General features: G+C 63.6%; 59 protein-coding genes and 3 pseudogenes (1 of these 62 running past the window's edge). 32 read left to right on the forward strand and 30 right to left on the reverse strand.

Annotated elements, in window-relative coordinates; genetic code table 11:
• Nucleotides 1-222: 222 nt before the first annotated feature.
• A complete protein-coding gene (locus OWC48_RS35925) occupies nt 223-555 on the reverse strand; it encodes a hypothetical protein (protein WP_282524232.1) in 333 nt (110 codons plus the stop codon).
• A gap of 498 nt (nt 556-1,053) precedes the next feature.
• Between OWC48_RS35925 and OWC48_RS35930 the strand changes: the two genes are divergently transcribed.
• Nucleotides 1,054-1,239 carry a hypothetical protein gene (locus OWC48_RS35930; protein WP_014493715.1) on the forward strand — a complete coding sequence of 62 codons (186 nt, stop codon included), beginning with the start codon at nt 1,054-1,056 and terminating at the stop codon, nt 1,237-1,239.
• A gap of 34 nt (nt 1,240-1,273) precedes the next feature.
• Here OWC48_RS35930 and OWC48_RS35935 read toward each other — a convergent pair whose 3' ends face one another.
• A complete protein-coding gene (locus OWC48_RS35935) occupies nt 1,274-1,447 on the reverse strand; it encodes a DUF3606 domain-containing protein (protein ID WP_282524233.1) in 174 nt (57 codons plus the stop codon).
• A 799-nt stretch (nt 1,448-2,246) separates the two neighbouring features.
• Here OWC48_RS35935 and OWC48_RS35940 point away from each other — a divergent pair.
• The gene (locus OWC48_RS35940; RefSeq protein ID WP_282524339.1) at nt 2,247-3,491 is read left to right on the forward strand and encodes an NRAMP family divalent metal transporter; all 1,245 of its coding nucleotides are present in this window, start codon (nt 2,247-2,249) and stop codon (nt 3,489-3,491) included.
• A gap of 131 nt (nt 3,492-3,622) precedes the next feature.
• Here OWC48_RS35940 and OWC48_RS35945 read toward each other — a convergent pair whose 3' ends face one another.
• The 4 genes from OWC48_RS35945 to rocF all read right to left on the reverse strand — a co-directional run bounded on the left by OWC48_RS35945 (nt 3,623) and on the right by rocF (nt 6,959).
• Nucleotides 3,623-3,907, reverse strand: coding sequence for a hypothetical protein (locus tag OWC48_RS35945; RefSeq protein WP_282524234.1), 285 nt, complete (start codon nt 3,905-3,907; stop codon nt 3,623-3,625).
• A 113-nt stretch (nt 3,908-4,020) separates the two neighbouring features.
• Nucleotides 4,021-4,563 (reverse strand): c-type cytochrome, encoded by a 543-nt coding sequence (locus tag OWC48_RS35950; RefSeq protein WP_282524235.1) that lies wholly within the window; start codon nt 4,561-4,563, stop codon nt 4,021-4,023.
• Complete coding sequence (gene soxC, locus OWC48_RS35955) at nt 4,550-5,821, reverse strand: sulfite dehydrogenase (protein ID WP_282524236.1); 1,272 nt, start codon at nt 5,819-5,821, stop codon at nt 4,550-4,552. The genes OWC48_RS35950 and soxC overlap by 14 nt, the downstream gene beginning before the upstream one ends.
• A 160-nt stretch (nt 5,822-5,981) precedes the next feature.
• On the reverse strand, nt 5,982-6,959 hold the full coding sequence (gene rocF, locus OWC48_RS35960; RefSeq protein ID WP_282524237.1) for an arginase: 978 nt from the start codon (nt 6,957-6,959) through the stop codon (nt 5,982-5,984).
• 277 nt (nt 6,960-7,236) lie between these two features.
• On the opposite strand from rocF, the gene OWC48_RS35965 reads away from it, so the two are divergent.
• Entirely contained in the window at nt 7,237-7,497 is a 261-nt protein-coding gene (locus tag OWC48_RS35965) for a hypothetical protein (RefSeq protein WP_282524238.1), read from the forward strand.
• A gap of 27 nt (nt 7,498-7,524) precedes the next feature.
• Here the strand turns inward: OWC48_RS35965 and OWC48_RS35970 are convergent.
• Nucleotides 7,525-7,720: pseudogene (locus OWC48_RS35970) on the reverse strand (EAL domain-containing protein); the annotation flags it as partial.
• Here OWC48_RS35970 and OWC48_RS35975 point away from each other — a divergent pair.
• From OWC48_RS35975 to OWC48_RS35985, 3 genes and pseudogenes are all read left to right on the forward strand, one after another.
• Nucleotides 7,716-8,080 (forward strand): annotated as a pseudogene (locus tag OWC48_RS35975) (BamA/TamA family outer membrane protein); the annotation flags it as partial. The pseudogenes OWC48_RS35970 and OWC48_RS35975 overlap by 5 nt on opposite strands.
• A gap of 148 nt (nt 8,081-8,228) precedes the next feature.
• Entirely contained in the window at nt 8,229-9,059 is an 831-nt protein-coding gene (locus OWC48_RS35980; protein ID WP_282524239.1) for an alpha/beta fold hydrolase, read from the forward strand.
• A gap of 78 nt (nt 9,060-9,137) precedes the next feature.
• Nucleotides 9,138-9,314 (forward strand): hypothetical protein, encoded by a 177-nt coding sequence (locus tag OWC48_RS35985; RefSeq protein WP_282524240.1) that lies wholly within the window; start codon nt 9,138-9,140, stop codon nt 9,312-9,314.
• Between the two features lie 50 nt (nt 9,315-9,364).
• Here the strand turns inward: OWC48_RS35985 and OWC48_RS35990 are convergent, their stop codons facing one another.
• Together OWC48_RS35990 and OWC48_RS35995 are read right to left on the reverse strand one after the other, a co-directional pair.
• Nucleotides 9,365-9,706 (reverse strand): phasin, encoded by a 342-nt coding sequence (locus tag OWC48_RS35990; RefSeq protein ID WP_014493705.1) that lies wholly within the window; start codon nt 9,704-9,706, stop codon nt 9,365-9,367.
• A gap of 146 nt (nt 9,707-9,852) precedes the next feature.
• The gene (locus OWC48_RS35995) at nt 9,853-10,038 is read right to left on the reverse strand and encodes a hypothetical protein (protein ID WP_282524241.1); all 186 of its coding nucleotides are present in this window, start codon (nt 10,036-10,038) and stop codon (nt 9,853-9,855) included.
• 688 nt (nt 10,039-10,726) lie between these two features.
• On the opposite strand from OWC48_RS35995, the gene OWC48_RS36000 reads away from it, so the two are divergent.
• Nucleotides 10,727-11,083, forward strand: coding sequence for a hypothetical protein (locus OWC48_RS36000; protein WP_282524242.1), 357 nt, complete (start codon nt 10,727-10,729; stop codon nt 11,081-11,083).
• Between the two features lie 49 nt (nt 11,084-11,132).
• Here the strand turns inward: OWC48_RS36000 and OWC48_RS36005 are convergent, their stop codons facing one another.
• On the reverse strand, nt 11,133-11,705 hold the full coding sequence (locus OWC48_RS36005; protein WP_282524243.1) for a hypothetical protein: 573 nt from the start codon (nt 11,703-11,705) through the stop codon (nt 11,133-11,135).
• Nucleotides 11,706-11,743: 38 nt separating this feature from the next.
• Nucleotides 11,744-12,274, reverse strand: coding sequence for a GcrA family cell cycle regulator (locus OWC48_RS36010; RefSeq protein WP_282524244.1), 531 nt, complete (start codon nt 12,272-12,274; stop codon nt 11,744-11,746).
• 166 nt (nt 12,275-12,440) lie between these two features.
• Here OWC48_RS36010 and OWC48_RS36015 point away from each other — a divergent pair, with 166 nt between their 5' ends.
• Together OWC48_RS36015 and OWC48_RS36020 are read left to right on the forward strand one after the other, a co-directional pair.
• Nucleotides 12,441-13,049, forward strand: a complete 609-nt coding sequence (locus OWC48_RS36015) for a S24 family peptidase (RefSeq protein WP_028156659.1) — start codon at nt 12,441-12,443, stop codon at nt 13,047-13,049.
• A 99-nt stretch (nt 13,050-13,148) separates the two neighbouring features.
• On the forward strand, nt 13,149-13,424 hold the full coding sequence (locus OWC48_RS36020; RefSeq protein WP_282524245.1) for a hypothetical protein: 276 nt from the start codon (nt 13,149-13,151) through the stop codon (nt 13,422-13,424).
• Nucleotides 13,425-13,463: 39 nt separating this feature from the next.
• Here OWC48_RS36020 and OWC48_RS36025 read toward each other — a convergent pair whose 3' ends face one another.
• Nucleotides 13,464-14,438: a quinone oxidoreductase gene (locus OWC48_RS36025; RefSeq protein ID WP_282524246.1), complete on the reverse strand. Its 975-nt coding sequence runs from the start codon at nt 14,436-14,438 to the stop codon at nt 13,464-13,466.
• A gap of 226 nt (nt 14,439-14,664) precedes the next feature.
• On the opposite strand from OWC48_RS36025, the gene OWC48_RS36030 reads away from it, so the two are divergent.
• The 3 genes from OWC48_RS36030 to OWC48_RS36040 all read left to right on the forward strand — a co-directional run bounded on the left by OWC48_RS36030 (nt 14,665) and on the right by OWC48_RS36040 (nt 17,340).
• The gene (locus tag OWC48_RS36030) at nt 14,665-14,862 is read left to right on the forward strand and encodes a hypothetical protein (protein WP_282524247.1); all 198 of its coding nucleotides are present in this window, start codon (nt 14,665-14,667) and stop codon (nt 14,860-14,862) included.
• Between the two features lie 145 nt (nt 14,863-15,007).
• Nucleotides 15,008-15,955 carry a MoxR family ATPase gene (locus tag OWC48_RS36035; protein ID WP_282524248.1) on the forward strand — a complete coding sequence of 316 codons (948 nt, stop codon included), beginning with the start codon at nt 15,008-15,010 and terminating at the stop codon, nt 15,953-15,955.
• Nucleotides 15,956-15,960: 5 nt separating this feature from the next.
• Nucleotides 15,961-17,340 (forward strand): VWA domain-containing protein, encoded by a 1,380-nt coding sequence (locus tag OWC48_RS36040; RefSeq protein ID WP_282524249.1) that lies wholly within the window; start codon nt 15,961-15,963, stop codon nt 17,338-17,340.
• A 25-nt stretch (nt 17,341-17,365) separates the two neighbouring features.
• Here the strand turns inward: OWC48_RS36040 and OWC48_RS36045 are convergent, their stop codons facing one another.
• On the reverse strand, nt 17,366-17,548 hold the full coding sequence (locus OWC48_RS36045; protein WP_282524250.1) for a hypothetical protein: 183 nt from the start codon (nt 17,546-17,548) through the stop codon (nt 17,366-17,368).
• Between the two features lie 364 nt (nt 17,549-17,912).
• Here OWC48_RS36045 and OWC48_RS36050 point away from each other — a divergent pair, with 364 nt between their 5' ends.
• The gene (locus OWC48_RS36050) at nt 17,913-18,134 is read left to right on the forward strand and encodes a hypothetical protein (RefSeq protein ID WP_282524251.1); all 222 of its coding nucleotides are present in this window, start codon (nt 17,913-17,915) and stop codon (nt 18,132-18,134) included.
• An 87-nt stretch (nt 18,135-18,221) separates the two neighbouring features.
• Here OWC48_RS36050 and map read toward each other — a convergent pair.
• A pseudogene (gene map / locus OWC48_RS36055) lies at nt 18,222-18,974 on the reverse strand (type I methionyl aminopeptidase).
• 182 nt (nt 18,975-19,156) lie between these two features.
• On the opposite strand from map, the gene OWC48_RS36060 reads away from it, so the two are divergent.
• Nucleotides 19,157-20,476, forward strand: coding sequence for a dicarboxylate/amino acid:cation symporter (locus tag OWC48_RS36060; RefSeq protein ID WP_282524252.1), 1,320 nt, complete (start codon nt 19,157-19,159; stop codon nt 20,474-20,476).
• Between the two features lie 10 nt (nt 20,477-20,486).
• Here the strand turns inward: OWC48_RS36060 and OWC48_RS36065 are convergent, their stop codons facing one another.
• Entirely contained in the window at nt 20,487-21,860 is a 1,374-nt protein-coding gene (locus OWC48_RS36065) for a hypothetical protein (protein WP_282524340.1), read from the reverse strand.
• 101 nt (nt 21,861-21,961) lie between these two features.
• Nucleotides 21,962-23,236 (reverse strand): allantoate amidohydrolase, encoded by a 1,275-nt coding sequence (locus OWC48_RS36070; protein WP_282524253.1) that lies wholly within the window; start codon nt 23,234-23,236, stop codon nt 21,962-21,964.
• 399 nt (nt 23,237-23,635) lie between these two features.
• On the opposite strand from OWC48_RS36070, the gene OWC48_RS36075 reads away from it, so the two are divergent.
• The 6 genes from OWC48_RS36075 to OWC48_RS36100 are packed head-to-tail and all read left to right on the forward strand — an operon-like array spanning nt 23,636 to nt 29,508.
• Nucleotides 23,636-24,748, forward strand: a complete 1,113-nt coding sequence (locus OWC48_RS36075) for a BMP family ABC transporter substrate-binding protein (RefSeq protein ID WP_282524254.1) — start codon at nt 23,636-23,638, stop codon at nt 24,746-24,748.
• Nucleotides 24,745-25,857 carry an ABC transporter permease gene (locus tag OWC48_RS36080; protein WP_282524255.1) on the forward strand — a complete coding sequence of 371 codons (1,113 nt, stop codon included), beginning with the start codon at nt 24,745-24,747 and terminating at the stop codon, nt 25,855-25,857. Before OWC48_RS36075 ends, OWC48_RS36080 begins: the two co-directional genes overlap by 4 nt.
• Before the next feature lies 1 nt (nt 25,858).
• Nucleotides 25,859-26,785: an ABC transporter permease gene (locus tag OWC48_RS36085; RefSeq protein ID WP_282524256.1), complete on the forward strand. Its 927-nt coding sequence runs from the start codon at nt 25,859-25,861 to the stop codon at nt 26,783-26,785.
• A gap of 11 nt (nt 26,786-26,796) precedes the next feature.
• Nucleotides 26,797-27,480 (forward strand): cysteine hydrolase family protein, encoded by a 684-nt coding sequence (locus OWC48_RS36090; RefSeq protein WP_282524257.1) that lies wholly within the window; start codon nt 26,797-26,799, stop codon nt 27,478-27,480.
• The gene (locus tag OWC48_RS36095) at nt 27,477-29,009 is read left to right on the forward strand and encodes an ABC transporter ATP-binding protein (protein ID WP_282524258.1); all 1,533 of its coding nucleotides are present in this window, start codon (nt 27,477-27,479) and stop codon (nt 29,007-29,009) included. Before OWC48_RS36090 ends, OWC48_RS36095 begins: the two co-directional genes overlap by 4 nt.
• 13 nt (nt 29,010-29,022) lie before the next feature.
• The gene (locus tag OWC48_RS36100) at nt 29,023-29,508 is read left to right on the forward strand and encodes a nucleoside deaminase (RefSeq protein WP_282524259.1); all 486 of its coding nucleotides are present in this window, start codon (nt 29,023-29,025) and stop codon (nt 29,506-29,508) included.
• A gap of 196 nt (nt 29,509-29,704) precedes the next feature.
• Here OWC48_RS36100 and OWC48_RS36105 read toward each other — a convergent pair whose 3' ends face one another.
• Complete coding sequence (locus OWC48_RS36105; protein WP_282524260.1) at nt 29,705-30,814, reverse strand: hypothetical protein; 1,110 nt, start codon at nt 30,812-30,814, stop codon at nt 29,705-29,707.
• A gap of 574 nt (nt 30,815-31,388) precedes the next feature.
• Here OWC48_RS36105 and OWC48_RS36110 point away from each other — a divergent pair.
• The 4 genes from OWC48_RS36110 (at nt 31,389) to OWC48_RS36125 (ending at nt 36,093) form a co-directional block, all read left to right on the forward strand.
• The gene (locus OWC48_RS36110) at nt 31,389-32,960 is read left to right on the forward strand and encodes an ABC transporter ATP-binding protein (protein WP_282524261.1); all 1,572 of its coding nucleotides are present in this window, start codon (nt 31,389-31,391) and stop codon (nt 32,958-32,960) included.
• Nucleotides 32,944-34,035, forward strand: a complete 1,092-nt coding sequence (locus OWC48_RS36115) for an ABC transporter permease (RefSeq protein WP_282524262.1) — start codon at nt 32,944-32,946, stop codon at nt 34,033-34,035. Before OWC48_RS36110 ends, OWC48_RS36115 begins: the two co-directional genes overlap by 17 nt.
• Nucleotides 34,022-34,939: an ABC transporter permease gene (locus OWC48_RS36120; protein WP_282524263.1), complete on the forward strand. Its 918-nt coding sequence runs from the start codon at nt 34,022-34,024 to the stop codon at nt 34,937-34,939. Before OWC48_RS36115 ends, OWC48_RS36120 begins: the two co-directional genes overlap by 14 nt.
• A 77-nt stretch (nt 34,940-35,016) precedes the next feature.
• Nucleotides 35,017-36,093, forward strand: coding sequence for a BMP family ABC transporter substrate-binding protein (locus OWC48_RS36125; protein ID WP_282524264.1), 1,077 nt, complete (start codon nt 35,017-35,019; stop codon nt 36,091-36,093).
• 110 nt (nt 36,094-36,203) lie between these two features.
• Here OWC48_RS36125 and OWC48_RS36130 read toward each other — a convergent pair whose 3' ends face one another.
• On the reverse strand, nt 36,204-37,553 hold the full coding sequence (locus tag OWC48_RS36130; RefSeq protein WP_282524265.1) for an 8-oxoguanine deaminase: 1,350 nt from the start codon (nt 37,551-37,553) through the stop codon (nt 36,204-36,206).
• Nucleotides 37,554-37,703: 150 nt separating this feature from the next.
• On the opposite strand from OWC48_RS36130, the gene OWC48_RS36135 reads away from it, so the two are divergent.
• Nucleotides 37,704-38,531 (forward strand): FAD binding domain-containing protein, encoded by an 828-nt coding sequence (locus OWC48_RS36135; protein ID WP_282524266.1) that lies wholly within the window; start codon nt 37,704-37,706, stop codon nt 38,529-38,531.
• Entirely contained in the window at nt 38,528-41,254 is a 2,727-nt protein-coding gene (locus tag OWC48_RS36140) for a molybdopterin-dependent oxidoreductase (RefSeq protein WP_282524267.1), read from the forward strand. The genes OWC48_RS36135 and OWC48_RS36140 overlap by 4 nt, the downstream gene beginning before the upstream one ends.
• Here the strand turns inward: OWC48_RS36140 and uraD are convergent.
• The 5 genes from uraD to OWC48_RS36165 all read right to left on the reverse strand — a co-directional run bounded on the left by uraD (nt 41,251) and on the right by OWC48_RS36165 (nt 44,143).
• Nucleotides 41,251-42,138, reverse strand: coding sequence for a 2-oxo-4-hydroxy-4-carboxy-5-ureidoimidazoline decarboxylase (gene uraD / locus OWC48_RS36145; RefSeq protein WP_282524268.1), 888 nt, complete (start codon nt 42,136-42,138; stop codon nt 41,251-41,253). The two genes, OWC48_RS36140 and uraD, sit on opposite strands and share 4 nt — an antisense overlap.
• A 5-nt stretch (nt 42,139-42,143) precedes the next feature.
• Nucleotides 42,144-43,079 (reverse strand): allantoinase PuuE, encoded by a 936-nt coding sequence (gene puuE / locus OWC48_RS36150; RefSeq protein WP_282524269.1) that lies wholly within the window; start codon nt 43,077-43,079, stop codon nt 42,144-42,146.
• Nucleotides 43,080-43,493 carry a DUF3830 family protein gene (locus tag OWC48_RS36155; protein ID WP_282524270.1) on the reverse strand — a complete coding sequence of 138 codons (414 nt, stop codon included), beginning with the start codon at nt 43,491-43,493 and terminating at the stop codon, nt 43,080-43,082.
• Between the two features lie 89 nt (nt 43,494-43,582).
• Entirely contained in the window at nt 43,583-43,870 is a 288-nt protein-coding gene (locus tag OWC48_RS36160; protein ID WP_038934641.1) for a hypothetical protein, read from the reverse strand.
• Nucleotides 43,871-43,897: 27 nt separating this feature from the next.
• The gene (locus tag OWC48_RS36165) at nt 43,898-44,143 is read right to left on the reverse strand and encodes a hypothetical protein (RefSeq protein ID WP_282524271.1); all 246 of its coding nucleotides are present in this window, start codon (nt 44,141-44,143) and stop codon (nt 43,898-43,900) included.
• Here OWC48_RS36165 and OWC48_RS36170 point away from each other — a divergent pair.
• Nucleotides 44,124-44,339 carry a hypothetical protein gene (locus OWC48_RS36170; protein ID WP_282524272.1) on the forward strand — a complete coding sequence of 72 codons (216 nt, stop codon included), beginning with the start codon at nt 44,124-44,126 and terminating at the stop codon, nt 44,337-44,339. The genes OWC48_RS36165 and OWC48_RS36170 overlap by 20 nt on opposite strands.
• A gap of 353 nt (nt 44,340-44,692) precedes the next feature.
• On the opposite strand, the gene OWC48_RS36175 is transcribed toward OWC48_RS36170, so the two are convergent.
• The 3 genes from OWC48_RS36175 to OWC48_RS36185 all read right to left on the reverse strand — a co-directional run bounded on the left by OWC48_RS36175 (nt 44,693) and on the right by OWC48_RS36185 (nt 48,251).
• Nucleotides 44,693-45,064: a hypothetical protein gene (locus OWC48_RS36175; protein WP_282524273.1), complete on the reverse strand. Its 372-nt coding sequence runs from the start codon at nt 45,062-45,064 to the stop codon at nt 44,693-44,695.
• Between the two features lie 441 nt (nt 45,065-45,505).
• Nucleotides 45,506-47,431: an AI-2E family transporter gene (locus tag OWC48_RS36180; protein ID WP_282524274.1), complete on the reverse strand. Its 1,926-nt coding sequence runs from the start codon at nt 47,429-47,431 to the stop codon at nt 45,506-45,508.
• A gap of 424 nt (nt 47,432-47,855) precedes the next feature.
• Complete coding sequence (locus OWC48_RS36185; protein ID WP_282524275.1) at nt 47,856-48,251, reverse strand: hypothetical protein; 396 nt, start codon at nt 48,249-48,251, stop codon at nt 47,856-47,858.
• Between the two features lie 289 nt (nt 48,252-48,540).
• On the opposite strand from OWC48_RS36185, the gene OWC48_RS36190 reads away from it, so the two are divergent.
• Together OWC48_RS36190 and OWC48_RS36195 are read left to right on the forward strand one after the other, a co-directional pair.
• Nucleotides 48,541-48,798, forward strand: coding sequence for a DUF2798 domain-containing protein (locus OWC48_RS36190; RefSeq protein WP_282524276.1), 258 nt, complete (start codon nt 48,541-48,543; stop codon nt 48,796-48,798).
• Nucleotides 48,799-48,801: 3 nt separating this feature from the next.
• Nucleotides 48,802-48,954: a hypothetical protein gene (locus OWC48_RS36195; protein WP_282524277.1), complete on the forward strand. Its 153-nt coding sequence runs from the start codon at nt 48,802-48,804 to the stop codon at nt 48,952-48,954.
• A gap of 35 nt (nt 48,955-48,989) precedes the next feature.
• Here the strand turns inward: OWC48_RS36195 and OWC48_RS36200 are convergent, their stop codons facing one another.
• From OWC48_RS36200 to OWC48_RS36215, 4 genes are all read right to left on the reverse strand, one after another.
• Complete coding sequence (locus tag OWC48_RS36200; protein ID WP_282524278.1) at nt 48,990-49,850, reverse strand: hypothetical protein; 861 nt, start codon at nt 49,848-49,850, stop codon at nt 48,990-48,992.
• A gap of 180 nt (nt 49,851-50,030) precedes the next feature.
• Nucleotides 50,031-51,818 (reverse strand): chloride channel protein, encoded by a 1,788-nt coding sequence (locus tag OWC48_RS36205; RefSeq protein ID WP_282524279.1) that lies wholly within the window; start codon nt 51,816-51,818, stop codon nt 50,031-50,033.
• 13 nt (nt 51,819-51,831) lie between these two features.
• A complete protein-coding gene (locus OWC48_RS36210; protein ID WP_282524280.1) occupies nt 51,832-52,479 on the reverse strand; it encodes an L-fuculose-phosphate aldolase in 648 nt (215 codons plus the stop codon).
• 176 nt (nt 52,480-52,655) lie between these two features.
• Entirely contained in the window at nt 52,656-53,282 is a 627-nt protein-coding gene (locus OWC48_RS36215) for a MarC family protein (RefSeq protein WP_282524281.1), read from the reverse strand.
• 150 nt (nt 53,283-53,432) lie between these two features.
• Between OWC48_RS36215 and OWC48_RS36220 the strand changes: the two genes are divergently transcribed.
• The 3 genes from OWC48_RS36220 to lon form a co-directional block, all read left to right on the forward strand.
• Nucleotides 53,433-54,002 carry a ferritin-like domain-containing protein gene (locus OWC48_RS36220; RefSeq protein WP_282524282.1) on the forward strand — a complete coding sequence of 190 codons (570 nt, stop codon included), beginning with the start codon at nt 53,433-53,435 and terminating at the stop codon, nt 54,000-54,002.
• 186 nt (nt 54,003-54,188) lie between these two features.
• Nucleotides 54,189-54,572 (forward strand): Hsp20/alpha crystallin family protein, encoded by a 384-nt coding sequence (locus OWC48_RS36225; RefSeq protein ID WP_014493661.1) that lies wholly within the window; start codon nt 54,189-54,191, stop codon nt 54,570-54,572.
• An 8-nt stretch (nt 54,573-54,580) separates the two neighbouring features.
• Nucleotides 54,581-54,836: the 5' portion of an endopeptidase La gene (gene lon, locus OWC48_RS36230; protein ID WP_282524283.1), read on the forward strand. It continues 2,138 nt past the right edge of the window; 256 of the gene's 2,394 nt are visible here — the first part of the coding sequence; the start codon lies at nt 54,581-54,583; its stop codon lies off the right edge, out of view.

Genomic DNA, 54,836 nt, shown 5'->3' on the forward strand with positions numbered 1-54,836 from the left:
AACATGCTTGGCGATATCCAGACCGATTATGATAACCTCTGACACGGACGCCTCCCTTAAGTGGTGCTCAACAACTCCACTTTGGCACATCGATGCCGTCGGGCGGGGCGTCCACCCCATCATAAAGGAGCAGACGTCGGCTTTTGGAGCCTAAGCAGAAGTTCGTTGCTCAATCAGAGTATTGCCGGTTTTGACCATGAGCGGCCCATCTTTAAAACGGCATCAAGTCATGCTGCCAGGCATGAAGCACCGGATGCGTGGATGGCCGTCGATGTAATGCTTCCAGACCATTGTACGGCCGAAACGGTTTGGTTGCTTGACAACGGCGCCATCGGGCACGTTGACCCATTCGTTGTCGATGTAGACGCGGTAACGCCCGCTATTGGACTCCCAATCCGCATCAGAAACGATGTACCCGTCAAGATCGGTGCAGCACTGTCCAAATTCGCTCTGCAAGCTTTCAAACCATAACTTCAGCGGGCCATCGTGCGCGAGTGCTGGCGTCGCTAGCGCCGTCAAGCCAAGCAACAGTGCCGCAGGTATTGCTGGAAACATCTCTTTGCCTCCGCGATCTTCGCCGCCCGATCCGCGGGGCTTGATGCGGACAAGGCTGGCAACCCGGAAAACAAGATGGCGCTTACAGCTGCGTCTCGGTGATGGGCGCAACAGCCACAATCGTTCGAGACCTCGTCATGGGAGACTTTCGTCCCCCGGCGCTTATGGACGTGAGTCCTTCAACTCGGGCAAAGGTTCAGCAACGACTGCTTGACTAAAGGTCAGCGCAGCTGCGTGTTTGGTCTGAGGAATCCGCTTGGCCCTTCCCGGACCTCATGGAGCGTCCGCTTCTGCGCCGTTCTTGGGGGCTAAGCGGGCATTGTGGATTTATCAGTACACGCTCTAACCGCGTTCATTTTCTGCGTCACGACATCATTTGCCCATTGGGTCAAACTTTATCCAAATGCGGCGAAGCGGATTCGGCGGAATGAAATCTCTCCGCGCCATGCTGGGACATGTCCCTTGCGAGGGCGCATGGGCAGGCTGGAGATTTCGTCGATGTATTACGTCGCCGCCGCATTGCTGGTGCTGTCCGGACTGTTCTACTCCGCGAGCCATCACGAGCTCGGCCAGTTCGGCGCGAACGTGTGCAGCTATGGCAGCACGTTCTGCGACAACCCGGTGGTCGTCTTCACCGGCGGCGCGCTGGCCGCCGCCTGGGGCATGTTCGTCAGCATCAAGTAGCAGCGCGCGTTTCGCCGCGAATGCGTTGAACGCGCTATTTCCCCAATTCCTTGCGGACGGCCGCGGCCGAATTGCCGACCTTGTCGACGGCCTTTTGCAGCTCCTCCTTCGATACGCCGAGCGCGTGCGTCCAGTACTTGACCTCGAAGGCCTCGTGCATGTTGATCTTGCTGCGGTCCGGTTGCGCGCGCTTCGTCAGAGTGTCCATTGCGTTTCCTCCCTCACGGAAGAAAAAAACGCCAACATGGACCGGCCGTTCCAAACGGCAGAGCGAGACTCACAGGGCGGGGCTCACACGTCGAGGCTCAAACGTTCAGCCACAGCATGGAAGCCAGCACCGCTGAAAATACAAACAGCCCGACAATTGCAATTCTAAAAACCAGGTCGGCGGCCACGCGAGCCCCCTTTTCGTTGCAAATTCTTTGCCCGCACCGCACGCGGTCACCGCCTTGGGCAAGGCAGGACCGTATCGTGACTTTGCTGCCGGGGCGGGTTGGGAACAGCCGGTCGACCGGCAGCGCAACGTGCTAACCCACCTTTGGTTCCTAATTTTCGCACAGCGCGAATCAGCCGATGTTAACCCTGCCGGTCGGCGGGTGCCATCGTCATGAGAACCAGACCGTGCTGCGCGACGGCGGACAGCCGAGCGCGTGCTGCCTGATCGCCGACAGATGCTGTGTCCAGGCATCGGCCGACCATCGGCAACATGTTCTGGCGTGCGATACGATGGTGACCGTTTCGCAAGCAAATGAAAAGCCCGCAACCGGGACGGTTCGGGCTCGATCTCTGCGATGGTACGACTCTACAGGTGTTTTGCCCGACGTGTCAAAGCAATCACGGAGCATTGCGTCAACAGGCGGCGGCGCTGGCCGACGCAGGAACTTTGCGGCCATGATCGCGCTTAAAGCACACTTCGCAATTCCGGAAGGTCAGCCCTGTCAAACCGATCGAAACAGCACGCCGCCAAGCACGACAGCGCCGAAGGTTCGGCGAAGTCCGGGCCGGGGCTGCTGAAACGGCTGGGGCCCGGCCTCATCACCGGCGCAGCCGACGACGATCCGTCGGGCATCGCCACCTATTCGCAGGCGGGTGCGCAATTCGGCTACGGGCTGCTCTGGACGGTGTTTCTGACCCTGCCGTTCATGATCGCGATTCAGCTCGTCAGCGCGCGGATCGGCCGGGTCACCGGCAAGGGGCTGGCCGCCAACGTCCTGCAGCTCGCGCCGCGCTGGATCGTGCTGGGGCTCGTCTCGCTGCTCGTCATCGCCAACACCTTCAACATCGCCGCCGACATCGCCGCGATGGCGGAGGCCCTCTCGCTGGTCATCGGCGGGCTCAATCACGAGCACGCCCTGATCTTCGCGGCGGGCTCGACCCTGCTCCAGGTGTTCGTGCCCTATCGCCGCTATTCGCCGGTGCTCAAATTCCTGACGCTGACGCTGTTCGCCTATGTCGCCACCGCCTTCACCGTGAAGATCCCGTGGAGCACCGCATTGCTCGCCGCGGTATGGCCGAAGGTGACTATCAGCGCCGAGTATTTCCTGATGGTTGTCGCCGTGCTCGGCACCACCATCAGCCCCTATCTCTTCTTCTGGCAGGCCTCCCAAGAGGTCGAGGAGATGAACCAGGGCAAGCGCGACAAGCCGCTGCGCGACCTTCCGAGCGGGGGCGATCCCGAGATCGCGCGCATCAGGGCCGACACCGTTGTCGGCATGCTGCTCTCCAACAGCATCGCCTTCTTCATCATCCTGACCACGGCGTCCGTGCTGAACGGCAATGGCGTCACCAAGATCAACTCGGCGACGGAAGCGGCCGAAGCGCTGCGTCCGCTCGCCGGCGATTTCACCTTCGCGCTGTTCGCGCTCGGCATCATCGGCACCGGCCTCCTGGCGATCCCGGTGCTGGCGGGCTCGGCGGCTTACGCCGTTGCGGAGACTTTCGGCTGGCGCGCCACGCTGGAGGCGAAGCCGGAAAAGGCGGTCGGCTTCTACACCATCATCGCGGCCGCAACCATCATCGGCTTCGGCCTCGGCTTCACCGGCATCGACTCGATACACATGCTGGTATGGAGCGCGGTGCTCAACGGCATCGTTGCCGTGCCGGTCATGGCCATGATGATGCTGATCGTCTCGAGCCGCGCGATCATGGGCCGCTTCAAAGCCCGCTCATGGCTGGTCGCGCTGGGCTGGCTCGGCACCGCGATCATGGCGCTCGCCGTCCTCGCTCTGCTCGGCTCGTCCGCGATCGGCTGACCCGACCGGCGACAGCTGCGCCGAGATCTGCGACGCCGAGATCTGCGACGCCAAGATCTACGACGCCAAGATCTGCGACACGATGACGATGATGAAGGCCGCGCGCACGGCCGGCACGCTGATGAACCGTATTACGGCGTCACGGGATTGACGGTCGGAGATGTCTTCGGCCCCGGCCGCTCCGGCTCGACCGGCGACTTCGGTGCGGTGGGAAGCACCTTGGCGCCGGCGGCATGTGCGGCCTCGCCCGTCGTTGCATACATCGCGACATGAGCCGGCTGCGTCTTGGCGCGGTTCCACGGCCCGTGATCGACGATCAGCATCGCAGCAATCGTCAAGCCGGCCACCATCAGCGCAATCACGCCGGGATGGCGAAGCGCCGAGGACATGGAGTTTGCGAAACGATCTGTTGTCATCGAAAGACCCGTGCTGTTTCCTCTCGCGGGTTAACTCAAACGTATCCCGCGAGTTCCGGCCTTCGCTTAAGCAAGTTCCGAGCCACTACGCGGAACAGATCGTCCCGATACGATCACTTTTTCACGTCCGGGCGCGCGTCGCCGACGAAGCTGTCGCGGTTCGGCATTTTGACAGCCGAAAGCGATTTGGCATCGAGTGTCGCATCCGCTCCCACCAGCCCGTTCAGGTTCAGGATGTAGGCGGACACCGCATAGACTTCCTCGTCGCTCAGCGACTGCGGCGCGTTCTGCGGCATGGCGCGGCGGATATAATCGAACAGCGTCGGCGCATAAGGCCAATAGCTGCCGACGGTGCGGATCGGCTTGGCCGTTGCGATCGTGCCCTGCCCACCGGCGAGCCGGTCACCCAGGCCCCCCTCGCCTTTATCGCCATGGCAGGACGCACATTGCTGGGCGAACACCTCGCGGCCATGGCTGACCGAACCGCCCCCCTTCGGCAGATTCTGGCCGTCACGTCCGACATCGATATTCCAGCCCGCGATCTCTGCAGCCGTCGCAGGGCGACCGATGCCATAAGGGCTTTGCGCCTGCGCTTCGCTCGCGAAGGCACCCAGCGCGATTGCGACGGCAACGCCGCAGGTCTCACGCCAGCGCATTGGTCACCTCGCCGTCGGCTGCGATGCGCCAGGGCCAGATCGCGTTGTTGTGGTAGAAATAGTTCTCGCCGCGCACCGCGAGCAGCTCGGCCAGCGTCGGCTGCACATAGCCGGTCTCGTCGACGGCACGGCTCTGGATCACGGCTGGCTTGCCGTCCCATTGCCAAGGCAAGCGGAAGCGCGTGAGGGCGCGCGTCAACACCGGCTCCTGTAATCGCGCGTCCTGCCAGCTCTTGCCGTCATCGACCGAAACCTCGACGCGCTTGATCTTGCCATGTCCGCTCCAGGCGATGCCGGTGATCTCGTGGAAGCCGGGCGCGCTCAGGCGATGACCGCCCGAGGGGCGCGTAATGATCGACTTCGCTTCCATGTAGAAGGAAAACTCGCGCGCCGTGCCGTCGGGCAAGAGATCGGTGTATTTCGAGGTCTCTTCGCGCGAATAAGTGGGCTCCGCGGTCACGTGCAGGCGGCGCAGCCACTTCACGCTCATATTGCCTTCGAAGCCCGGCAAGAACAGCCGCAAGGGATAGCCCTGCTGCGGACGCAACCGCTCGCCGTTCTGGCTGTAGACCAGAAGGGCGTCCTCGAGGCATTTCTCGATCGGAATGCTGCGCGTCAGCGCGGCGGCGTCAGCGCCTTCGGCGACGACCCATTTGGCGTCCGGTTTCAATCCGGCCTCCTGGAGCACCAGCTTCAGGCTCACGCCGGTCCATTCCGCGCAACTCACCAGACCCACGAGGTCCGATGCCGTCTTGCCATAGGGCTTGGTGTAACCGGGATTGCCGGAGCATTCGAGGAAGTAGATGCGCGACTCCGACGGGAAGCGCCTGAGATCGTCCATCGTGAAGATCAGGGACCGTTCGACGAGGCCGTGCAGCATCAACCGATGCTGCGCCGGATCGATGGTCGGAACACCGCCATGATGCCGCTCGTAGAACAGTCCATTCGGCGTGATGATGCCGTCGAGCTCCTGCAATGGCGTGCGGCTGGAGGCGGATATGTACTGCTTGAGAGTCTTCGAGATGTTCTTGACGACGCCCTTCTCGAACGGTGACGGCGCGCCATAGGGCTGGGCTCCCATCGGCTCGCCCGGCGCCTTCATCCATTCGGGAATGTTGGGCGGAAGGTTGTCCGTCTCCGCCGCGGCCGGCGCACCGGCGCCCAGAACGGCGCCGCCCGCCACCGCGGTGCCGCCTTGCAGGAAGCGACGGCGTGTTGTTCTCGCGGATTTTCCGGCGACGTCGATCGTGCTGCTCATTGCGGATCCTCGGCTGAAGTGCGACCCGCATCAAACCCTCCGCGAAGGGCGTTTGCAATCCGCACCTATTTCAAAAGCAGGCGATTTCGACCAGGACTGATCTAGATCAGCCAGCCGCAACAGCCATTCCGTTCTTCGCAATGCAAAACAGCTCTCGGCGTCACTCGCCCGGTGCGATCGCGTTACTCGGCGTCGGCCGGTCGGTGATCTGTTGTCCGAACAGGCTGCCGATCAGCTCGACCGCAGTCCGCGCGGTGCGACCGCGCTCGTCCAGGAACGGATTGAGCTCGACGATGTCGACTGATCCGACCACGCCTGAGTCATGAAGCAGCTCCATGATCAGATGCGCTTCGCGATAGGTCGCTCCGCCCGGCACCGTGGTGCCGACTCCCGGCGCCACACACGGATCGAGGAAATCGACATCGAAGCTGACATGGAGCACGCCATCGCTCGCCTTGACGCGCTCGATGACGCGCCGGATCAGCACGGCGACGCCGAACTCGTCGATCTGGCGCATGTCGACAACCCTGATCCGGCGTGTGCGCATCAATTCCCTTTCGAGCTTGTCGATCGAACGCGCGCCGAACAGGTCCAGCCTGTCGGGATCAATCGAGGCGCGCGGATCATCGCCGAGCAATCCATCGAGGCCGGGCTCGCCGCACAAGAACGCCGCCGACATGCCGTGCATGTTGGCGGTGATAGTCGTCTCGGGCGTATTGTAATCGGCATGGGCGTCGAGCCAGAGCACGAACAGCTCACGTCCGCGCTCCTGCCAGTGGCGCGCCATGGCATTCACCGAGCCCATCGACAATGTGTGATCGCCGCCGAGGAAGATCGGCAACGCCCCGGTCTGCGCGATCTCATGGCCTCTGCGGCTCAGCATCCGCGTCCAGCGCTGGATTTCGCGATAGTGATTGGCTTTTTCGGGCGGCCTGTCAGCGAGGTCGCTGACCTCCGCCACGGAGAGATCGCCGTAATCGACAACTTCGAAATCAAGGCCTTCGAGCAATGCCGCAAGCCCGGCGGTGCGCAGCGCCGCAGGGCCCATCAAGGTGCCACGCTGCGAAGCTCCCATGTCGATGGGCGCGCCGAGCAAGGCGATGCGCCGGGCTCGATCCGGCATGGTCCGATCGGTCACGGCAGTCTCCCGACATCCACAAGGTCGTGGCAGCCTAACAGAGATTCGCACCCGTCGTTTCACGGGTATTTCTCGGTGAAAAGACGCCGCGAGAGAAGCCGTCCCGGAACAAAATCCCGCGCACCGCATTTCCCTTGCAAGGCCGGCACCCGCCGTACATTACGGCGCCTGTCGCGGATAGCCAAAGGTCTTCGGACCCGCTGTTCAAAACGAGCGCTCGCGCGGATAGCCAAAGGTGCCGGCCTCATTCACTTCGTCAGAAGCGGAGTTTACGAATTTGAGCACCGAAATTCCGCAGCCCCCGTCCCAGCCCGGCATGGCCGAGCGCGCCATCGACGCGGCGGCCGACGTCTCCCATTCGATCGGTGAGGTCGCGGGAGGCTTGCGCGCCGCTGTCGACCGCTTGACGCATGTCATCGACGAAGCTCGAAAGCCGGGTAAACCGCTCTCGACGGTCGCCGCAATCACACGTGAAGCGCCGCTCGCGAGCCTGTTCGTCGCCTTCCTGTTCGGGGTTGCCATCGCCCGCCGGCGTTAGCCATGAAGCCCGCGTGACGTAACTCAGCTAGGCCGCCGTGGCGGATCGGGGCTGCGGCAGGAATCGCCTCTCGAACGCCTCGGCAGGCATCGGCCGGCCGAAAAAATATCCCTGCCCTTCCTCGCATCCCATGCTGACCAGGAAGTCGGCCGTGGCACCGTTCTCGATGCCTTCCGCCACGACAGTGAGCCCTGAGACCGATGGTCGAGCCGACGATCGCGGCTTTCGGCCGGGGCTATAGCGTAGCCGAGATCAGCGGCGACAACGGTCTTGCCGGCTCGCTCGAGCTGCGCTTCGACCAGAAGCTCAATTTCCGCTACTGGACCGGCTATCAGCTCTACGCCTTTGGCGACGCCGGCGCAGTCTGGAACGATGGCTACCGGCTGAGCGACGGCCTGTCGCTGACATCGGCCGGAGCCGGCGTGCGTTCTTTCTGCCGGACGATCTTCAAGCCGATCTCGGCGTAGCCGTCCCCTTGAGCTACCGGGCTCCAGACAACGAGCGCCGCAGCCCACGCTTCCTGTTCACCCTCTCGAGCGCATTCCGGCTCTGCCCCGAGCGCGGCAGGGGCGGCTGCCTCTAGCTGCCGCGCTCTGAGCAAACCCGGCATGCGGCCCTTTTGCGGCCTTGCTCACAGACTTGCCTAAATTTAATCCCGTAACCTGCTCACGATCGCTCGATCCGGGGGCTTCCGGTGACCATTTTCAGTCGAAAGTGATTGGGACGGAACTATGAAGAGGGTGTTTGCAATCCTGGCTTTTCTCTGCGTGCTCGGCGTCGGCCAGTATTTCGTGGTCAGCCGGTTCGCGATCCGACATGAGGTTCTGACCCTGTTCGATGCCGCGCGCCAACGGCCGATCTCGGTCGAAATCGCGGTGCGGCGCGACTATGAGACCAAGGCCAATCTCGGGCTCTGGAAGCTCCCGCTCGCCATCATCAGCAACGGCAACACCGTCAAGGCGACCGAGTATTCCTTCCTCGCCAACGTGCTTGCGGCGCGCGGTTATCTCGTTGCCAGCATCCAGCAGGACCTGCCGAGCGATCCGCCGTTGATGACCCATGTCGGTCAGCAATATGTCGGGCGGCGCGAGGTCTATATCCGCTGCGAGGCGAATATCCTTTTCACCCTGGCCGAACTGAAGCGACGGCAGGAAAACACCGACTACGACCACATCACCCTCGTCGGCCATTCCAACGGTGGCGACGTCTCGATGTATGTCGCCCATCAGCACCCGGAGATCGTGTCGAAGGTGATCACGCTCGACAATCTGCGGGTGCCCTTCGTGCTCAGCGACAACCTGAAGATCTTGTCGTTCCGCTCCAAGGATCCGCATTTCCAGACCGACCCGGGCGTGCTGCCGACGCCTGACGAGGCCAAAGCGCGCGGCATCGACATCGTCCATACCGGTGCTCAGCACACCGAGATGAGCGATCGCGGTCCCGATGCGGTCAAGGAGAAGATCCAGGCGACACTCGACCGCTTCCTGCGTGACAGTGCCAGCAGCTCGCTCGCACCGGCCGACACCAGAAGCCCTATGATCATGAATCCCGGCGACTACTAGCCGGGCCCGCTTTGCGGCAGATCAAGGCAGCTCCAGGCTGGCAACGATAGCAAGGGCCTCACCATCCCGGAGAGGCACGTGTCGCACTCCCCCGAAAGCCTTCTTACGAAACGTCTCGACACGGCAAGCCTTGGCCTGCCGGCTGCGAGGACATCGGCATTCGCGCGTCATCTCTATCGTGCAACCCGCAAGCTGCTCCGGTCGATCATCGCCCGCATCGATCTCTCGCAATTTCCGGGATCGTGCTGCGGCTGAGCGCGGCGTCACGCAGGATCAATTTGCGGGCACGCGGCGCACACCGGAACTCAGGACTTTCCTTTGCCGGGCTGCATGAAACTGCCGGTCATCTGGCGCATGTGGTCGCCGGCGCTGGTGAACTGGCTGCGCAGGAAGTCGGACTGGATTCGCATCGCTTCCTGAAGGTCGGTGGCATGCACGAGCTTGCGCGCGTGCTCGAACGCCGACTTCATGTTCTGCTCGGTGAACGCGAGCGCCTGCTTGGACACTTCGGTACCCGCTCCGGGAACCGACGTCATCGATTTGGTGGCAGCTTCGAAAAACATGCCGAATGCCTGTTCCGCCTGGTCGATCGTCTTTTCGGCTAGGTCGCGCAGTTCGGCTGGGACTTCGAGCTTCGGTTCGATCATGGTCATACTCCTCCCCTTTTTCCCAACTGAATACCACACTTGCCGCACCGCATTCCAGCGGCAGCCTGGGGGACAAACGTCGCCCGGGCGGTCCGGCTCCGGCAGGAAAACGAGGGACGAGGCGTAAGGCCGGCGCGCGGCCGGGGTCAGGACAGGGGGTGCTCGGGACGGGTTTCTTCGGTGCCGAGGTCTTCGACCAGCTTGATCACCTCGAAACGCTGTCGAGGCGCGAGCTTCAGGAACGCGCGAAGCAGACGCAGACTTTCAACGGTGCTGCTTGCAGGCGCGCCGAGCTTAAGGTGCAGTTCAGCCGCGAAATTGAGGTTTTTCATCTCGCACCTATGACAAGCATCGGCCCTCGTAATCAGACGTCGAGGTCTCGCTCGAGAACCGAACACCATGACCGGACGCCATGGTGCCCCTGAGATCTCGGCAGGGGCACCCGGTGGGTTAACACGCCGAACCACATGTCCACACGGACTGGCTCAACCAAACAGGTTGCAATTATGTCAAGAAACAACCCTTCCGGCAAGCCCAACCGTCGCCGTAGCGATGCTTCGTCCGCATCGCAGCACGGCAATTCCGGATAACAGGATTATGGACCGTCGTCACCCACCTGCGTCAAGAAGCGGCATCACTCACGCACACGGCCTCGATCGCTGTCAATCGGTGCGGCGTTTCGCCGTGTTTCTGGTGTGAACGAGGTCAGATTGAAGTTTCTTCAGCGCATACACGTAATTGGCGAGTCCGACCGCGGCGGTTGTATCGTCAACGGAATGAACGTCGAGCCTCGCAGCCGGCCTGCAGCGTCTTGATCCGTCCGCCAGTGAAGCCCCCTTGGGCTGCTCGGCTTGGACGCGGTTCCCCCACCAGAGTTTATCGGTCCGAAAATATCTCCGCCAATGAACCGTCGTTCAAGGCTGAACGACCAAGCGGTTGCGAAGCGGCCACGCAGACCACGGGCGCCATGGCTGACGGACTTCTTGATTCGGGCGCGCCTCAGCACCAAAGGACGACAGCATGCTTTCCCGCTGCGATCTCATCAAGGGCGGCGCGGTCGCGCTTCTCACCCTCTCGATACAAGGCGCATGGGCGCAGGAGACCAGGATGAATCTGTTCAAGATCGTCACCATCAAGGACGAAATCGTCGTCGGATTGTCGGCGCAGGAGCTCCAGGCGCTTGGCGGCAATGATGCAAGCGCGGTTGCGCACGCGCTGGCGCAGAAGGGCGATCTCACGGTCTGGCAGTACAACGTGCATCGCGGCCCGAACGGCGAATTGCAACAGGCGCCGACCGTTAAGATCGGGCTCTTGGCCAACGCGTCTCTCCGTGTCGAGCCCTACACGACGCCCTACCAGATCGTGCCGCATCCGTAACAAGCGGCCCGGGCGCGCCTGCGGCGAGATCGCAGGCGCGCCACTACTCTCAACGCTGCTTGGCGCGCTGAGCCCCGCCTTCAGTCGCAAAGCCGTAGATCAGCGCCAGCCGGTCCAGGCATTCGCGAAAGCGCCGTGCGAAATAGTCGTTCCAGCGCTGGGTACGGACAGCCCGCCGCTCCCCGATCTGATCCATGGTCAGCCCCAGCACCAGGACGTCGTGCACCAGCGCGGCGCCATCGGTACCGAGTTCGCGCTCGACCCGGTTCAGGCGCAGCACAGCCTGGCGCTGGTCCTCGGTGACGGGCTCGCGCGAGCGCGTGCCATCGACATATTCGCGCGTCGGGTCTACCGCCTGGGGCCCGCGCTCCGCCCTCTCCCAGTCGTTCTGGAAGGCGCGCCCGCCGCGATACTGCGCCTCATCGATCTGGTGATGCGCGTGCAACCGGCCGAGCGGATCGCCGCGGACCGAGCGGACGGCGACGATCTTCTCGCCGGCATCAAGCGCCAGCGGATTGTCGACCTCGACCTCCGCCACCTCGGCATTGAACGGCACCTCGCGCGATCGCCGATCGTAGATTCCAGTCAATCTGTAGGACTTGTTGCGTCGTAGACGTTCCACTCGGATACTCCTCGCAAATTGAAAGAACAGCGGTCCCGTCAGGCGGCAGAGATCAGCCTCAGGACGACAGGACCGGCGGCGCGAGCGGACGCAGCCTCAGACCTTCGCGTCAGGCGGGCATGCGGCGAGCAATAGCTGGAGCCCGGCTGGCGCGGATGGCCGCAGAAGGCGATCCCCTCCCCGTCCTTGTCGCCACCATAGGGATAGCGGCAGTCGTCGCGCCCGAGTTCGCCCAGCGCGACCAGTCGGGGCTGGACGCCGACACAGCGCAACTTGACCCGCGCGGGTTTCATTGCGGATTTCGGCGGAAAGTTCAGGTTCGGCACCGCCGGACGGGGCGGCCCGATGAGACAGGCTCCTGACGGCAAGGACGGCACGATCGATGGACTCGTCATCCGCGCCGGTGCCGCGAGTCCCAGCCGCTTGGCGCGGCCGGCCACCGCGTTGCGTGTGTAAGCCGTTCCAAACCTTCCGTTTATCTGTCTTCCGATCTCCGCATAAGACATCCCCCTGAGAAAATAGTCGCGAAGCGCGTCGGAGTGCTCCGACGGCCAATGACCCGGTTCCATGCTGCTGTCCTGTGATGCGCCTCCTCCGATCGCTCGATCGCGAGGCGGAGCCTACATTCCGGTATTCCGAAGCAACTGTCAAGCGACAATTCTGATATTCATAATTGCATCAATTCCGAATTTCGGATTACAAGAGGCGGGACGATGGGCAATCGAGGGAATCACCATGTTGGACGTTGCAATGATCGAGCGGGGCCTGGAGAAGACGGGCAAGAGCAAGGGCGGCCTGGCGGCGGCCATGGGCGTGCGGCCCGGCGCGGTGTCGGAGATCCTGGGCGGCGAGCGCCTGGTGAAGGCGTCTGAAATCATTCCGATCATGGAATATCTTGAGCTCAATCTCGCGCCGATCATGGGCCGCGTCGGGGCCGGCGCTGTGATCGAGCCCGATTATGAACAGGTTCCCCCTGAAGGCCTCGGCGATATCGCGCTGCCGTTCCCGATCATGGAAGAGACCGTCGCTTTCGAGATCGTCGGCGATTCGATGCTGCCTAAATACGAGAGCGGCGACGTGATCGTCGTCTACAAGGACCAGCGCCATCCACTGTCGAGCTTCTACGGCGAAGAGGCCGTGGTCCGGCTCAAGACCGGCGAGCGTTATTTGAAGACCATCGAACGGGGCAAGTCGCCCTCCGTCGTCAACCTCACCAGCTTCAACGCCAAGCCGATCGTCGGCGTCAAGCTCGAGTGGGTCGGCGAGATCTGCCTGTCCATGCCCAAGGGCCAGCTCGAGCGGCTGCGCGCCAAGTCAGCACGCCCTCGCAAGAAGAGCAAATAGGGGCCTATTTCCGTTTTTCGGAAATAACCCTTGACTTAGTTCTGTTTTTCGGAAATACTCTGCCGCGCTCCCGACTACGGAGCGCGGCAGGATCGTTTCATGCAGTATTTCGTCGTGATGATCGACTATGGGCGGCGCGGACGCGAGGCGGTCGTCGATCCCGAAATCACAAGGCGCGAGGTCATCTCCCGCGTCGCTTCGGGTGAGTATCGAAACATCTCGTTCATCCACGAAATCGCGGAGAATGCGGTGGAGGACGTGACCGCGGCCATCCTGACCGAGGCCGCCCTCCCCCAGATTCCGCCTGAAGAAGTCGACCTCCAGGCGATCCGCCTCGATCACGCCCGCGACCTGCGCAAGCACGAGAAGACGTGACGCAGGCCCAAACGGCCTGCGCCACTGCCCGGTCAGAGATCACACCGTGAGAACGGTCGACCCCGTGGTCTTGCGCGCGGCGAGGTCGGCATGCGCCTTGGCGGCATCCTTCAGCGGGTACGTCTGGTGCACCTCGATCTTGACCGCGGCGGACTTCACAACGTCGAACAGCTCGTTGGCCATCGCGACCAGGGCCTCGCGCTTGGCAGCGTAGGTGAACAGCGTCGGACGGGTGACGTAGAGCGAGCCCTTCTGCGCGAGCAGGCCGAGATTGAGCGGCTCGACAGCGCCGGAGGACGCACCAAACAGCGCGGCAACACCGAGCGGCGCAAGACAATCCAGCGACTTCAGGAACGTATCCTTGCCGACGGAATCATAGACCACCGGCACCTTCTTGCCGCCCGTGATCTCGTCCACGCGCTTCACGAAATCCTCGCGCGTATAGATGATCACATGATCGCAGCCATGTGCCTTGGCGAGCTTTGCCTTCTCGTCGCTGCTGACGGTGCCGATCACTGTCGCGCCGAGATGTTTTGCCCACTGGCTCAGGATCAGGCCAACGCCGCCGGCCGCGGCATGAAGCAGGATGGTGTCGCCGGCCTTCACGCGATAGGTCTGCCGGATCAGGTATTGGGTGGTGAGCCCCTTCAGCATCATGGCCGCCGCGGTCTTGTCGTCGACACCATCAGGCAGCTTCAACAACCGGTCGGCCGGGATCAGCCGCGCCTCGGAATAGGCACCGAGCGGCGATGCGCCATAGGCGACGCGATCGCCCGGCTTCAGATTGGTGACACCCGAGCCGACTTCCTCGACGATTCCGGCCGCCTCGCTGCCAAGACCGCTCGGCAATTGTGCCGGATACACGCCCGAGCGATTGTAGATGTCGACGAAGTTGAGACCGACGGCTGTGTGGCGGATGCGCGCCTCGCCAGGTCCGGGCTTCCCGACGCTGACCTCCTCCCAGACCAGGACTTCAGGACCGCCGGTCTTGTGAAAGCGAATGGCATGCGTCATGGGCGTTGCTCCCTTATTGTTGCCGTGAAGGTCCGTGGAAAACGGATCGGCCCCTGAAATAGGAATTTGGTCGGCCCGTTACAGTACAGAGACGTAACAAGAATGTCACAGCGAACGACAAAGGCCCGCTGTTCCGCCTCTGTTCGAAAGAGTTGATGACGGCTCCGGGGCAACGGGCAGTAGCGTTTGCACGGGGTTTGGTGGTCGCCTGCGAAGGAGAGCCGAGATGCCAGCTTATGTACAGCATCATCAGGACATCGAAATCGCGCCTGTAATTTGCCCTGCCTGCATGGGGTTCCTGCCGATGTATGTTCGCGAGGTCGAACCGCATTGGGGGCTTGCCAAGATCGACTTCGTCTATGAATGCGCGGACTGCGGGGCCGAAGTCCGGCAGACCATCCGCAAGCCGGACCTGCGGCACTGACCGCCGTCGGCGTCCCCCTCAAGTATTTGCGTTAGGCGGAAAAAACGCCGTCCGCGCGGGTCTGTTGCCTCCCAAACGAGGCTTGTTCTTTGCCGGGAACGCAGGCAGAACAAGCCTCAAGCAAGACCTTTGGGAGCGCCCATTCGTGGCTGAACAGAAGGCCTCGACCTCGATCGAGGCAGTGGAGAGCGGCCTCGCCGCGCAAGGCTATATCGCGAGCCGGCAGATCGCGACCGCCGTCTATTTGTCGCAGCAGATCGAGAAGCCGATCCTGGTCGAAGGCCCCGCGGGCGTCGGCAAGACCGAGCTTGCCAAGGCCATTGCTGCCTGGCGCGGCATGAAGATGATCCGCCTGCAGTGTTACGAAGGCCTCGACGAGGCCAAGGCGCTCTACGAGTGGAAATACGCAAAACAGCTTCTCTACACCCAGATCCTCAAGGACAAGCTCGGCGAAGTCCTCGGCGGTGCGCAGACGCTGCACGCGGCGCTCGAGCAGCTCCATGATTTCGGTGACGTCTTCTTCTCCAAGGAGTTCGTCGAGCCGCGGCCGCTGCTCCAGGCGCTGGAGCAGCCCGGCGGTTGCGTGCTGCTGATCGACGAGATCGACAAGTCGGATGCCGAGTTCGAATCGCTGCTGTTGGAAATCCTCTCCGATTTCCAGGTCACGATCCCCGAGCTCGGCACGGTCTCGGCGATCACGCCGCCGACGGTGATCCTCACCTCCAACAGCGAGCGTGACCTCGGCGACGCCCTGAAGCGGCGCTGCCTGCATCTGCATATCGGCTTCCCCGAGCAGCGGCTCGAAGAACGCATCGTCGAGAGCCGCGTCTCCGGCATCTCGCAGGCGCTGCGCCGGCAGATGGTCGGCTTCATCCACGAGATCCGCTCGCTCGACCTGAAGAAGCTGCCCTCGGTCAGCGAGACCATCGACTGGGCGCGCGTCCTGGTTCTACTTCAGGCTACGGAGCTCGATACGGAGATCGTCAAGGACACGCTCAACGTGCTCCTGAAATACGAGGCCGACATCGAGGCAGCAACGCCGCAAGTTACGACCTTCATTGCCAAGGCAGCACGATCCAACGTCTTCGGTTGACGCCGATGCGCGAGAACCTCCATCGTTTCTTTCGGGCGGCGCGCGGCGCCGGCGTGCATGTCTCGCCCGCCGAAAGCATCGATGCGATGCGCGCGGTCAAGCAGGTCGGCTTTTCCCACCGGGCCATCCTGCGCGATGCGCTGCTCCTGACCCTCGCCAAGTCGCAGGACGAGAAGCTCGCCCTCGGCGACTGCTTTGATCTCTTCTTCAGCCAACCAGAGCCGCGGCAGCATCAACCCGAAGCCGACGACAACGACGACGCCTCGCAGGACGCGGATCAGACCCCCTCACTCAGCTCGGCCAGCGAAGCAGGCGAAGGCCAGCCTTCCGAAGGATTAGGCCCGCTTGCGCAGATGCTGCTGTCGCAGGATCGCAACGCGATCGCAGCCGCGATCGCCAGCGCTTCCGGTGCGGCTTCGCTGTCCGACATCCGCTATTCGACTCAGCGCGGCATCTTTTCCAGCCGCATCCTCGACGCCATGGGCCTTCAGCGCCTGCGTGACGATCTCGACGCGCTCACCGCGACCAATCCGTCGCTGGCCGAGCGTCTGCGCGGCGCGCTGGACGCGTTGCGCGAAGCGGTGCGCGACACGGTCTCGCAAGGCCTTGCGCTCTATGCCCGCGAGGAGGCCGAAAACCTCCGCAACGAAATCCTGCGCAACGCGCCGCTTGCCCGCATCGAGCGGCGCCAGGTCGCGGAGATGCGCGCCCTCATCCGCCAGATCGCGCGCCGCCTGCGCGAGCGTTATTCGAAGCCGCGCAAGCGCCAGCGCCGCGGCCATCTCGACGTGCGCCGCACGCTGCGCCGTAACGCTGCCTGGGGCGGCGTGCCCTTCCTCACCGCGTGGAAGCGCAAGCACCGCGACCGGCCCAAGATCGTCGCAATCTGCGACGTCTCAGGCTCGGTCGCGCAGGTCTCCGATTTCTTCCTGCTCCTGATCCACTCGCTGCACGAGGTGGTCGACGACGTCCACTCCTTCGCCTTCTCCTCGCATCTGATCGAGGTCAGCGAGATCCTGGAAAAGAAGTCGCCGGAAGAGGCGATGGCCGAGATCATGTCCAAGGTCGGCTTCGGCTCATCCGACTACGGCTCTTCGCTCGTCGATTTCGAGAAGGAGTTCATGAGCACGCTGACGCCGCAGACCACGGTGATCGTGCTCGGTGACGCCCGCAGCAACAATCTCGACCCGCGCGCCGACATCCTGCGCCGTATCTCCGAACGCTCGAAGCGCGTGGTCTGGCTCAATCCCGAAGGACGGCTCGCCTGGGGCTTCGGTGATTCCGAGATGCCGCGCTACGCGACCTTTTGCACTGTCGTACGCCAATGCGCCACCGCACAGCAGCTCGAGCGCGCCGTGTCCGACATCGTGGCGACTTATCAGTAGACGGCAATCACGTTCGCCGCTGGCGTCAGGCGGCAGTCAGCTCGGCCTGGACGAGGTTGCACTCCCGAAAGTGATACGCGATTTCGTCGAGCGCGCGCTGCTCCCATTCCTGGGCCTGCGCGAGCCAGAACGCCCGTCGCTCCGAATCCAGCGCGGCGCGCTCTCGGCAGAGGAACTCCTGACTGCGAATTTCCACCAGCCTGTTCATGCACTCACACTCCTGTCGTGTGAAGCCAATCCCCTGCGAATCAACGTAGCAGAGTCCAGTCAGAGTCCAATCGCTCTCGCTTCACGATTTCTGTGCATATCGCGACGCGTAATGGGACAGCGATGCTTCCCGTGCACTGCGGTAACGCTCGCCGCACGATCAAGCGCACATCATCAATTAGTGATCGGAGCGCGGGACGATTTTCGTGCGCAAACGATCTTAACTGTTGTGGCGCAATGAAGTGCGGCAATTCGTGAAGAGAGGTTCTAAACAGCTTACCGAATTCCCGACTCATTGTCGTCGCATGGTGTTCATGCGACGCCGCTAACAGGGGCCCGCGAACTTGACTATCGCTTGAGGCAACATGATCAACGACATCGACTTCGATCTTTCGCCGGACCAATGGGAAGCGCTGAAAGCGCTTCGCAACCCTGTGCCAAATGGTCGCCTCTCGAAGGCCTATCTCGTCGAAGGTCTCGTCAAGCTCGGTCTCGTTGTGATCAATGACGGCGTACCTTCGATGACGCCGACCGGACGCAAGGTGCTGGTGCGCGGATCGTGCCGGCTACTGGATCTCGTGGCGTGACGAGGCTGTCTGCGCGCAACGGCTCTGCATGATCGCCTGAAAAATAATCTCTAGCGTTCCCGCTGACAGCGCGTAGCGGGGACGGCCTCAACCCGCCAACGTAACGATCAACGGTCCATTGCGGGTTGCGACAACCGTGTGCTCGTACTGAACGGTAGGCGCCTCGGGGCTGCTGTAGAGCGTCCATGGATCGTCATCACCGTTCTCGGCCCACTCCGCGCCAAGCGACAGGAACGGCTCGACGGTGAACACCAGGCCATCGCTCATGATGCGGCGCTCGGAGCGATCGGGCCATGTCGCGATCTCCGTCGGCTCCTCGTGGAGCGACAAGCCGACACCGTGACTGGCTAGGTTCTTGACGAGCATCTAGCCGTTTTTCCGCGCAAACGTCCCGATGGCCTGACCGATGCCGGCAATCGGCTTGCCGGCTCCAACCTGTCGCAGGCCCGTCCACATCGCCCGCCGACCATCCCTGCAAAGACGCTCGATCGAACGGGGCACGGGCGGAACGGCGAACGAGGCTCCCGTATCGGCAAAGAAGCCGCTCTTCTCGGCCGAGACGTCGATGTTGACGAGGTCGCCCCGCTCGATCCGCCGGGCGCCCGGGATGCCATGAGCGATCTCTTCGTTCACGCTGATGCAGGTTGCGCCAGGAAAGGCATAGGCCAGTTCCGGCGCCGAACGCGCTCCGGCGGTCTCAAGGAACTTTCGTCCGATCCGGTCGAGTTCCGAGGTGGTCATGCCGGGCTCGAGGGCTTTCCCCATCTCCTCAAGCGCATTGGCGACGATACGCCCGACCTCTTTCAGGCAGATCAGATCGTTCTCATTCGAGATTGTCATATCAAGCTCTTGCGAAAGCCGGGACATAGCTGTTGCGATGCCGACTTGCAAACGGAAGAGCGCGCGCAAGAATCCCGGATTATGCGGCGCCCTGGATGACTTCCAGGACCAAGCCGCGACAATCTGGCACGGTTGTTGCTCCTTTTTGACGTCCAAGACGCGTCGAAAAGGGGAAGTCCACCATGACGACCATCACCGCGGTACCTACCGCCGAGCCGAAGCCGCTCTACACCTCGCTGTTCGTCCAGGTCCTCGCCGCGCTGGTGTTTGGCGTCATCCTGGGGATGGCCGTTCCGGACTTCGCCATCGGGCTCAAGATCCTCAGCGATGCCTTCCTGAAGCTGATCTCGATGATCGTGGCCCCGATCGTTTTCTGCGTCGTCGTGCACGGCATTGCCGGTGCCGGCGACCTCAAGAAGGTCGGCCGGGTCGGCGTCAAGGCGCTGGTCTATTTCGAGGTGATGACGACGGTCGCCCTCGTGGTCGGCCTGCTGCTCGCCTATCTCTTCGGCCCCGGCCACGGCATGAACATCGATCCCTCGACGCTCGACGCCAAGGCGCTCAACACCTATGCCGACAACGCCCACAAGCTGTCCGGCGGCGGCATCGGCGCCTTCCTGATGAACGTGATCCCCAGCACCTCGTTCGATGCGCTGTCGCGCAACGACGTGCTCCAGGTGCTGTTCTTCGCGGTCCTGTTCGGTGTCGGCCTTGCACTCGTCGGCGGCGAGAAAGGCGCGCTGGTCACATCGATCATCGACGCGGCCTCCAGCGTGCTGTTTCGGGTGATGGGGCTGATCGTGCGGGTCGCGCCGCTCGGCGTGCTCGGCGCGGTCGCCTATACCGTCGGCAAATACGGCGTCGGCTCGCTGAAGCAGCTCGTCTCGCTGGTGATGTTGTTCTACGTCTCGGTCGGCATCTTCGTGCTGGGCGTGCTCGGCGGCGTCATGGCGCTCGCCGGAATCAACATCCTCAAATTCCTCGCTTACTTGCGCGAAGAGCTGACCATCGTGCTCGCGACCGCGTCCTCCGATGCCGTGCTGCCGCAGATCATGAAGAAACTGGAGCGGATGGGCGTGAAGGATTCCGTGGTCGGCCTCGTCATCCCGACCGGCTATTCCTTCAACCTCGACGCTTTCTCGATCTACCTGACGCTTGCGGTCGTCTTCATCGCGCAGGCGACCAACACGCCGCTGTCCTTCGGCGACCTCCTGCTGGTGCTCGGCGTCTCGCTGATCACGTCGAAGGGTGCGCACGGCGTGCCGGGCTCGGCGATCGTGATCCTGGCCGCGACGCTCAACGCGGTGCCGAGCATTCCTGCCATCGGCCTCGTGCTGGTGTTGTCGGTCGATTGGTTCATCGGCATGGCCCGCGCGCTCGGCAACCTCGTCGGCAATTGCGTGGCGACTGTCGTGGTCGCCGCCTGGGAAGGCGATCTCGACCGCGCCAAGGCGGCCCAGGTGCTGGAGGGCGGCGAGCTGGTCGACGTGACCGCGGGGTAGCGCCCGCGGATCAGTCATCCCACCGGAGGAGTGGCGTTCCATACGCCCTCCTCCAGACGGACAGGAAGCGCGGAAACCATGAGTGCGCCACGGCGCCCTTATACGCCCAGGTGCGATACTTCAGGCCCTGCTCCGAGATCAGCTCCTGATAGCCGCCATGGACTTCGGTCGCGGTCCGAATGTCCTTCAATATCCCCTGCGCGCAAGCCCGATAGGTATCGCTCCCTAAGGCTTCATCAAAATCCAGCATCCGATCCGCGAATTCAACATTGAATGTCGGCCACGACGAACGCCCCTGATAGGCCGGCGCCGCGATCTTGTGGATCATCTTGTTCCGTGGATTATCCGCGGACACCAGAAAGTGGAACGTGCTGGGGATGCGAAAGCGCGGCTCGGCGATGATCAGATCCGTCGTAGCCGCAAACAGCGCCCGCTCGCCGGCATCGTTCATGTCCCAGAAGCCGCGATGCACGCTGACGAAATCCAGGGCCACCAAGGACACCGGTGCGCCCGCCGGGCCGTCAAGCGAATGCCTGATATAGCCGTCCTTGCCGAACAAGCGGAGCAGATCTCTCTTGTACTGCGCAAGGTCGCGACCGAGCAGCCGCTTCAGTTCGTTCTCGTCGACGATCCCGAGCTGCACGCCCCACACGAACGTCGTGTAGACGCAGGCGTTGGTGACGAAGCGCCTGCGCTCGGCCCGCGTATCCGTTGCCGCAGAGCGAGGCCCGCCGGCATCGCACAGCAGATATCTGGTGCCGTCGTGATCAAATGGCTCCAGTTCGCTCGCAAGCCGGAGGATCGCGCGCTTCAGGTCGACGCCATATTCGGCCAGCAGCAGGCGGCCGGCATGTGCGCATTGCGACATCGCCAGATAGGACGACGCTCTCTCGTCGGCACCTATCATCTGCTGGAGACCGGCGAGAATGCCGAGCAGCGTGTCAGAGGGCCGCGAGAAATAATTCACGCCGAGGTACCGCCCGCGTCCCGCAGGAACGATCGTCGTCGTGACCACGTCGGCGCGAACCGCCTCCAGCAGGAGGCGAACGCTCTTTTCGAGCAGGCGCGCCCGACGGACCGCGTCCTGCGCATCCATGATGGTTTCAGGGTCGAGGACGTCGGGGTAAAACCAGGCGAAGTCGCGCGGATAATAGGCGGAAGCGTGCGGCGCTCCCGTGACGAGGAAGGCCTCGGTCACCGAAAAGGCGCTGTCCATCGAGTGCCGGTACAAGTCCTCGATGTCCGACAACGCATGATGCGATTGTCTCAGGAAGCGATCACCGAGAAAATTGACCGCCTGAAGCGCGTTGGCGACAAAGGTCGCAGCCATCCCCTGGTAGAACCGGTTCTCACGATGTGATGGAAATGAGATGTCGCTGTTCATATGCGTCAATCGGCTGATGTCTCGTGACCCCGTGATGGCGGCCACCATTTTAAACATGACTGATTCGTATCTCTACCCGGTGACTTGCGGGCTTCAGGCAATCAGTTCGCGCCGGCACGGCCCTCCCGCGGCCTGAAATTCTCGATCACCCGCAGCAGCACGCGCGCGCCGGCGTCGGCATCGGCGAGCTCGACGTGCTCGTCCGGGTGGTGGCTGATGCCGCCGCGACAGCGGACGAAGATCATGCCGACATCGGCGATATCGATCATCGCCATGCCGTCGTGCCCTGCCCCGCTCGGCAGCTCGAACACCGAGGCGCCTTCGGCAGCGATCGCCTGCGCGATCTGATCCTTCAGCCAGGGCGCGCAAGGCGCGGTGCGGTTCTCGTGAGTGACGTCGAGCTGAAGCGCCAATTGCCGGCGCTTGGCGATGGCCTCGATCTGCCGGACGACGTCGGCGACCGCGCGCTTGCGATGCATGTCGGTCGGTGCCCGCATGTCGATGGTGAACGACACTTCGCCGGGGATGACATTGGTCGCGCCGGGCCTCGCCTGGATATAGCCGACCGTGCCGACCAGCCCGCTCTCGTCGGTGCGGCAGAACTGCTCGATCGCGCCGATGCATTCGGCCGCGCCGGCGAGCGCATCACGGCGCAGCGCCATCGGCACGGTGCCGGCGTGACCGGCCATGCCGGTCAGCCGCGCAGCGAGCCGTGTCGCGCCCGCAATCGCAGTGACGACACCGACGGGCAGGTTCTGCGCTTCCAGCACCGGGCCCTGCTCGATGTGCAATTCGAGATAGGCGAGCAGTTCGCGCCGGGCCCGCGCGGCCGCGCCGATGTGATCGGGATCGAGGCCGAACGCGACGAGCGCATCGCGCATCGACACGCCGTCGCGGTCGCGCGTGTTCAGGACGCTCTCGTCGAAGGTGCCGGCCACCGCCCGGCTTCCGAGCAGCGTCGAGGCGAAACGTACCCCCTCTTCATCGGCAAAGCCGATCACCTCGATCGCGAACGGCAGGCGCTTGCCGCGGCGGTTGAGATCGGCGACGCAGGCGATCGCCGTGATCACCCCCAGCGGTCCGTCCCATTTGCCGGCATCGCGCACCGTGTCGTAGTGCGAGCCGAGCATCAGGCAGGGCGCCCCCGGCTGCTCGCCTTCGTAGCGTCCGCAAACATTCCCGATCGCATCGAGATGCGCGCCCATGCCGGCTTCGCGCATCCAGCCCAGGATGAGGTCAGCGGCCTTGCGCAGCTCGTTGGTGAGATAGATGCGGGTGAGCTTGTCGCCGTCTTCCGAGATCGCGGCGAGCTCGTCGATCCCGCGCAGGATCTCCTCGCCGAGCGATGCGTTCTGAACGGCGTTACCAGCAACCATCTCGGCGAGCTTCCCATCTCTTGGGACCGCGGCGGCGGTCCTGGCGGCGATCGATACAAGTTCGGTGCCAGCGAAAAATCACCAACCCGGTCCCGATCCGCGCGTGGGTAGCATGAATGCGGGTTGCCGGCAGACCGTAGCTCCCGTCATGCCCACACGCGAGCTGGCCTGGCTGCTCAACTCCATTGCATACAATTAATATATTCTGCTCAAAAATTAATCTGACGATTTGCTCGGCGGGATTCTGAAAATTCATAAACATTATACTTTTCAATGCCTTCACATCAATTGACCGCTCCGTGGCCTCTGGCACGAAGCTTGCGACATTTTATCCCCAGGCTCCGCCAGACCGGCGCAGCCGAGAGATTGGGGCGGTGCATCCGCCAAGGGGAGCAGGCAATGGATTTTGGCAGGATTTCACGACGTCATTTATTGCAAGGCAGCGCGGCCCTCACTCTCGGTGCAGCAGCGGGCGTCCGGCCGGCCTTGGCGGCCGAAACGACCATCGGCTTCATCTATGTCGGCTCGCGCGACGACTACGGCTACAACCAGGCGCATGCGCAGGGCGCGGCGGCACTGAAGAAAATTCCGGGTCTGAAGGTCGTCGAGGAAGAGAAGGTGCCGGAGACCGACGCGGTCGAGAAGACGATCGAGTCCATGATCAACCTCGACGGCGCCACCCTGCTCTTCCCGACCTCGTTCGGCTACTACAACCCGCACATGATCAAGATGGCCACCAAGTTCCCGAAGCTACGCTTCGAGCACTGCGGCGGCCTGTGGAGCGACAAGGATCCGAAGAACGCCGGCAGCTATTTTGGCTATATCGACGAGGCCCAGTACATCTCGGGAATCGTCGCCGGCTACACCTCCAAGAGCGGCAAGCTCGGCTTCGTTGCCGCCAAGCCGATCCCGCAGGTACTGCGCAACATCAACGCCTTCGCGCTCGGCGCCAGGCTCGCCAATCCCAAGGCCACCACGCAGGTCATTTTCACCGGCGATTGGTCGATGCCGGTCAAGGAGGCCGAAGCCACCAACAGCCTGATCGATCAGGGCGTCGACGTACTCACCTGCCACGTCGACGGTCCGAAGACCATGGTCGAGAACGCGGCACGCCGCGGCGCCTTCGTCTGCGGCTATCACACCAACCAGTCGCCGCTGGCGCCGAAGGCGTATCTCACCGGCGCCGAGTGGAATTGGGAAGCGCTCTATCCGAAGTTCGTGAAGATGATCGCCGCCGGCGAAAGCATCCCGAACTTCTATCGCGGCGGACTCAAGGAAGAGATCGTCAAGACCTCGCCCTACGGCGAGGCAGTCTCCGCCGAGGCGCGCAAGCACGCCGACGAGGTCAAGGCCAAATTCCTGTCGGCAGAGGGCTACGCCATCTTCAAGGGCGGGCTGGTCGACAACAAGGGCAAGACGGTGATCGCAGCCGGTACCGATCGCGGCCAGAAGGATCCTGAGCTGGAGAAGATGGACTACCTGGTCGAAGGCGTGATCGGAGCGACTTCGTGACAACGGAAGCCGCGGATTCCACTGAAGCGGCCGGGACAATTGCCTCGGCCGCCGGTCCCGGCTTTTTCCAGCGCCACGGCGCGACAATCGAATACATCCTGATCCCGGGCGCGGCGCTGGCCGGCGCGCTCGTGGTCTTCGGCATCTTCGTCGCGATGTTCGGCAAGAACCCGCTCGATCTCTATTTCTACATGTATTACGGCGCTTTCGGCACCTGGTTCTCCTGGCAGAATACGTTGACGCGTGCTGCGCCGCTGATCCTCACCGCGCTCTGCACCGCACTGCCGGCACAGCTCGGCATGGTCATCATCGGCGGCGAAGGCGCACTCCTAATCGGCGCGCTATCGGCGACCAGCGCCGCGCTGGCGCTTCAGGGCATGCCGCCGCTCGTCGTGCAAATTGCCATGGTCATCGGCGGCGTAGTCGGCGGCGGCCTGTGGATCATGCTGTCGGGCGCGCTGCGCCAGTATCGCGGTGTCAACGAGACCATCTCGAGCCTGCTGCTCGTCTACATCGCGCTCGCGATCCTCAATCATCTTGTTGAGGGGCTGATGCGCGATCCCGCCAGCCTCAACAAGCCGTCGACGCGTGAGATCGGCGCGGCCAACATGATCGGCAGCATTCCCGGCACCGACGTGCATTGGGGCCTCGTCTTCGGCCTGATCGCCGCGATCGCCGCCTACGTCCTGATCTATCACACCGTGTTCGGCTTCGCCGCGCGCGTCACCGGCGGCAATATCCGCGCCGCAAAGATCGTCGGCCTCGGCGTCAGCAAGCTGATCCTGACCATCTGCTTCCTCGCCGGCGGCGCCGCGGGCCTTGCCGGCATGGTCGAGGTCGCCGCCGTGCAGGGACGCACCAACGCCAACCTTGCGGCGGGCTATGGCTTCACCGGCATTCTCGTCGCCTTCCTTGCCCGGCAGAATCCGCTCGCGATCATTCCCGTCGCGATCCTGCTCGGCGGCATCAGCGCCAGCGGCGGCCTGCTGCAGCGCCGTCTCGGATTGCCCGACGCATCCGTTCTGGTGCTTCAGGGCATCATCTTCGTCTTCGTGCTGGCCAGCGATGCACTTTACGGCCGCATTGGATTTTTGAAGGGAAAATCCTGAGATGGCAGATGGATCGATCGGGCTCTGGACTGTCCCCCTCGCCGTGCTGGGCGGCGCCATCCGCGTCTCCACGCCGTTCCTGTTCGTGAGCCTCGGCGAATGCATCACCGAGCGCTCCGGGCGCATCAATCTCGGCCTCGAAGGCACGCTGGTGATGGGCGCGATGAGCGCCTACGGCATCTCGTATCTCACGGGATCGCCCTGGCTTGGCGTGCTCGCCGCCGGCATCACAGGTGCATTGCTGGGCGCATTGCACGCCGGCATCTGCTCGCTGCCGCGCGTCAACGATATCGCGGTCGGCATTGCACTGATGCTGTTCGGCACCGGCCTTGCCTTCTATCTCGGCAAGCCGCTGATCGAACCCACCGCGCCACGCCTGCCCGCGATCGATTTTGGCTGGTGGAGCGACATCCCGCAGGTGCGCGCCGCGCTGCGCGTCAACGTCCTGTTCCTGATCGGCGTCGCGCTCGCGCCAATCCTCTATTGGGCCTTCCGCACCACGCGCTGGGGCCTTTTGATCCGTACCGCCGGCGAGAGCTCCGACGCCGCGCGCGCAATGGGCCATTCCGTGCTGCTGATCCGCCTGCGCGCGACCATGGTCGGCGGCTTCCTCGCCGGCATCGGCGGCTCCTTCCTGTCGCTGTTCTATCCCGGAAGCTGGAACGAGGGCCTCTCCTCAGGCCAGGGCATCACGGCGGTGGCGCTGGTGATCTTCGCGCGCTGGGATCCCATGCTCTGCCTGTGGGCCTCGCTCGCCTTCGGCGGTGCCGCGGCCTTGGGCCCTGCACTGCAATCGGTCGGCGTCACCTCCGGCTATCACCTCTTCAACGCCGCCCCATACATCCTGACGCTGGCGATCATGATCATCACCTGCTCGCCGAAACGCACGCTGACCGGAGCCCCGGCCGAATTGTCGATCACCCGCTAGAGAGCGAAATCATGCCCGAGCGCTATATCAAGTCCGAGCCCTATGCCTGGCCCTACAATGGCGATCTCCGCCCCGAGAACACCGCGCTCATCATCATCGATATGCAAACCGATTTCTGCGGCATCGGCGGCTATGTCGACAAGATGGGCTACGACCTCTCTCTGACGCGGGCGCCGATCGAGCCGATCAAGAAGCTGCTCGCAGCGATGCGCGCGCAAGGCTTTCACATCATCCATACCCGCGAGGGCCATCGCCCCGATCTCTCCGACCTTCCCGCCAACAAGCGCTGGCGCTCGCGCCAGATCGGCGCCGGCATCGGCGATCCCGGCCCGTGCGGCCGTATCCTGGTGCGCGGCGAGCCGGGCTGGGACATCATCGAGGAGCTGGCGCCGCTGCCGGGCGAGCCCATCATCGACAAGCCCGGCAAGGGCTCGTTCTGCGCCACCGACCTGGAGCTGATCCTGCGCGTGCGCGGCATCGAGAACATCGTGCTGACGGGCATCACGACCGACGTCTGCGTTCACACCACGATGCGCGAGGCCAACGACCGCGGCTTCGAATGCGTCCTGCTGCACGACTGCTGCGGCGCCACCGACAAGAGCAACCACGAGCATGCACTGAAGATGATCAAGATGCAGGGCGGCGTGTTCGGCGCGGTCTCGACGTCGGATGCCTTCATCGGGGCGATCTCGTGATCATCGGCGAAACGCCACCGCCGGCAGGCGCCTTCGGCGTCGACGCCATCGCCATGACCATGCGTTTCGGCGACTTCCTGGCGCTCGACAATGTCGAGCTGAAGGTGCGGCCGGGCTCGTTCCACGCGCTGCTCGGCGAGAACGGCGCCGGCAAATCGACGCTCGTCAAATGCATCATGGGCTATTACCGCGCGACCGAAGGCGACATCCTCGTCGGCGGCCGCGAGCAGGCGATCGCAAATCCAAAGGACGCCCACGCGCTCGGCCTCGGCATGGTCTACCAGCATTTTACCCTGGTGCCGGCAATGACGGTCGCGGAAAACCTCGTGCTGGCACGCGACGATGTGCCGGCCGTGGTGAACTGGCCGAAGGAGATGAAGGAGCTCGAGGCTTTTCTGGCGCGGATGCCCTTCAAGGTGCCGCTCGGCGCAAAGGTCTCCGACATCTCGGCCGGCGAGCGGCAGAAATGCGAGATCCTCAAGCAGCTCTATCTGAAGCGCCGCTTCCTGATCCTGGACGAGCCGACTTCGGTGCTGACGCCCGCGGAGGCCGACGAAGTGCTCGGCATGCTCCGCGACATGGTCGTCAAGGGCGAGCTGACCATCCTGATGATCACGCACAAATTCCGCGAGGTCATGGCCTTCGCCGACGACGTCACGATCCTGCGCCGCGGCAAGCTCGCAGGTGCCGGCAAGGTTTCCGAACTCACACCGGATGCGATGGCGCGAACCATGATCGGCGCCGAAGAACTGACCGTGCAGCCGCTGCGCACCGGCGAAGCCGGCCAGGCCCGGCTGGAATTGGCAAAAGTCCGCGCGCTCGACGACGCAGGCGCCATTGCCGTGCACGACGTCTCACTCACGGTTCGCGCCGGCGAGATCGTCGGCATTGCCGGCGTCTCCGGCAATGGCCAGCGCCAGTTGGTCGAGGTGTTGGCCGGCCAGCGCGAGCAGGAGGGTGGTGAAATTCGCGTCGCGGGCGATTCCTATCACGCCAGCCGCGAGGAGATGCGGCGCCACAAGATGTCGCTCCTGCCCGAGGAGCCGCTGAAGAACGCCTGCGTCGGTGGCATGAGCGTCGCCGACAACATCGCCTTCCGCGAGTTCGACCGCGCGCCCTTCGCCAGCGGCGGCTGGTGGCTCAACCGCGGCGCCTTCCGGGACGATGCGAAGAGGAAGATCAGGCAGTACAAGATCAAGACCCGCACGCCCGATACGCCGATCGCGGCGCTGTCGGGCGGCAACGTGCAGCGCGCCGTGCTGGCGCGCGAGCTTGGCGGCAACGTCGAGGTGCTGATCGCGGCCAATCCCTGCTTCGGCCTCGACTTCGCGGCGGTGGCGCAGATCCACGCCGAGATCATGGCCGCCCGCAACCGTGGCGCCGCCGTGCTGCTCGTCAGCGAGGATCTCGACGAATTGCTCGAACTCTCCGATCGTCTGGTGGTGATGTTCCACGGCGAATTCGTGTATGAAGCACGAACCAGCCAAGCCGATCTCACCGTGGTCGGCCGGCATATGGCGGGGCATTGACCAGGGACGAGCGATGGGCGGCGGATCCGAGCGCGACGAGCACTTCCTCCGCCTGTCCTTCGCGGTCGCGCGCCGCTCGCTCACCCATGGCAACCATCCGTTCGGCTGCGTCGTCGTCGATGCCGATGGCAAGGTGCTGATCGAGACCGAGAACGGCTACATGCCCGACCACGACGGCACTGCGCATGCCGAGCGCCTCGCGGCCTCGCAAGCCTGCCGTATGCTCGACCGTGAGGTGCTGGCGAAAGCCACGCTCTATTCCTCCGCAGAGCCCTGCGCGATGTGTGCCGGCGCGATCTACTGGGCCGGCATCGGCCGCGTGGTCTACGGCCTCAGCGAGCACCGCCTGCGGGGCGTCACCGGCAACCATCCCGAGAACCCCACGCTCGACTTGCCGTGCCGTCATGTGTTTGCCAGCGGCCAGCGGCCAACGGAGGTTGTGGGGCCGCTGCTCGAGGACGAAGCCGAAGCGCTGCACGACGGCGTGTGGACGAAGTAGCCGCTTCGCAACAACCGGTACCGTAGGGTGGGCAAAGCGAAGCGTGCCCACCAATAGCCAATCGCTTGGAAAGATAGTGGCAACGGCGCCTTGCGCCTTCGCCCACCCTACGATTCTACACTCTGGAGCTTCAAAAACAGAATGGCGCTACGCATCTCTGCGCGGCGCCATCGTTGTAGCTTGGAGACTCAGCCGATCAGAACTTCACAGTGATACCTCCGTAAACCGTCGACTCGGTGCAGCTCTTGGTGCTCTGGCCAGTCGCCGCGACGGTGCAGACACCGGCCATGGCGTTGTGGTCGAGGCCGAACTTGTTCTGCCAGTAGCGATAGGCAACCCAGAGATCGACGAAGTGCGAGTACTTGTCACCCCAGACCGCCTTCGAGGCATCAAAGGTCAGGCGGATCGGCTCGCTGTTCAGCTCGGTTTTGGAGGCGGTCGAGAACCGGCCGGGGCCCGAGAGCGCAGGCAGGCCGTTCGAGTCGCCCTTCGGTCCGTACCAGCCGGCGCGGCCGCTGATCGACCAGAACTGCATGTTCGGCGGCAGGAAGCCGAGGTCCATGTAGTAGTTGATTTCGACGGCCCAGGTCGGGTTGTAGCTGACATTGCCATCGGAGTTACAGCTCACACCCGGGAGGGGGCCAGCAAAACCGCTGCCGCACTGAGTGAAGGCGTTGTGGTTGGAGAACTCCCAGTACATCAAGGGCGCGACGTTGATGTAGCCTTTGTAAGGAAGATCGAAGGCGAACTGGAGACCGGCAACGACGTCCCGCTTGGCGGGCGCCAAGAATGTGTTCTCGGAATTGCCATCCATACCGACTTCAAACGAAATGTTCTGCAGCGGCCCCGTGGTGAAGGCCTTGGTGTTGAAGAGTTGGTTCCAGCCGAAGGTCGACCGGAACAGGCCGTAGATCTCGGTCGCGCCGGCGCAGTCGGCTGCACCGAAGGAGGAAGATAGACCAGGTGCGATACAGGGCGAAGCAGGGTCGTTATGACCCGACTTGAACATCGAGATGGTGAAGAAGTTGGTGCCGTAGGCCCAGAGATCGAAGTGCGTGAACGAATAGACCTGCTTGGCGGTCGTACCGTTGATGCTGCCGTTCGGATTGACGCTCCACATGCCGGGGTCAGTGCCCTTGGGCATCCAGGAGAACGTGACGCGGTTGTCGATCACCAGGAAGAACGGGACGTCCGACGCTTTCTTGGCAGCCTTGACCGGCAGGTCCGCTGCCTGAGCCAGGCCACTGGTAGCGAGTGTAGCAATCGACAGCGCCGCGGCTGCGATTGCCTTGAAACCAAACGACATCCTGAATACCCCCAAGTTTGGACACGTAAAAATGAACGCCCCTTGGGTGCGACACTTGCGCCGATCTCCCGGAGTGAGAAGCCTCAACTTCTTTCAAGGCATGCCGCTTGTTTCGGCAGGAGGCGGCCTTTCAACCCAGGAATTCGAGGATTTTTTCCGTTTCGCTGTTGCGTGCGCGCGGTGACGCGATGCCGAACATTCCCGTTTGATTTCATTTGTCTTTTGTGGCGGCGCAAGAATGCAGACACAATTGACGACGGCGACGGTTGGCGCGGTCGGGAATTGCATACGCGCGCCGGCGCGACTTTGCTCTACTTCACGTCAAGCCTGCACAGCGGGTTCCGATTTGGTTTGAGCCGTCACAAATTTGCAACAGGCGTCTCTCGCGGGAGGCCGCCGCAATGGCTCTCCCTGATCTCGGTTGACGACGATCATCGACTGACAAGGGCCGCGACTCGCGACACAGACCGCCTGCCGAAGCGTTGAGCAAGGGATGACGCTTTTTCACATCTTACGCGACGGTTCAAACTAGCCCACAATTGAGGCACTTCACCCCGTGCCAGCGCATCAGCGAATGTTAGACCAGACGTCCAACGACCTGCATTCCGGCGAGCCCCCTCTGCTTCAGACGATCGGGCTCACCAAGCGCTATGGGGATTTCCTCGCCAACGACTCCATCAGCATCGAGATCCAGCCGAAACAGATCCATGCCCTGCTCGGCGAGAACGGCGCCGGCAAGTCGACGCTGGTCAAGGCGATCTACGGGCTGATCCAGCCCAGCGCCGGCGAGATCCGCTGGCGGGGCCAGCCCATCGTGCTGTCGGGTCCATCCGAAGCGCGCAGCCGCGGCATCGGCATGGTGTTTCAGCATTTCTCGCTGTTCGACAATTTGACCGTCGCCGAGAACGTCGCGCTCGGGCTCGACGGCAAAGAGTCCTTCAAGGACATGTCAGCGCGGCTGGAGCAGGTGTCGAAGACCTATGGCCTGCCGCTCGATCCCAGGCGCGAGGTCTGGCAGCTCTCCGTCGGCGAGCGCCAGCGCATCGAGATTGTGCGCGCGCTGATGCAGGACCCGAAATTCCTGATCCTGGACGAGCCGACCGCCGTGCTGACGCCGCAGGAAGCCGACCAGCTCTTCATCGTGCTGGAGCGCCTCAAGGCCGAAGGCCGCGCCATCCTCTACATCAGCCACAAGCTGGAGGAGGTGAAGCGCCTCTGCGACACCGCCACGATCCTGCGTGGCGGCAAGAAGGTCGACACCTGCAATCCCCGGCTCGAGACCGCGGCCTCGCTCGCGCGCATGATGGTCGGCGGCGAGATCAAGGAAGTGAAGGCACCTGCCGGCCGGAAGACCACGGTGCCGCGGCTGGTCGTCAACGATCTCTCGCTGGCGCCGAGCGAGGCGCACGGCGTCCGGCTCGAGCACATCTCGTTCGAGCTGAAGGGTGGCGAGATCCTCGGCATCGCCGGTGTCGCCGGCAACGGCCAGGACGAGCTGTTCGCCGCGCTGTCCGGCGAACGCCTGTCGAACGACCCCGGCACCGTCGTGATCGAAGGCATCGCCGCCGGCCACCTCTCGATCACGCAGCGCCGCAAGCTGGGCGCGGCCTTCGTCCCGGAGGAACGGCTCGGCCACGGCACCGCGCCGCGCATGAAGCTCTCGGAGAACGCGCTGCTCACCGGGCACGCCGCCAGCGGCATGGTTCATCACGGCTTCATCGACACCGCGGCGACACTAAAAACCGTGGACCGCGCGACCGAAACGTTCGACGTGCGCAAGGCCAAGCGGGATCCGGAAGCGGCGAGCCTGTCCGGCGGCAATTTGCAAAAGTTCATCGTCGGCCGCGAGATCCTGCGCAACCCCGCGGTGCTGGTGGTGAGCCAGCCGACATGGGGCGTCGATGCCGGCGCCGCCGCCGTGATCCGCCAGGCGCTGCTTGATCTCGCAACCGCAGGCGCCGCAGTGCTCGTCACCAGCCAGGATCTCGACGAGCTCGCGGAGATCGCCGATCGGATCGCCGTGATGTTCCATGGCCGGCTGTCGGCGCCGCTTGCCACGAGCGAAGCCACGCGCGAAAAACTCGGCCTGTTGATGGGGGGCAGCAGCCTGGAGCCGAAGGAGGCCGAGCATGCAGTTGGTGCTTGAGAAGCGCGTCGAGCGCTCCAACACGATCGCGCTGGTCTCGCCGCTGATCGCGATCGGGCTGACGATCGTGACCATGATCATCCTGTTCGCGATCCTCGGCAAGAATCCGCTGCTCGCTCTGCATGCCTATTTCATCGCGCCGTTGACCGACGGCTATTCACTGCAGGAGATCGCGGTGAAGGCGACGCCGCTGGTGATGATCGCGATCGGGTTGTCGCTGTGCTATCTCGCCAACGCGTGGAACATCGGCGCCGAGGGCCAATTCCTGATCGGCGCGGTGGCCGGAAGCTGGATCGCGGTGAAGACGCAGGGCACCGATGCCGGCGCCTGGGTGCTTCCGGTCATGCTCGTGCTCGCCGCCGCAGCAGGCGCGCTCTATGCGCTGATCCCGGCGATCTGCAAGGTGAAGTTCGGCGCCAGCGAAATCCTGACCAGCCTGATGCTGGTCTATGTCGCCGACCTCTTTCTCGACTATCTCGTACGTGGACCCTGGCGCGATCCGCATGGATTCAACTTCCCGACCACCGCGGAGTTCGATCCGGTCGCAACGGTGCCGCTGCTGATCGAAGGCGGCCGGTTACATCTCGGCTCGATCATCGCCCTGCTCGTCGTCGCGGCCGCCGCGATCCTGCTCGGGCGCACCATCAAGGGCTTCGAGATCCGCGTGGTCGGCGCGGCACCTCGCGCCGCACGATTCGGCGGCTTCAACGCCAACCAGCTGATCATCCTGACCTTCGCGGTCTCCGGCGCGCTCGCCGGGCTCGCCGGCATCATCGAGGTCGCGGGTCCGGTCGGGCATCTCCAGCCCGGCATCTCGCCCGGCTACGGCTTTACCGCGATCATCGTCGCCTTCCTCGGCCGGCTGAACCCGCTTGGAATACTAATTGCAGGCCTTTTTCTCGCATTGACCTTTATCGGCGGCGAGCAGGCGCAGATCGCGATGAAGATCCCGTTGGACGTCACCAAGGTTTTCCAGGGCATCCTCCTGTTCTACGTCCTCGCCTGCGATTCCCTCATTCTCTATCGCTTCAAGCTGGTTTTCCCGAACCGACAGGTGACCCGTGGAACTGGTTGAAGCCATCATCCTCGCGGTGCTCGCCGCATCGACGCCGCTCCTGATCGCGGCGACCGGCGAGCTCGTGACCGAGCGCTCCGGCGTACTCAATCTCGGCGTCGAGGGCATGATGATCGTCGGCGCGGCCTGCGGCTTTGCGGGTGCGTGGCTCACCGGCTCGATCTTCATCGGCGCGCTGTTCGGCATCGTCGCGGGCACGCTGATGTCGCTGGTGTTCGCGCTGATGGCGCTCGGGCTCGCCGTCAACCAGGTTGCAACGGGTCTCGCGCTGACCATCCTCGGCGTCGGCCTGTCCGGCCTGATCGGCGCCGGCTTCGTCGGCGAGCGCATCACGCCCGCGATGCACCTCTATATTCCCAGCCTCACGGACATGCCGCTGATTGGCCGGGTGTTGTTCGGCGAGGACGCCTTCGTCTATTTCTCCATCGCACTCGTCATCGGCGTCTGGTGGTTCCTGTACCGCACGCGGGCGGGTTTGATCCTCCGCGCCTGCGGCGACAACCATGTCTCCGCGCATGCGCTGGGCTACCCCGTGCTGCGCATCCGCACCTTCGCCGTGATGTTCGGCGGCGCCTGCGCAGGCCTTGCCGGCGCCTACCTGCCGCTCGCCTACACGCCGTTCTTCATTCCCGGCATGACCGCGGGGCGCGGCTGGATCGCGCTGGCGCTGGTCGTGTTTTCGTCCTGGCGGCCGGGCCGGCTCGTGGTCGGCGCCTATCTGTTCGGCGCGGTGACGATCCTGCAACTACATGCGCAAGGCTGGGGCGTCGGCATTCCCTCGCAATTCATGTCGGCGCTGCCTTACCTCGCAACCGTCATCGTCCTGGTCCTGCTCTCCCGCGCGCGCACTGGCGGCTCGACCGCGCCGGCCGCGCTCGGCACCGTGTTCGTGCCGGACCGCTAAGTTTCATTTCCGCGGCGTGCGCAATGGGGCGCGTACGTTGCGGACCGTGGCTGTCCCCTGATGTTTGGAGATTGATGATGAGGAAATCACTTCTTGCGCTGGCTGCCGGGCTCTTGCTTGCCGGAAGCGTCAGTGCAGCCTCCGCCGCCGACAAGCTGAAAGTCGGCTTCATCTATCTGGGTCCGATCGGAGACTTGGGCTGGACCTACCAGCACGACCTCGCGCGCCAGGCCCTGGTGAAGGAGCTCGGCGACAAGATCGAGACCACCTATCTCGAGAACGTGCCCGAAGGCCCCGACGCCGAGCGCTCCATCGAGCAGCTCGTCCGCGCCGGCAACAAGCTGATCTTCACGACCTCGTTCGGCTACATGGACCCGACGCTGAAGGTCGCCAAGAAATATCCGAACGTGCATTTCGAGCACGCCACCGGCTACAAGCGCAATCCGAACATGTCGACCTACTCGGCCAAATGGTGGCAGGGCCGCTACATCCAGGGCCTGATCGCGGCCAAGATGTCGAAGTCCGGCGTGCTCGGCTATATCGGCTCGTTCCCGATTCCGGAGGTCGTCTCCGGCATCAACGCGACGATCCTCGCGGCGCAGACCATCAATCCGAACATCAAGGTTAAGATCATCTGGGCCAACACCTGGTTCGACCCGGGCAAGGAGGCCGACGCCGCCAAGGCGCTTATCGACCAAGGCGCCGACGTGATCATGCAGCACACGGATTCGCCGGCGGCGATGCAGATTGCCAGCGAACGCGGCAAGCTCGCCTTCGGCCAGGATTCCGAGATGATCAAGTTCGGGCCGAAGACCCAGCTCACCTCGATCCTGGACACCTGGGGCCCTTACTACATCGAGCGCGTCAAGGCCGAGCTCGCCGGCACCTGGAAGTCCGAGGACAGCTGGGGCGGCCTCGACAGTCACATGTTCGCGATGGCGCCCTACACCAATATGCCCGACGACGTGAAGAAGATCGCCGAGGATGCCCAAGCCGCGATCACAGCGGGCAAGCTGCATCCATTCAAGTGCCCGGTCGTTGGGCAGGACGGCAAGCCCGTCGAGTGCAAAGGTGGCGATCACCTCGATGACGGCCAGATCCTCGGCATGAATTTCTATGTCAAAGGCATCGACGACAAGCTTCCGGGCAAGTAGCACGCTTCTTGCTTTGCCTAGATCACCTGCTCCTCCCGGAGGAGGTTCGGAGGGGGTGGCCAGAAGCACCCGGCACTTGTGGTCGCCCCCTCTTTCTTTTTTTGCCCGGATTATCCCGCCTGCATCGCCCGCGCCGCCGCGCTGTGGCGGCGGACGAGATCGGGAACATCCAGTCCCGGGATCGCGCCGTCGATCACGGCCCATTGTCCCGCCACCATCACCCGGTCGGCCCGATGCGCCCCGCACAGCACCAGCGCAGCGAGCGGATCGCCGTGACCGGAGAAGCGCAGCTCGTCGAGCCTGAACAGGGCGAGATCGGCCGCCTTGCCGATGGCGATCTCGCCCAGCTCCGGCCGGCCGACGCACGCCGCCGAGCCTTTGGTCGCCCAGCGCAGCGCGTCCTTGTGGCTGACCTTGGCCACTCCGTAGCGCGCCCGTTGCAGCAGGAACGCCGCCCGCACCTCCTGCATCAAATTCGACCCGTCGTTCGAGGCCGAACCGTCGACGCCGATGCCGATGCCGACACCGGCCTCCTCCATCTCGCACACCGGGCAGCAGCCCGACGCCAGAATCTGGTTGCTACATGCGCAATGGCTGATGGTGGTCTTGGCCTTGCCGAGCCGCTTCATCTCGTCGGCGTTGAAAAATATGCCGTGAGCGAGCCAGGTCCGCGCATTGAGCCAGCCGCATTGCTCGAGATAGTCGAGCGGACGGCAGCCATACATCTGCTGGCAGAATTTGGTCTCGTCCTCGGTCTCGGCGAGATGGGTGTGCAGGCGCACGTCGAGCTTGTCGGCGAGATCGGCGGTGGCGCGCATCAGCGACGTCGTCACCGAGAACGGCGAGCAAGGCGCCAGCGCGATCTGCACCATCGCATCCGCGCCGCGCTGGTGATGCTCTGCAACCACCCGCGCGCTGTCGGCTAGGATCGTATCCTCGTCCTGCACGACGCTGTCGGGCGGCAGTCCGCCATCGCGCTGCGACAGGTTCATCGAGCCGCGCGTGAGCAGCACCCGGACACCGAGCCGCTTTGCGACTCCGACCTCGATATCGACGGATTCCTCGAGCCCCGCCGGGAACACATAGTGGTGATCCGTTGTGGTGGTGCAGCCCGAAAGCAGGAGCTCGGACATCGCCACGGTGACGCCGAGCTCGAGCGATTCCGGCGTCATCCTCGCCCACACCGGATAGAGCGCCTGGAGCCAGGGAAACAGCTCGCGGTCCATCGCCGCCGGCAACGCTCGCGTCAGCGTCTGGTAGAAATGATGATGCGTGTTGATCAGGCCCGGCAGCACGACATGCTCGCTTGCGTCGAACACCGCGACATCCGCCGTCGCAGGCCTGCCGCCGGCCGGCACGAGCTCGACAATCCGGCCGTCCCTCACCACGATCCCGCGCTCGGCGCCGTCCGCGAGGATGGCCAGGGGATCCCTGAGCCAGATCGGCTTTGCGTCGCTCATGATCCTGGTCTCCTCACATCCGCTGATGACAAGGCCGGCAAGGCGGCCGCCGGCCCGATCACCTTCATGCTACGACTTGCTTGTTGCGACTTGGCTCCGGTCTTGCAAGACTCATCTGTACGATTCACGGGCGAAAGCTTTGGCGCAGCCATGGATTTGAATACCATCACGACGGTGGCCCATCCGCAAACGCGCGCGCAACTGCCCGCCTGGGCGGAAGGTGATGCTTGGCTCGCGGGCGGCACCTGGCTGTTCTCGGAGCCGCAGGCCCACCTGAAACGGCTGATCGATCTCACTGATCTGAAATGGCCGGCGCTGACGATCACCGACACCCATCTCGCCATCTCCGCCACCTGCACCATCACGCAGCTCGACGGTTTCGCCTGCCCGCCCGACTGGCTCGCAGCCCCGCTGATTGGCCAGTGCTGCCGGGCTTTCCTTGCTTCATTCAAGATCTGGAAGACCGCGACGGTCGGCGGCAATCTCTGCATGTCGCTGCCGGCGGGACCGATGATCTCGCTCACATCAGCGCTGGATGGCGTCTGCACCATCTGGAAGGCCGGCGGCGGTGAAGAGAAGATTCCCGTCGTCGACTTCGTCATTGGCAACCAGCGCAACCGCCTGACGCCGGGCGACCTGATCCGGCAGATCGATATCCCGATTGCCGCGCTGAAGCGCCGCACGGCCTTTCGCCAGATCTCGCTGGCACCGGTCGGCCGCTCTGCGGCGCTTCTGATCGGCAGCCTGGATAACGATGGCACGCTGACGCTGTCGGTAACCGCATCGACGGTGCGACCGATCCAGCTGTCCTTTCAGAAGGCTCCGGACGCGGGTGCGCTTCGCGACGCGATCGCACAGCAGATCCCGGATGATCTGTACCACATCGATATCCACGGCAAGCCGCTCTGGCGCAAGCATATGACGCTAAGGCTCGCCGAGGAGATTCGCGGCGAGCTCCTGGGGACGACGCCATCGTGAATTTCGAGGTCAACGGCAAGACGTTCCCGCAAGAGCCGCGCGCCGGCCAGTGCCTGCGCACGTTCCTGCGCGAGCTCGGCCATTTCGGCGTGAAGAAGGGCTGCGATGCCGGCGATTGCGGCGCCTGCACCGTGCTGCTCGACGGCGAGCCCGTGCATAGCTGCCTGATCCCGGCATTCCGCGCCGAGGGGCGCGCCGTCACCACGATCGAAGGGCTCGGTAGCGACCGCGGCGCGCATCCGATGCAGCAGGCGTTCCTCGACGCGCAGGGCTTCCAATGCGGCTTCTGCACCGCCGGCATGATCCTGACCTGCGCCTCGCTGAACCAGGCGCAGCGTACCGATCTCGGATCGGCGCTGAAGGGCAATATCTGTCGCTGTACCGGCTATCGCTCGATCGAGGACGCGCTGCTCGGCAAGACCAATGTCGAGGAGAGCGTCGAGGCCGGTGCCGCCTTCGGCCGCAGCCTGCCGGCGCCCGCAGGCCCCGACGTCGTCCGCGGCAAGGCGCGCTACACCTTCGACACGCAGATCGACGGCCTGCTACACATCAAGCTGCTGCGCTCGCCGCACGCGCACGCGAAAATCGTCGCGATCGACAAGTCGGATGCGCTACGCGTGCCCGGCGTGCACGCGGTGCTGACGCATGAGGATGCGCCGTCGGTGCTGATCTCGACCGCGCGGCATGAGAAGGACTGGATGGATCCGGAGGATACTCGCATCCTCGATGACGTCGTCCGCTTCATCGGCCAGAAGGTCGCCGCCGTCGTCGCCGAGAGCGAGGCCGCCGCCGAGGAGGCGTGCCGGCGGCTGAAGGTCGACTACGAAATCCTGCCTGCGCTGATCGACCCGGAGCAGGCGATGGCGCCGGGCGCACCTGTCATTCATCCTGACCGTACCACCGCGAACCGCATCGCCGATCCCCAGCGTAACCTCGCAGCCGAGACGCATGGCGAATACGGCGACGTGGCGGCGGCGCTCGCGACGTCCGCCGTCACCTATGAGGCGACCTTCCACAGCCACCGCGTGCAGCATGCGGCACTGGAGACCCATGGCGGCCTCGCCTGGCTCGACGCTTCAGGCGTGCTCAATGTCCGCACCTCCACGCAGGTGCCGTTCCTGACCCGCCGCGCGCTGTCGGACATCTTTGAGCTCCCCTTGGACAAGGTCCGCGTGTTCTGCGAACGCGTCGGCGGCGGTTTTGGCGGCAAGCAGGAGATGTTCGTCGAGGACATTCTGGCACTGGCTACGCTCAAGACCGGACGACCGGTCAAGCTGGAGCTGACCCGCGAGGAGCAGTTCATCGCGACCTCGACCCGGCATCCGATGCGGGTCCACATCAAGGCCGGCGCCGATGCCGACGGCAGGCTCACCGCGCTCCAGCTCGAGGTGCTCTCCAACACCGGCGCCTACGGCAATCATGCCGGCCCCGTGATGTTCCACTCGCTGTCCGAGTCCATCGCTGTCTACAACTGTCCGAACAAGAAGGTCGACGGCTTCGCCGTCTACACCAACACGGTGCCATCGGGCGCGTTTCGCGGCTATGGCCTGCCCCAAACGCAGATCGCGATCGAAGCCGCGATCGACGAGTTGGCACGGCAGCTCAGCATCAGCCCCTACGACATGCGCCGGCGCAACGTCATCAAGACAGGCGATCCCATGCTGTCGCCGCCGCCGTCCGAATTTCACGACGTGCTCTTTGGCTCCTACGGGCTCGACCAATGCCTCGACCTCGTCGAACGCGCCATGCAGGCCGACGGCCCGCAGCCGGACCTGACGCCGGAGTGGCTGATCGGCGACGGCGTCGCGCTGACCATGATCGACACGGTGCCGCCGGCCGGCCATCTCGCGGATGCGATGATCGCGCTCAACGACGACGGCGGCTTCGACCTCACCGTCGGCACCGCCGAGTTCGGCAACGGCACCAGCACCGTGCACCGGCAGATCGCGGCGACGACGCTGGCAACCACCGTCGACAGGATCCGCCTGCGACAGTCCGACACCGCCCATGGCGGTCACGACACCGGCGCCTATGGCAGCGCCGGCACCTTCGTCGCCGGCAAGGCGACGCATGCCGCCGCCATGCAGCTTGCGACGGATCTGAAGGCGGCGGCCGCAGATGCCTGGCTGTGCGACGTCGGAACTTGCGCGCTTGAGGGCGAGACGGTTGTCAGTGGTGTCCGGCGGATGTCCTTCGCTGAACTGGCGAAGCTCGCGCGCGAACGCGGGCAGCCGTTCGCGGCCAGCGGCAATTCCGAGGGGACGCCGCGCTCGGTCGGCTTCAACGTCCAGGGCTTTCGCGTCGCCGTGAACAAGGGCACCGGCGAGATCAAGATTCTCCGGAGCGTGCAGGCGGCGGACGCCGGCGTCGTCGCCAATCCCATGCAGTGCCGCGGCCAGGTCGAGGGCGGCGTCGCGCAGGCGATCGGGGCGGCGCTCTACGAGGAGATGGTGATCGACGCGACCGGCCGCGTCACCAACCCGAAATTCCGCGACTACCATCTGCCCTCCTTCGCAGACGTTCCGCGCACGGAGGTCTTCTTCGCCGAGACGTCCGACACGATCGGGCCGCTGGGCGCCAAGTCGATGAGCGAGAGCCCGTACAATCCGGTCACCGCCGCGCTCGGCAACGCGATCGCGGATGCCACCGGCATCCGCTTCACCGCGCCGCCGTTCAAGCCGGACCGGCTGTTTCCGGCGCTGCACGAGAAGTTTGGGAATTAACTGCCGCGATAGGTCGAGTAGCTCCACGGCGTAACCAGCAGCGGCACGTGGTAGTGGCTTTCCGGCTCGCTGATCGCAAAGCGCAGCGGTATCTCGTCGAGGAACGGCGGGTCTGACAGCGGCACGTTGCGTTCCGCGTAATATTTGGCAACGCTGAATTTGAGCTCATAGCGACCGATCGGCAGCGGACGGCCGCCGATCAGCGGCTGGTCGGTGCGGCCATCGGCATTGGTCACGGCGCGCGCGATCACGCGGCTCTCGCCGAGATTCGCAAGCTCGACGAGCTCCACCGGGATACCGGCTGCAGGCTTTCCGGCATGATTGTCGAGCACATGCGTCGAGAGCTGGCCGTGCACCTTCAGCCTGTCGTCGGCGACGACGAGCTGATCGAGCCGCAGCGCGGAGATGCGGCCGATCTCCTCGATCGCACGCCGCGTCTCGGTCTTGGCGATATTGCGCAACCGCGTCTCGAAGTCGCGCAGCACGGAATCCCTGGTGTGACGGCGCACGCAGACGATATAGGGGAAGCCGAACTTGTCGCGATAGGCGTTGTTGACGCGCTCGAACGCGGCGTATTCTGCATCCGAGAGACGGTCGAGGCCGGCGCTGTTCTGCTCGTCTGTCGATTCTGCAGTGAGCCCCGCTGCACGCTGGGTCTTGTTGGCGAGATCGGGATGCGCCCGGATCAGCGCGAGCTGCACGTCGGGCTCGGCGCTCTGGATCGCTGCCATCAGCGCTGAGTGCAACTGGTTGATACCGGCGAACGGCCGCTGCCCGGCAAGTTTCTCCGCAATCCACGGTGAGTATTCGACGACGTTGGCGAGGGCCGCGACAAAGCCGGCCTGATCAGCAGCATTGAGATCGGCGAGCGAGATTTGCGCCATCGTCCTCACCCGATCTCGAATGCGTCGGCGGCAAGATGCGCATGCTTGTCGTGCCAGTGCTGCGCGATCTGGAGCCGCGTCGGCACCCAGACGCGATCGTGCTTGCCGATATAGTCGAGGAAGCGGATCAGTCCCGCGGCGCGGCCGGGCCGGCCGGCAAGACGGCAGTGCAGCCCCACCGACATCATCTTCGGCGCGGTCTCGCCCTCGGCATAGAGCACGTCGAAGGCGTCCTTCAGATAGGTGAAGAACTGCTCACCTTCCGCAAACCCCTGCGGGTTGATGAAGCGCATGTCGTTGGCGTCTAACGTATAGGGAATGATGAGCTGCTTGCCGTTCGCGCCCTTGACCCAATAGGGCAGATCGTCGGCATAGGAGTCGCACAGATAGAGGAATCCGCCCTCCTCCATCAGGAGGCGGTTGGTGTTGATCGAGGAGCGCCCGGTGTACCAGCCGAGCGGCCGCGAGCCCGTCGCCTCGGTGTGGACGCGAATGGACTCGGCGATCTCGGCGCGCTCCTGCGCCTCGGTCATGTCCTTGTGCTCGATCCATTTCAGACTGTGGCTCGCGATGTCCCAGCCTGACTCCTTCATCGCCGCGACAATCTCCGGATTCCGCTTCAGCGCAGTGGCGACACCGAACACGGTCGTCGGCCACTTCCGCGCGTTGAACATCCGCCACAGCCGCCAGAAGCCGGCGCGCGAGCCATATTCGAACATCGATTCGATATTGGCGTGGCGCTGGCCCGGCCAGGGCTGCGCGCCGAGGACGTCGGACAGAAACGCTTCCGAGGTGCGATCGCCGTGCAAGATGTTGTTCTCGCCGCCCTCCTCGAAATTGACGACGAACTGCACCGCGACCCGCGCGTTGTCAGGCCATTGCGGATGCGGCGGGTTGCGGCCGTAACCGTGGAGATCGCGCGGGTAGCTTGTATCCGTCACTCAGACTTCCTCGAAGCGGATCGGCAGGGCGCCCTTCCAGAGCACGCTCTTGCCGAGGGGCGCGAGATTCTCGAGGCCCGAGGTCAGCGTGATGAAATGGTTGCCGGCGAGCTGGCCCATTTTGCTGGCGAAGTGCACGCCGCCATAGGCGAGCAGGATCTCGGTTTCGCTGATGCCGCCCGGATAGAGGATGATCTGACCCGGCGCGGGATAGCTGGTGTGGTTCTCGTAGCCGACGCCGAAATCGAGATCGCCGAGCGGCATCCACACGCCCTCGCCGCTCCAGCGCACATGGATGATGTGGCTTTCGAACGGCAGCGCCTTGCGGAACGCAGCGACGGTCTTGGGCGCCAGTTGCTCCTCGAAGCGGGCATCGAAGGTGAAGTCGCCGGCGCGAATAACGAGTTTGCTCATCTCATCTCTCTGGATCGAGGGCTAAAGGCCCACGGGGAATTTTCAAGCAAAGAGCATTCCAGGGGGCTTCGCGCAAGTGGCGCGGCCCGTCATCTGCGGTCGTAGGACCAGCCGAAAATACCGCTCCGCCGCACCTCCGGCTCGGGCTCGGCGGCGGGCGCGGCCGAAGGGGGCGCCTCCTTCAGTTCCGCCTGTGGCGGAGGCGGAGGCGGCGCCGGCAGATTCTCGCATTTCATGGAGTAGACCAGCTTGCCGTCCGCTGTCCGCCCGATCGGGGCGCACGGATCTGGATGCGCTGCCGAGGTCTTTGGCGTGAGCTTAACCTGCGCGGCCGCCGGCGAGGCGATCAGGAGAAGGACCAGCAGATATTTCGACATCGTTGTCGCCTGAGAACTCAATTCACCTCATTGAACCGGATTGCCGGGGGCAAGTCCACCGGCGCTGCGGGCACGATTGCCGAATATTTGGCCGGGGCTAAAAAATTTGCTCGCCCCAACGTGATGGCCGCGCTTGGGATCGTGAAACCGGCCCGGCTGATATTCGGCAGGGGACATCGCCATGTCAGCCACGACCGCGAACACAGGCGACATCTTTCTCACAGCCTGAATCGCCGTCACGGGAGAAACAACCATGCGAAGGACCTTTGCCATTCTCGGCGTCACCCTGATTGCCGCCGCCACCATCCAGACCGCCGCCGCGAGCGACCGCCACCGCAGAAGCAAGGCACACCCCGCCCCGATCAGCCAGTCGGTCCGCGACTCCAACGCGTTCTGGCCGTCGCAGTCGACCACACCCAACTGGCAGCGCTACGCCAACGGCGCGCTGTCGGCACCAGCGGGGCGATGATGCGGGCGTAGAACGCGGTTGCTGCGACGTCTCTCGTGTCCCGGACGCGCCGCAACGCGCAAGCGTTGCTGCGCAGAGCCGGGACACAGAAAGCGACACGGTACAATGCGGAGACATGGGCCCCCGGGCGATGACAGCGAGTGCTGCAGACGCACCAATGGCCGACGCGCTGACAGTCGCAGACCCTTTGGCGATGGGCGGGCCGTCGCTCTCGGTCATCGTGTTCGTTCCTGTTGCGTCGCGACAGGATAACTCGCTTACGATTTTGGCGGCATAGCGAACCTTGCCCGGACTTGCCGATAGGTCAACCGAATGACCCCAACCGGACTTTGGCTGCGGGCCTCACGCATGCGCTACGCGGTCCGGGATGAACCCTGCATGACACGCTTGACCACCATGGCCGCGATCCCCGCGAGCACGGCCTTTGCCTGCGGGGACGCAAGTATGTCGATGATCGGGTTCGACGGTTGGGCTTGCTCGTGAGGCTGGGCATCGCCACTGGCGAGGATATCCCGGAGCTGACCGGGCTTCCCATGCAGATCGGTGAGCACCTCGCCCAGTTCCTTCGGTTCGGGGACCACTTCTCCAGGTAGCGCCACGCCGCGCGCGGCGGCTCGCTCCTGCAGCATCTTCACGAACGCTGCCCGTTCTTCCGGCGAAAGCTTACCCAACGCTTCTATCGCTGCCTGCGCGTACTGCAGACGAGCGATATCGGCGTTACGCACGAGATACAGGCGAAGAGTGCAGTCGCTCCGATTAGTTGCTACTCTCAAGGTAAACCCACGTTGAGAGTATTGACCTAGGTCAAAGGGTCATGGCGGCGGTGCAAACTGAATGTTTTGCTTGTGAGACGTGAGTGGACATTCCACGCGCGTGTCGCAATGATCGCTATTGTCCCTGCTGAAGCTTTTGGGTCCGGCCAAATGTGCGGTTTGCGCCAAACCGGGCTTCACTAACGGTCCTCGGATTACGGCATTCGCCACATCGCGTCCGCCGTTTGTGCACCGGTTCGCATTAAATAAAATCGGGAATGCGCGATGGCAAATATTCGCAAGGGTCGCCGTCGCGCGGTCCCCGCCCATCCTTTTGCTCTCCACAGGACCCGGTGACCGATGCGGATGGTCGCTCTGCGACGCCCGGCAATCCAGAGGGGCAAAAGATTCGTTTTACGCCGGAGCAGCTGCCTTCGCCTGATCCGACGCATCAGGTTGCGCGGAGGTCACGTGAACGACTGCTTCCAAGGTTGCGCCGAACGACCCGCTTGCTACCAACGCGTTGGAAGCGTTTCCCACCGTTTCTGCAGCTCCCGTTCCCAGCAAAGCGAACAGGATACGGGTTGCGCCAATCCTTTTACTGAGCCCTCGAATGACGTGCTGAATCTTGGCGGTGGACGGCTGACTCAGATAGCAGACACATACAAGCGCGGTGTTTGCCAATTCGAGCGAAAGCAATTTCGACATTGCTGAAGCATCAGCCTTTTCCGCAATTGCCTGAATCCCGCGGTACCGCAGAAGCTGCGCCAGCACAAGCGCCGTCGCCTCATCGAGTCGCCCGGCACCAGGGATGCAAACGACCGAAATAGACGAGGTCGGCGGCTCCGGAATCAAAGCGTGCTCGGAGCCTGCTCGCTCGAATGTAATGGCAGCTCCCGGGCTTGAGCTTAGATCCGGGGAACTGGGTCCTGTTGCTTCCACGTCATGGTGTGCCCCCAGCTCAGCGACCAATTCTTCCACCGTTGAGACTACCCGATTTAATCGGTCCTGATCGAGGTGACCCAATTGACGGTCGGCCTCCGCGAGTCTCAGGCCCTTCAAGAGGATGTCGTCATAATAATTCTCAAGCGACGAGTCATTCAGGTATTCATGCGCCTGTTCCACCGCTTCAATGGGATCTCCCGCCAGCATTCGTTGATAAGCCAGTTGCGGCGGCGTCAGCGGTGGTCGGTCGCCAAGCATAACGTCAAGGAATTTAAGACGATCGACATGCCGCCCAAGGACGACGAGACATATTGTCAGGGGCGTGGCCAACACCAATCCGACCGGCCCCCAAAGCCACGTCCAGAATGACGCTGACAGGATAATTGCAATCGGGGAAAGACCCGAGCTATGCCCAAAAATCAAGGGTTCGAGGACCTGTCCTGCGAGCAACTCAAGCACGACGAACAATGCCGCCGTAAGTATCAGCATCTGCCAGCCCGTGCCCACCGCCGCCGCGAGAATGAGAGGGAATACCGCAGATATCAATGCACCGATATACGGTACAAATCGCATAATCATCGCGATCAGACCCCATAGCGGAGCCGAGGGGACACCGATGAATTCAAGACCTAAGCCTATTGCAAGACCGAACACGCCATTGAACGCGATCTGGGTAAGAAAGAGCTTGCTCAGACGCTTACCGGCGTCGTCCAGGGCCGCGGTCGTGCGTTGAATATCCGCGGATCCGGCCAGTCGGACAAGCCGATTCCTCAGATCTTCCCGTTGCAGCAGGACAAAGACAACAAAGATCACGACGATCCCTGTCGTCGTTAAAGGTGAGATCAGTGGCTGGATGATTGCGCCAAACGTCGACAGAGCACCAGGATCGGGTTGCCTTACCTCAACGGGTATGGGTATCGGCTTGTCTGAGGGCTGTCTGGTGAGTTCGCCGTCAGCAGGTCGGCCGGCCCCATCTCGATTCTGCAACTCTGTCTTCAATTCTTTCAGAACTGTCGACGCCTGCTCCAATGTTCCAGAGCCGCCGCCCATTAAGCCGCGCAGGCTTTCGATCTTGTCGCTCAATGTTTGTTGATAGCCTGGCAACTTGGTGGCGAGCCGGGTCGCCTGCGAAACCATAAGACCGCCCAGACTAAATATGATCGAGAATCCGATGAAGACGACCACCAGCACAGAAATCGTGCGCGGAATTCGCCAGGAACGTAAGCGCATCACGAAGGGCGCCATAACGAAACTCAGGAGAACTGCTAACGCGAAGGGAACAAAAATTTCACGACCGAAATAGAGCGCAGCAATTATCAACGCTGCGACGGCCATATTCGTCAGCACAGTCCCCGGCGGCTGTGCCAATCTTATTTGAGGAGATTTCTCTTCCATGGCGCGTCTTCCATGGCGCGGCTCATTCATCCCATACGTGGGTGAATTCTCCTTCGCGACACCATCGTACACCGAACTAACTTGTTCCGACAGCTCATCCGGCGCGAAGTTTTGGGCTCACGGAGAGCAATCCGCCCCGCCCTTGACCGCTCGCGCCCGACGCTGTCGCGTCCACCGCAAGCCCGGCTCGCGACAGTGACGACACAAGATCGCCCTCTTGGTGAGCCGGGATGGGTGACACATATGACAAATCCAAATTTCGGTAAATTAGAATAATCTCGCCCGCGCGGTTTGACGCCCTCTCGGGTGTTTTGCCCCTCGGGCAAACACAGAGCCGCTTAGCCCGGACGGAGCCAACGGGACGGCGCGAAGCGCCGCACGATGACACGCTCCGTGCAATCCGGACTACGGCGAGAACAGGCGCCTAGTAAGGCTGATAGTAGCCACGCGGACCGTAATAGGGACCGCCACCGTAATATCCCTGACCACCATAGTAAGGACCCGGGCCGTCATAATAGCGATTCTCGTAGTACTCCTGGCGCCGGCTCTCCGCGATGGCGCCTCCGATCAGACCTGCCGCCACGCCCATGAAGGCAAGCCCTGCCGCATTTGGACCCCGGCGATAGTAGCGGTGGCGCCGGGCGGCACTGAAATCGGTCGCTACGGATCTGCTAGGCGTCGCAGAGTCCGCGCTGACGGTCGGCGAACCGGCCGGCGCCGCAGACGAGGGCGAGACGGAAGCTGTCGCCAGAGCCAGACTCGCAAACGCAGCCAGCGCGGTGTTGCGGCCGAACCTTGAATTTACGGGCCTATCGCTCATCTCGGCGTCCTTTGTTCTTGTTCAAAGTCAAAATATGAAACGATCCACAACGTGCAAACCACTGAAAAGTTTCGTGATCGCGGCGATCTGCCACGCTTCGAACGATTGTAAACCGAACGACCAGATCCAGCTTGAACCACTCAACCTGAGCGGATAATGAACAGCCGCGCCGTTTTTCGGTCGCCGTAAGCGTTTCACGTGAACCAACGCATCAACCGACGCCGTCGGGATCGATGCATTTTCGCAGGTTCAACGTGACTGACGCGTCCTTTTCCTCAAGAGAAATCAGATGATTGCGGTTCGCAAACTGCCGGCGCGCTATGCGCCGATCGTGATGCCATTCGTGCTGTCCATCCTCATGACGGCCGTGGTGTCGGTCATTTCGACGCTCCGGAGCCTCGGCGCGACGCCGGCGTTCCTCGCGACCTGGCCGGGCGCCTGGGCGCTGTCATGGCTCGTCGCCTTTCCAACGCTGCTGATGGTGCTGCCATTGGTCCGACGGATCGTGGCGTGCGTCGTCGCTTCCCCTCCTCAACCAGGCCGATAGGCGATGGGCGCCATAGCGATCAGCGGCATAATCCGCGTCACGCTGGTGCGGCTCGGCGAATTCGAAAGCGGCATGATCGCCGCCTTACTCGGCGCGATGCCGGCGACAGTGCTCGACGGCGTCGGCACCACCGATGTGGGGCGATCGTTGTCGTGAAAGCGGCCGCGACTACGGGCCCATATCGATCGCGACTATTGTCGCGCTGATTGCAGCTGGACCGGAGCCGGCCGTCGCACCGCGGCATGCGGTGACGACGTTGCCGGCGCCGGCTTGCGCGTCTGGGCCGCAGCCGGACGTGGCGCAGGCACGGGTGCTGCGCTCGTCTTCCGCCCCGCGTTCGACCGGTCGGTCGTTTTCCCGGCGATCTCGGGCATCTTGTTATCCGGCGTGTTGTTTTCAGACGCCTTGTCTCCAGGCACTTTGGCGACGAGCCGCGCCATTTGTTCCTGGCCTGCCTTCAACTCATCGGCAAGCCTGAGACTGTCGAGCGACATTTGGTCCTGGTTCGCTTTCAATTGCGCCTGGCTCGCCTTGAGCTGATCGATGCCTTGCTGCACGTTTGCGACATCACTCACCAGCTTCTGCAGCAATTCGGTCAACTCCGGCGGCAGCGTGCTGCCGGTTGGCGCGACTACCTCTGGTATGGTTTCGGCGGCGGATGCCGGTTGTGGCGATGCCTCGGCCAATTGAGCAGTCGGGCTCGTCTCAGCTTCGCGCGCCGGCTCTGCTTGCAACTGCGACGACGTCGCAGCGTGCAGCGGCGCCCAACCGGCGATCATCTGCCTGACCGTATCACCGTGGGATGATTGCGAGACCAAGGCGGCGATGCCAATCCCCGCAGCCAGCCCCAGACCGACGAAGCCGCGCAGCGCCGTCCCGCCACGCCGCGGGCGACTGCGCACGGCATCGCGCTCCAGCCGGGCAAGCTGCTCGCTGGCGCGCGCGATCTCTTCATCCACACTCTTGATTTTCTCGAAGGTATGCGTGAGCTCTTCGTCCATGCGCGCGGACGGCGCATAACGCGGCTCGATCGGTGTCGTCACGGAGTTCATTGGCGGTCCCCTTCCCAGCCCAATGTCGCCCGAAGGCGTCCGTCGCATTTGCTTGCCCTGATCATCGCTGACGCGCTTTGTCCAAAGCAAGACGCCTTCAAGGAGATTCGGAGGCCGGACGGCTCCGGGTGACATGCCCCCCTCCCCCAATACCTCTCTCGACCCCGAGGCCGCTGACCCCTACGACAGCGCCCCCAGCACGCCGCGCGTGGCCTTGTCGATCTCCTCGACATAGCGACGGCGAACGAAGGTCTCGGTGAGGAAGCCGACCACCTTGCGGCTGTCGGTGGAATCCACCACCGCCAGCATCTCGGCTTCCGCTTCGTCGAACACGGCCATCGCCGACTTCACGTTCATTTCCGGGATCAGCACGATCTCGGTCAGGCGGGCGAGCTCGATCACCTGGATGTCGTCGGCGATGGTGTCGAGGTCGCTCGAGAACAGGTCGGGCAGCAGAACGAGCCCGACATACTCGTCCGCATTGTTGACGATGACGATGCCGGGCCGCGAGCCCAGCGCGAATTCGCTGCGGACCGCGGCGATCGTTGTGGTCGATGGCACCTTGCCGACGTCGGAGCGCATCAGCCGCTCGACGGTGAGGTTGCGCAGCCAGCCGACGTCGTTGGCGCTACGGATGGTCTCGCCGCGCAGATGCAGGCGCCAGGTCGAGAAGGAATGGCCGAACATGAAGCGGACGCAGATCGAGGTGACGATGCAGCCGGCCAGCACCACGGCGGTGACGTCGACATTGCGGGTCATTTCCAGCACGAGGAACGACATAGTCAAGGGGCCGCCAACGATGGCGACGCCGAGCGTCGCCATACCCGTCAGCATCGCGACCAGCGGGTCGATCACGAATTCCGGGCTGATGAGCAAAAGAACCGCAGCGAAGAACTTTCCGATCAGGCTGCCGACGAACAACGAGGCAAAGAACAGACCGCCACGGAAACCCGAGGCGAGCGAGATCAGGCAGGCCGTCACCTTCAAGGCGATGATGATCGCGATCAGGCCGATCGTCATGTCGTGAAACAGATCCAGCACCATGGCGCCGTGGCCGGCCGCGAGCACCTGCGGCGTGACGATGGCAAAGCTGCCGACGATAAGGCCGCCGATCACCGGGCGCAGCCAGATCGGCAGCCAGATAAACAGGCGCTCGAACATCGAAGACGACCGCATCACCGCGATGCCGACGCCACTGGTGACGAGCGCAAGCCCTATCAGCGCCAGATATTGCTCGACGCCGACCGCGCTGACCTTCGGTATTTCGATAGAGTACGGCGCGCCGCCGAGCCATTGCGCGGTCAGCGCGCCGGCAAGCGAGGCCGCCAGGATCGGCGCGGCGCTGCCGACCGAATAGACGCCGACGATCAGCTCGCAGGCATAGAAGGCGCCGGTGATCGGCGCGCCAAACGCCGCTGCGATCGCAGCGGCGGCGCCGCAACCGACGATCAGGCGCAAATCGTTGCGGCGCAGATTGAAGAACTTGCCGAACAGTGAGGCGATGCCCGAGCCGATCTGGGTGTAGCCGGCCTCAAGGCCGACCGAAGCGCCGCAGCCGTTCGAGATCAGCGTCTGGCTCGACACCACCATGCTGTCGCGCATCGACAGATTGCCGCCGCGCAGCGCGTTCGCCTCGATCGGGTCGACCGCGTTGGAGATCTTCAGCCGCCGCCGCCACCATTCCATGATACCGAGCGCCAGTCCGCCGAGCGCGGGCGCGAGCAGGGCCGCCCAGGGGCTGACCCGGGCGTGGGCGGATAGGCGAACGTCGACGGGAATGCCGTAGATCACCATATGGGCAATCTGCGCGATCTCGGCCATCAGCGTCACGATGGCGCCGGTAAGCGTACCGATCACGAGCGCCAGCGGGATCAGGTAGAACTCGTTGCTGCGCAAGAGCGCGCGCAGGCGAACCATGACGCGGTTCGATCCCTTGCGATCGGTGATGTGTCTGATCCGCGCGAACACCTTTTTGCCCGCCCTACCCTTCCGACATGCCGTAACCGGCCATGCGCTGGCGGACCCGTTCGATCTCGGCACTCGACAGCAGCGGCGGTTTTCCGATCTGGAGGCAGCCGTGATACTGCCGCGCCAGCGTCTCGACCTCGACGGCGAGCCACATCGCCTTGTCCAGCGTCTTGCCGACCGCAATCATGCCGTGATGGTCGAGCAGGCAGGCGAGCCGGCCCTCCAACGCCCGTAGCGCATGCTCGGACAGTTCCGCCGTTCCGAAAGTGGCATAGGGTGCGCAACGGATACTGTCACCGCCGGCGGCTGCGATCATGTAGTGCACGGGCGGAATCTCCATGCCCATGATCGCCAGGATGGTGCAATAGGTGGGATGGGCGTGGACGACGGCGTTGACGTCGGGCCGCGATTTCAGGATGTCGCGGTGGAAGCGCCATTCACTGGACGGCTTCTGACCGGGGGCATGCGAGCCGTCCATCGCCATGAACACGATCTGGTCGGGCGTCATGGCGTCATAGGGCACGCTGGTCGGCGTGACCAGAAGCCCGTCCACATGCCGGACGCTGATATTGCCTGAGGTGCCCTGGTTGATGCCGAGCGCGTTCATGCGGCGGCACGCGTCGATGATGGCCTGTCTCTTTGCGAGCTCGTCCGCTGTCATCGATATCTCGGTTTCTTCTCGGCTTCTTGACGATGGACCTTTGTTAGACCGGGAGTACGTCAAAGCTATATGGCAGTGCAAGAGAAAGCGGCCGGGATTGGCTGCTGCCTTGCTGTCTGTACCGTTACATCAAGAAACCAATTGTAAAATCAGTATATTAGCAGATTGTCGCAGGTTTACGAAAAGCTCGCCCGGACGGCCGCGATCCCGTTGATCACGAACTGCACCGAATAGGCCGCGAGCAGCATGCCGAGCACGCGTGAGAGCACGGCATTTCCGGTGCGCCCGAGGGTGCGCGCGATCAGGCTCGCGGAGACGAAGCACAGCATGCAGAGCAGGCAGACGGAGACGACAACCGCGATGATGATCGCGAGCTTGGTCCCATAGCCGGCATTGCCCGTCAGCAGCAGCGTGGTCGCGATCGCGCCGGGACCGGCCATCATCGGGATGGCCAACGGAAACACCGCGACGTCGGAGGCATGCTCCGAGGTCGCCTTGTCGGCCTCGCGCGCCTCGCGATGCGGACGGTCGCCGAAGATCATCTGGTAGGAGACGCCGAACAGCAGCAGTCCGCCGGCGATCTGGAAGGCGGGGATGCCGATCCCGAGCTGGCGCAACAGCCAGTTTCCTGCCAACGAGATCACTACCAGGATCGAGGCCGCGATCAGCGGCGCGCGCAGCGCGATCGTGCGCTTGACCTTGTCGGGCATGCCTCCGGTCGCGGCCAGGAAGGCCGGCGCAAGGCCGACGGGATCAACCACCAGCAGCAGCGTCACGAAGGCGGACAGGGCGAAGTCGAGCATGGGTCAGGCGTCTCGGGCGAGCGTAGCTCAGGCGGCAAGCCATAGCGGCCCGCGGCAGCCTTCGCGAGGAACAATTGCTTTCGAAGAGTCTTTATCGCCCGAGGATTGAGGAAGGGCATGCCTTCCCATGTCGCCTCAAGAGGAGGATTTATGGCTAAACGAGCAAAGAAACGTGCGAACGCGAAAAAGACCGCGGCGCGCCGTCCGCGTCAGGCACCGAAGATGTTGAGCGACCTGTTCCTGGAGACGCTGAAGGACATCTATTTCGCCGAGAAAAAGATCATCAAGACGTTGCCGAAGATGGCCAAGGCCGCGCATTCCAAGGACCTTGCCGCCGCCTTCAACAAGCATCTGCGCGAGACGCAGGGCCAGGTCAAACGGCTCGACCAGATCTTCAAGATGCTGGGCAAGCCGGCCCGCGGCAAGCCCTGCGAAGCGATCAACGGCATCACCGACGAGGGCGCCGAGATCATGAAGGATTTCAAGAACGCCCCTGCCCTCGATGCCGGCCTGCTCGCAGCCGCTCAGGCCGTCGAGCACTACGAGATCTCCCGCTACGGCACGCTGCGCACCTGGGCCGAGGAGCTCGGCATGCCGGATGCGGCAAGGCTTCTCCAGGAGACGCTGGACGAGGAAGAGGCGACCGATCACACGCTGACCGAGCTCGCGACCTCGGTCATCAACCTCGAAGCGGAAGAGGAGTACCGCGCCGCAGCCTGATCGACGCGACGCGCCCAACTGTTGCCTTCGATGCCGCGGAATATCCCCGCGGCGTCGAAGCGTGCGACTACAAGGGCCTTTCCGGTTGGAGAGGCCAGGCATGCTCCAAACGCGCGATGCTGGAATTTTGGGGAACCGTCCCCATATGCTCGTTTTCCAACCGCAGCGCCTTCCCCGAGTTTTGCCATGCAACCCAAAAATCCCCTCGACTGGATGCTGTCCGAAGCCCTGGACTCGCTGACCCGCGCCGAACGGCTGCGCCAGCAGTTCGGCCGCCAGGAAGCCTGCTGGGAGCCGCCGATCGACGTGCTCGAGACCGAGCATGAGCTTTTGATCCTGGTCGCGCTTCCCGGCGTCAACCCTGATAATGTCGAGACGGTGATCCTCGACGGCGTGCTCGTCATCTCCGGCCAGCGCACGCTGCCGCCGGAGCTTCGCAACGCCCGCATCCACCGGCTCGAGCTGCCGCAGGGCCGCTTCGAGCGGCGCATCGCGCTTCCCGTCGGCCGCTACGCCATCAGCCGCTTCGTGATGGACGGCTGCGTCGCGCTGCGCCTCGCCAAATCCTGAGGTCGATCATGGCCACCGAGCAGATGAATACCGCACAGACCAATTCCCAAAACAATTCCGACGTGAAGATTCCCGAAGACGCGCTGATTGTCATCCCGGTGCGCGAGATGGTGCTGTTTCCCGGCGCCATCGCGCCGATCGCGATCGGCCGGGCGAAGTCCATCGCTGCCGCGCAGCAGGCGCTGCGCGAGCAGCGGCCGGTCGGCATCGTCCTGCAGCGCAGCCCCGAGATCGAGGAGCCCGGGCCGGATGATCTCTACCGGG

It is taken from the genome of Bradyrhizobium sp. Arg816, assembly GCF_029989365.1.
In the GTDB taxonomy this organism is placed as follows: Bacteria; Pseudomonadota; Alphaproteobacteria; order Rhizobiales; family Xanthobacteraceae; genus Bradyrhizobium.

Excerpts from the sequence above, each read along its gene's own strand:
- OWC48_RS35925 (WP_282524232.1), bottom strand. The coding sequence starts at position 555 with ATGTTTCCAGCAATACCTGCGGCACTGTTGCTTGGCTTGACGGCGCTA.
- OWC48_RS35930 (WP_014493715.1), top strand. The coding sequence starts at position 1,054 with ATGTATTACGTCGCCGCCGCATTGCTGGTGCTGTCCGGACTGTTCTAC.
- OWC48_RS35935 (WP_282524233.1), bottom strand. The coding sequence starts at position 1,447 with ATGGACACTCTGACGAAGCGCGCGCAACCGGACCGCAGCAAGATCAAC.
- OWC48_RS35945 (WP_282524234.1), bottom strand. The coding sequence starts at position 3,907 with ATGACAACAGATCGTTTCGCAAACTCCATGTCCTCGGCGCTTCGCCAT.
- OWC48_RS35950 (WP_282524235.1), bottom strand. The coding sequence starts at position 4,563 with ATGCGCTGGCGTGAGACCTGCGGCGTTGCCGTCGCAATCGCGCTGGGT.
- soxC (WP_282524236.1), bottom strand. The coding sequence starts at position 5,821 with ATGAGCAGCACGATCGACGTCGCCGGAAAATCCGCGAGAACAACACGC.
- OWC48_RS35980 (WP_282524239.1), top strand. The coding sequence starts at position 8,229 with ATGAAGAGGGTGTTTGCAATCCTGGCTTTTCTCTGCGTGCTCGGCGTC.
- OWC48_RS35990 (WP_014493705.1), bottom strand. The coding sequence starts at position 9,706 with ATGATCGAACCGAAGCTCGAAGTCCCAGCCGAACTGCGCGACCTAGCC.
- OWC48_RS35995 (WP_282524241.1), bottom strand. The coding sequence starts at position 10,038 with ATGAAAAACCTCAATTTCGCGGCTGAACTGCACCTTAAGCTCGGCGCG.
- OWC48_RS36000 (WP_282524242.1), top strand. The coding sequence starts at position 10,727 with ATGCTTTCCCGCTGCGATCTCATCAAGGGCGGCGCGGTCGCGCTTCTC.
- OWC48_RS36010 (WP_282524244.1), bottom strand. The coding sequence starts at position 12,274 with ATGGAACCGGGTCATTGGCCGTCGGAGCACTCCGACGCGCTTCGCGAC.
- OWC48_RS36015 (WP_028156659.1), top strand. The coding sequence starts at position 12,441 with ATGTTGGACGTTGCAATGATCGAGCGGGGCCTGGAGAAGACGGGCAAG.
- OWC48_RS36020 (WP_282524245.1), top strand. The coding sequence starts at position 13,149 with ATGCAGTATTTCGTCGTGATGATCGACTATGGGCGGCGCGGACGCGAG.
- OWC48_RS36025 (WP_282524246.1), bottom strand. The coding sequence starts at position 14,438 with ATGACGCATGCCATTCGCTTTCACAAGACCGGCGGTCCTGAAGTCCTG.
- OWC48_RS36030 (WP_282524247.1), top strand. The coding sequence starts at position 14,665 with ATGCCAGCTTATGTACAGCATCATCAGGACATCGAAATCGCGCCTGTA.
- OWC48_RS36040 (WP_282524249.1), top strand. The coding sequence starts at position 15,961 with ATGCGCGAGAACCTCCATCGTTTCTTTCGGGCGGCGCGCGGCGCCGGC.
- OWC48_RS36045 (WP_282524250.1), bottom strand. The coding sequence starts at position 17,548 with ATGAACAGGCTGGTGGAAATTCGCAGTCAGGAGTTCCTCTGCCGAGAG.
- OWC48_RS36050 (WP_282524251.1), top strand. The coding sequence starts at position 17,913 with ATGATCAACGACATCGACTTCGATCTTTCGCCGGACCAATGGGAAGCG.
- OWC48_RS36060 (WP_282524252.1), top strand. The coding sequence starts at position 19,157 with ATGACGACCATCACCGCGGTACCTACCGCCGAGCCGAAGCCGCTCTAC.
- OWC48_RS36065 (WP_282524340.1), bottom strand. The coding sequence starts at position 21,860 with ATGAACAGCGACATCTCATTTCCATCACATCGTGAGAACCGGTTCTAC.
- OWC48_RS36070 (WP_282524253.1), bottom strand. The coding sequence starts at position 23,236 with ATGGTTGCTGGTAACGCCGTTCAGAACGCATCGCTCGGCGAGGAGATC.
- OWC48_RS36075 (WP_282524254.1), top strand. The coding sequence starts at position 23,636 with ATGGATTTTGGCAGGATTTCACGACGTCATTTATTGCAAGGCAGCGCG.
- OWC48_RS36085 (WP_282524256.1), top strand. The coding sequence starts at position 25,859 with ATGGCAGATGGATCGATCGGGCTCTGGACTGTCCCCCTCGCCGTGCTG.
- OWC48_RS36090 (WP_282524257.1), top strand. The coding sequence starts at position 26,797 with ATGCCCGAGCGCTATATCAAGTCCGAGCCCTATGCCTGGCCCTACAAT.
- OWC48_RS36100 (WP_282524259.1), top strand. The coding sequence starts at position 29,023 with ATGGGCGGCGGATCCGAGCGCGACGAGCACTTCCTCCGCCTGTCCTTC.
- OWC48_RS36105 (WP_282524260.1), bottom strand. The coding sequence starts at position 30,814 with ATGTCGTTTGGTTTCAAGGCAATCGCAGCCGCGGCGCTGTCGATTGCT.
- OWC48_RS36110 (WP_282524261.1), top strand. The coding sequence starts at position 31,389 with ATGTTAGACCAGACGTCCAACGACCTGCATTCCGGCGAGCCCCCTCTG.
- OWC48_RS36115 (WP_282524262.1), top strand. The coding sequence starts at position 32,944 with ATGCAGTTGGTGCTTGAGAAGCGCGTCGAGCGCTCCAACACGATCGCG.
- OWC48_RS36125 (WP_282524264.1), top strand. The coding sequence starts at position 35,017 with ATGAGGAAATCACTTCTTGCGCTGGCTGCCGGGCTCTTGCTTGCCGGA.
- OWC48_RS36130 (WP_282524265.1), bottom strand. The coding sequence starts at position 37,553 with ATGAGCGACGCAAAGCCGATCTGGCTCAGGGATCCCCTGGCCATCCTC.
- OWC48_RS36135 (WP_282524266.1), top strand. The coding sequence starts at position 37,704 with ATGGATTTGAATACCATCACGACGGTGGCCCATCCGCAAACGCGCGCG.
- uraD (WP_282524268.1), bottom strand. The coding sequence starts at position 42,138 with ATGGCGCAAATCTCGCTCGCCGATCTCAATGCTGCTGATCAGGCCGGC.
- OWC48_RS36155 (WP_282524270.1), bottom strand. The coding sequence starts at position 43,493 with ATGAGCAAACTCGTTATTCGCGCCGGCGACTTCACCTTCGATGCCCGC.
- OWC48_RS36160 (WP_038934641.1), bottom strand. The coding sequence starts at position 43,870 with ATGTCGAAATATCTGCTGGTCCTTCTCCTGATCGCCTCGCCGGCGGCC.
- OWC48_RS36170 (WP_282524272.1), top strand. The coding sequence starts at position 44,124 with ATGCGAAGGACCTTTGCCATTCTCGGCGTCACCCTGATTGCCGCCGCC.
- OWC48_RS36165 (WP_282524271.1), bottom strand. The coding sequence starts at position 44,143 with ATGGCAAAGGTCCTTCGCATGGTTGTTTCTCCCGTGACGGCGATTCAG.
- OWC48_RS36180 (WP_282524274.1), bottom strand. The coding sequence starts at position 47,431 with ATGGAAGAGAAATCTCCTCAAATAAGATTGGCACAGCCGCCGGGGACT.
- OWC48_RS36185 (WP_282524275.1), bottom strand. The coding sequence starts at position 48,251 with ATGAGCGATAGGCCCGTAAATTCAAGGTTCGGCCGCAACACCGCGCTG.
- OWC48_RS36190 (WP_282524276.1), top strand. The coding sequence starts at position 48,541 with ATGATTGCGGTTCGCAAACTGCCGGCGCGCTATGCGCCGATCGTGATG.
- OWC48_RS36195 (WP_282524277.1), top strand. The coding sequence starts at position 48,802 with ATGGGCGCCATAGCGATCAGCGGCATAATCCGCGTCACGCTGGTGCGG.
- OWC48_RS36200 (WP_282524278.1), bottom strand. The coding sequence starts at position 49,850 with ATGAACTCCGTGACGACACCGATCGAGCCGCGTTATGCGCCGTCCGCG.
- OWC48_RS36210 (WP_282524280.1), bottom strand. The coding sequence starts at position 52,479 with ATGACAGCGGACGAGCTCGCAAAGAGACAGGCCATCATCGACGCGTGC.
- OWC48_RS36215 (WP_282524281.1), bottom strand. The coding sequence starts at position 53,282 with ATGCTCGACTTCGCCCTGTCCGCCTTCGTGACGCTGCTGCTGGTGGTT.
- OWC48_RS36220 (WP_282524282.1), top strand. The coding sequence starts at position 53,433 with ATGGCTAAACGAGCAAAGAAACGTGCGAACGCGAAAAAGACCGCGGCG.
- OWC48_RS36225 (WP_014493661.1), top strand. The coding sequence starts at position 54,189 with ATGCAACCCAAAAATCCCCTCGACTGGATGCTGTCCGAAGCCCTGGAC.